Source organism: Labrenzia sp. VG12 (assembly GCF_002237595.1).
Lineage (GTDB): Bacteria > Pseudomonadota > Alphaproteobacteria > Rhizobiales > Stappiaceae > Roseibium.
This window is the reverse complement of record NZ_CP022529.1, coordinates 4,658,073-4,714,527: the sequence shown is the minus strand read 5'-3', so window position 1 is coordinate 4,714,527 and position 56,455 is coordinate 4,658,073. Positions and strand designations below refer to the sequence as shown.

Sequence of the window (56,455 nt, the reverse complement as noted above, 5' to 3'; positions counted from 1 at the left end):
CCGTTGATTTCCTGGGTACCACCCCAGGACCCGGCGATGTCCCGGGCGACCTCCCTGGCCCGGTCGGCCCGTTCCTCGACCAGGATCCACACAAACAGGCTCGGCACCATGAGCATGACGGTCAGAATGCCGATCAGAACAAATTTGACACCGGGTGAGTTCAGAAATGCGCGCGGCCGGAAAGGTGGAGGCCTGTTTCCCGCGCTGCCAGTTGTTGCATCCGTGTCGCTAACATCTGTCATTCAATCAATCCTTTGCAACGAGCGCTTCTGAAACAGGCTTCAGGTGGGCACCCGGCCGCCGCGTTTGAAGTGGGACGCTCTTTCAACGCAGTAACCTTGACCGGACAGCAGGGAGAGAACCGGGCAATGATGCCGGTCTTTTCAGCATTGTTTTTGCAGAAACCGTGCAGACGCCCTCCGGCCATCGATTGTCCGGGAAATTAGTTGCCCTATTTTCTCAACCGGGGCTTGTTCTGTGCAGTCTTTGAGTGTCAGAATGGCATGACCATCGGAAATTATACCAATGAATACACTGCCAGAAACGACTTTTCGGGCTCAGCCCGCCTATGCTCGCCGCGCGGATTATCTGCCGGCGCTCGTCCGGCGGCTGGATCTTGCCCGGAGCGAGCAGCATCGTTTCCTGATGGTCGCCCATCTCTTCGACGACACCATGCGCATGATCGATGCGCTGGCCGGGGTCATGGATTTCGACGCGATCATCGGGGTCCCGTATTCCTCCGGCAGCGATGCAACCCGGCTGAAATGGCAATCGTGTTACGGCGACAGGGTTCAGTGCCCGAAAACGGAAACGGAGTTCCGCCAGGTCCTTGCCGGCGCCCTTCAGAAAAGCCTTCTCGCCTGCCGGAATTCCGGGCAGAAACTGGTGATCCAGGAGGTTGGCGGGTATGTGGTCGAGCTGCTGCACGAACGGTTCCAAGATCAGCTCGACCTGGTCGAGGGCGTGGTTGAAATCACCAAGCAGGGCGTCTGGCGCGCGGACCAGCTGCCGCTCAGAATACCCGTCCTGCATTGTGCCGACAGCGAGCTGAAGCGGCTGGAGGCCGCCCGTTGCGGCGAGACCATCGCCCGCTGCCTGGACGGTCTGATGCGCGATCTCGGCAACACCCTCGCCGGGCGCCACGCGACCGTCTTCGGCGCCGGCTGGATCGGCTTCGGCGTCGCCAGGGCGCTCCGGCGGCTCGATGTCCAGCCCGTTCTTGTCGATATCAACCCGCTGAAGGTTGCCGAGGCGCGCCTGTCCGGGTTCGACGCTACGCTATCACCCGGGGATCTCGGCCGGGCCGACCTCGTGGTCGGTGCCGCGGGGCGCCTGTCGGTCACATCGGATGTGCTGCGCCAGTTGCGCAGCGGCTGCCTCGTGGCAAGCGCAAGTTCGCGCCGGATCGAAATCGACGTCGAATTTCTGGAAGCGGCGCCCGGCTATGACATTCACCCGTCCATTCGCGCCTATCACTTTGCCGACGGGCCGGCGGGGCAGGACCGGCAGGTCTGCCTGGTCAATGACGGGTATCCGGCCAATTTCATCCCCGGTTCGGGCAGTGTCGCGGATGAAATCGTCGAACTGATCCTGGGGGAACTGATCGTGCTGATGGCCGATCTGACCACCTACACATACGAGCCCGGCATTCACCGTCTGGATTCTGAAGGAGAGGCAGCGTGCACCCAACTCTGGATCGAGCAAAGAGACGGGATGTAACGGACGCGCCCGAAGAGGTTGCCGTTCATTCCGAGTATCTGGTCAAGAAGCTCAGCAATGCGCAGCGGAACCTTTACGGCACGGTGAAATTCGACGTCGTGTCCCGGCAGATCCGGGACTGGGCCGCAGAGCTCGACCGGCCGCCACGCATTCTCGATATCGGCTGCTCCACCTCGATTTCCAGGGATTATCTGGCCGAGACGGGACTGGAATTCGACTATTGCGGCGCCGATTACGAAGCCGCGTTCGAGCCGGACATCGTTCTGGATGCCACCCGGCTGTCGGAGCACCGGAACGAACTGCCCTGGCGCCCCGATGTGATTACCTTGCTTGATGTGCTGGAGCACCTGCCCGGCCAGGGCCCCGCGATCGAATCGGTGATGCGCCAATGCGGAGAGGTGGTCGCACCCGGAGGCCTGATCCTGGCCGTGGTGCCGCAGCTCTACCGTCTTGACCGGCTCAAGCTGAAACACCTGCATTATCCCGAGCACCATGTGCGCATGACGCTTGGCGAATGGTCGCAGATCATTGCCCGCGCCGTCACGATCGAGGCCGTTCACGGCGTCGGCTATCTCTCCTGCCTGCCCTATCTGCCGATGTTCAGCCCCTGGTACGAGGAACACAATCGCCACGGCAAGCTGTTCCATCACCTGCGCGGCAAGACCTTCGAATGGGGGCCACTCAAGCCACTGGAAAAGGGTCTCACCCGCTCTCTCGGCCGCCTGCCGGGCTTCCGGGGCTGGTGCAACAGTTCGCTGCTGGTGTGCCGGGCGAAGGGATGAGGAGGCAAATCGGTTCTTCATCGCTCGTCATCCGGCCCATGGATCGTCATCCCGGTTTGACGCTTCAGCGGCAAGACCGGGAGGACAAACGGAGCGAGGCTTTCAATCGTAAACGAACACAGGTCAGAACCGGATGATCGACCGGTCGACCAGCTCCTGGCTCATGTGCCCGTCATCCGGATACCCGATCGATACGTTGCGTATCTCCGTCCGGCCACGCATTGCGGCAAACGCCTTGTGCGTGTGCCCGAAGAACCAGAACTCCGGTTGATGCTGCAAAATCAGGTCGCCCAGATCCGACGCATAACAACAGCTTAGCCCGTCGTCCTGTCCGGCGGCTTCCGGAAGTGGTGCATGATGGGTGATGACGGCCGTCGGTCCCGGCCAATGAGTGCTGAGCTCCGCTGCCAGCCAGGCCTTGTGATCAACGTGAACACGCCTCGTGTCCTCTGGACCAATCTTCCGGTAGGCGGCGGACGCCAGACGGATATAGCGATAGTCGTTCATTTGAAGCCGAGCTGCCTGGGTGTTCGCCCAATAGTCACCGCCACATTCAAAATCCGTCCACAACGTGCACAACAGAAGCCGCAGGTCACCGATGGCAATGTGTCTCTTCTGGGCGAAATGAACACCGGCCGACTGCGCCAGTTCGCTCAGGCGCGCGTCGCCGTCGAGCCGGAAATTGTAATAGTCATGATTTCCCGGGACGATGACGATCCTGTCGCGGTCGATGAACCGGGCAAGGACCTCAAGGGCCCACGGCCAGCGAACCTTTGGCTTGTTGGTGAGGTCGCCGGCAACGATCAGCGCGTCCAGTTCACCCAGGTCAATGTTGCCGAAGGGCGACAGACCCGATGCATGCCAGAAATCGAGATGCAGATCCCCCAGAACCAGAATACGGCCGGTGTGACGCGTCAGGTGCAGCATCGTTTCACCCAGGTGGATCCAAAGCCGGAACCACGGCCTGGCGCGGGCACAGTTCGTCGGACCAGTGACGCCAGAAGGTATCGATCTCTTCCCGATGTGCGTCGCCCGGCGGCTCGGCTTTCGCCCAGGGTTCGAACCGCTCGTACAGGGTCAGGATGAAGGCTGACAACACGGGATCGAGCTGGTCTGAACCCATTTCGGAACTTTCCGCCTTTTGTACCAAGAGCCGGTCGATTGCATCGGAAACCGGCTCGGGAAAGCCGGCATCCCGGCGCATGTCCAGAAAATTCATCGGTGCGACCGCCTTGTCCGGATGCTCCGACAACCACATCAACGCGGTCAGAGGCCTCAGGACATAGAGCGTCTTCTTCAATGATACCTCCCCCTTGAAATGGTCCTGTCTCTGGATCTGCGCCTTGGCGAGGTGAAAATAGTGCTTGCCGATGAGCGCCCGGTCGCAGACCGCTTCCGCCAGTTCCAGCGCAGCGTCCCGAAACGGCTCATGCAGCTGATAGGCAAACACCGATGTCAGCCATTCGACGATCACGGCGTTGCCGGAATGCATGAGGCGCAGCGCCTTCGCCAGATCCCAGCCGTTGATGTCGAACACCGGCGTGAGCGGCTCCTCGATGACGTCGCGCACCGGGAACAGCGTGACTGTTTTTTCCCGCGCGCGCACATAGACAAAACGGCAATCATAGTCGCTGTCCGGCGACGGAAATCCCCAGGCGCGGCTACCGCTTTCAATGGCCAGCGGAATGGTGATGGTTTCCCGCATCTCCAGCGCCTTCAGCCGGCGGCGGATTTCTGCAACGATGTTCGGATCCATGATCAATGACTTTTTCAAATACAAGGGGCCACCCGATGGGCGGCCCCTGCAGATAACAAGTCCCAAGAGAAAATCAAACCCGGCGTTCGACCATCATCTTCTTGATCTCGGCAATCGCCTTGGCCGGATTGAGGCCTATCGGGCAGGCCTGGGAGCAGCCACTTCTTGCCAAGACGAGCCATCATGGTCTGTCAGGATCTCGTCGACCATGATCTTCAAGTCGTTGAAGTGGTCAGTCAGGGGGCAGTTGCGTACAGGGGCGAAATCCTGCGCGAAGGCACTATAGAGTGTGTTTTAAATAACTCATGAACTTGTTGCCCGGCCCTACGCGCAGTTTCTGCAAGATGAATTGAGCATCATCACGATCAATCTTGCCATAAACGTCATTCAGGCAACGCGCCAAACACTCCGCGAGAAGCTCATGGTCTTCCTGGTTTTCCAGGAGTTCATGATACTGGTGCCGTTTTGCAGCGTATGGAACCGGGCCCGAGTTGATCAGCAAACGGGTTTTTGCCTGTTTGCCGGGAGCAGCGCTCATCAAATCAGTCCAGGCTTTTGCAGAAATTGCCTGGTTTTCGAAGAAATCGACCCAGAGCACATATTCTATTGCTTCACGGTACAGCCGGTCGTGATGCTCGAGCGCTTGTAACATCTGTTGCCATAGATAGACTTCTGCCGCGGCACTTAAGTCGCTCATGTACAAACGTGGTAGAAAGGAAGCTGTCGGGTAGCAGGGCAATAGCTGAATAATTTCGAACACTTGTCCAAGTTTGTCCTGGTCTGTCAGAGCTCCCCATCGCTCTTTGAGGATGCCCTCGCATAAGTCGTCGATCAGCTCCCAATATTGATCTTCAAGAACATCCCCTTTGTTGGCCCTAATCGATACCGAAATGTCTTCAACATACACTCCGTGATCGCCAAGATCGTCCAACATCTGTTGTATCGTAGGTTCCGATTTCATGAGGCCTCGGTTTTCAATCTCTGTACGATCGCAAGAACGGTGTTTTTGGAAATACCGAGGTCACACGCGATCCATCGGTAGGGGCGGCCTTCTTCGATCAAAGCCATGACCTTGGCTGCGAGGAGGGCTGATCCTGGACGTGGTGCCGCAGCTTTACCGGCTCGACCAGCTGAAGTTCAAGCACCTTCATTATCCAGAACACCATGTGCGCATGACCTTGGCGGAATGGTCGGAGATCATCGGCCGGGCGGTCACCATCGAGACCGATCACGGCATCGGTTATCTCTCCTGCCTGCCCTAGCAGCCGATGCTGAGCCCCTGGTATAAGGCGCACAACCGCCACGGCAGGCTGTTCCATCATCTGCGCGGTAAGACGTTTGAATGGGAACCGCTCAAGCCCAGGGAAAAGGGGATGACACGCACCTTTCGCCGCCTGCCGGGCTTCCGCGACTGGTGTGCAGGACGAAGGGGTGAGGAAGAAAATCCGCTACCCATTGGTCATCATCGGGCCTATGGATTGTCATCCCGGTTTGGCGTTTCAGCGCCAAGACCGGGACCCAGTACTCTGTGTGTCCGGTGCGGAAACACAAGTCGGAGACCTGTGAGTACTGGATCCCGGATCTCCGCTGCGCTCCGTCCGGGATGACAAGGTGAGAGTGTTAGCCTCTTCAAAAAAAGCCGCCCCGAGGGACGGCTTTTCCAATCTCCAGAACACCAGAAAATCAAACCCGGCGTTCGACCATCATCTTCTTGATCTCGGCGATTGCCTTGGCCGGGTTGAGGCCCTTCGGGCAGGCCTGGGAGCAGTTCATGATGGTGTGACAACGGTAGAGCCGGAACGGGTCTTCCAGATTGTCCAGGCGCTCGCCAGTGGCTTCGTCGCGGCTGTCGATCAGCCAGCGATAGGCCTGAAGCAGGATGGCCGGGCCGAGATAGCGGTCGCCGTTCCACCAGTAGCTCGGGCAGGACGTCGAGCAGCAGGCGCAGAGAATGCACTCATATAGCCCGTCCAGCTTGACGCGGTCCTCATGGGACTGGCGCCATTCCTTTTCCGGCGCCGGGGACACCGTCTTGAGCCAGGGCTCAATGGAGCGGTGCTGGGCATAGAAGCGGGTCAGGTCCGGCACCAGGTCCTTGACGACGGCCATATGCGGCAGCGGGTAGATCTTGACGACGTCACCGGCGATTTCGTCCGTGCCCTTGGTGCAGGCGAGCGTGTTGGTGCCGTCGATGTTCATCGCGCAGGAGCCGCAAATGCCTTCGCGGCAGGACCGGCGGAAGGTCAGGGTCGGGTCGATCTTGTTCTTGATGTAGATGAGACCGTCCAGCACCATCGGGCCGCAATTGTCTGCATCCACGAAATAGGTGTCCACCCGCGGGTTGCGGCCATCATCCGGGTTCCAGCGGTAGATCCGGTATTCGCGCAGGTTGGTGGCGCCTTCCGGCTTGTCCCATACCTTGCCTTCCGTCACCGTGGAGTTCCGGGGAAGCGTCAGCTGAACCATTTGTTACTGCTCCGCGTTGGGCCCTGATGTCGCGTCCGGGCCTTAATGTGTTCGAACTCAGGCAGCGAGCTCGAAAATCATGTTGTCATTCGTCCGGCCGGTCACCTTGTAGGCGCGGTTTGCCAGTTCAGGCAGGCAATCCTCGCTCCAATAGGGCCGGCAATTGGTTTCCAGAAGGATCACGCGGGGCCAGAGGCTCTTTTCCGCGTGCCTCAAGAAGGGCAGCACCACACGGTCCTCGAACCCTTCCACATCCACTTTCAGAACGTCGATCCTGGTCAGGCCCTGGTCATCGGCAATCGCGGTCAAAGGCCGCATCTTGACGAAGGAAGAGGTCCAGTCACCCGCCCATTCACCGGTCGTCAGGTCTTCCACGAAGGTGGCGAAGCCGCAATTGCTCGGCTCCTGGAAGAAGGGCATCGTGTCCTCGCGCGGACCAACCGCGGAATTGACGATCCGGATCCTGTCCAGCTCGTTCGCCTTGACGTTGAAGCTCAGCTTCGTTGCCGTTTGAGGATTGGCCTCGATCGCCAGAACGTCGGCACCGCATTTGGCGGCGAAGATCGAATAGGAGCCGATATTGGCGCCGACATCGACAAACACCGTGCCCTCGCCCAGATGCGGCTCCAGAAGCTTGTGCTCGGCCCGTTCCGGAAGGCGGCCCTTGGCCAGGATCTTGCGGTCGTCATAGTTCTCGCCCGGATAGATCCGGAACTTCAGACCTTCGGCCTCAAGATCGTAAGGCCCCTTGAAGAACCGGGCCACGAGCGCACGAATGCGCCGGCGCAGGCCCTTGGAGAGGTCGTGCCGGTCGGCAAGACGCCAGGCAGCCCGGACCATCCGCTCGGCAGGGTAAGTGCCGAACGGGCTTCTGATATCCGGAAGGGATGCCACCTGGCTCACCGCATGCGCTCCTTAGTAGACGCGCGCCTTGGGCGCGATCTTCTTCGGGTCGATGCCGCCTTCGTCGAAGGTGGTCAGCGGATCGAGCACCACCGGACGGTAGTCCAGCTTGACGTTGCCCGCATCGTCGACCCAGGCCAGCGTGTGCTTGCGCCAGTTCTCGTCGTCGCGGCCGGCAAACGGACCGTCCTTGTAGTCCTCGCGCGCATGGGCGCCGCGGCTTTCCTTGCGGGCTTCCGCGCCATAGACCGTGGTGATCGCGTTGGCCATCAGGTTCTCAAGCTCCAGCGTTTCCACCAGATCCGAGTTCCAGATCATCGAGCGGTCAGAGACCTTCAGGTCACCCATTTCGCCCCAGATGGCAGACAGGCGCTTGCAGCCCGCTTCCAGGCTCTCCTGGGTGCGGAAGACGGCTGCGTCTTCCTGCATGGCGGCCTGCATCTTGTCGCGCAGATCCGCGGTCGGGACGGCCCCGTCTGCGTGACGCAGCTTGTCGAAACGGTCCATGATCTTGTCGCAGGAGGCTTCGCTCGGTGTCGGCACGGCTTCCTTCGGATCGACCACCTGGCCGGCCTTGATGGCGGCGGCGCGGCCGAAGACCACTAGGTCGATCAGCGAGTTGGAACCGAGACGGTTGGCTCCGTGCACGGAGGCACAGCCGGCTTCCCCGACGGCCATCAGGCCTTCCTGGATCCGGTTCGGGTTGTTGCCGTCCGCGTTGAGCACCTCACCCCAATAGTTGGTCGGAATGCCGCCCATGTTGTAGTGAACCGTCGGCAGGACCGGGATCGGATCCTTGGTGACGTCGACGCCGGCGAAGATGCGGGCCGATTCGGAAATTCCCGGCAGGCGCTCCGCCAACAGCGCCGGATCGAGGTGATCCAGGTGCAGGAAGATGTGGTCGCCGTTCTTGCCGACGCCGCGGCCTTCCCGGATTTCCATGGTCATGCAACGCGAGACAACGTCGCGGGATGCCAGGTCCTTGGCCGAGGGGGCGTAGCGTTCCATGAAACGCTCGCCCTCGGAATTGACCAGATAGCCGCCCTCGCCGCGGGCGCCTTCCGTGATCAGGCAGCCGGAGCCGTAGATGCCGGTCGGGTGGAACTGGACAAATTCCATGTCCTGCAGCGGCAGGCCCGCGCGGGCCACCATGCCGCCGCCGTCACCAGTGCAGGTGTGGGCGGAAGTAGCCGAGAAATAGGCCCGGCCATAGCCGCCGGTCGCCAGCACGACCATCTTGGCTGCGAAGCGGTGGATGGTGCCGTCATCGAGGTTCCAGGCGATCACGCCCTGGCAGACGCCATCGTCGGACATGATCAGGTCGAGCGCGAAATACTCGATGTAAAATTCGGCATTGTTGCGCAGGGACTGGCCGTAAAGCGTGTGCAGAATGGCGTGACCGGTCCGGTCGGCCGCCGCACAGGTGCGCTGTACGGGAGGGCCTTCACCGTAATTCTGCATGTGACCGCCGAACGGGCGCTGATAGATCTTGCCTTCCTCGGTGCGGGAGAACGGCACGCCGTAATGCTCCAGCTCATAGACCGCTTTCGGCGCTTCACGGGCCAGATACTCCATGGCATCGGTGTCGCCGAGCCAGTCGGAGCCCTTGACCGTGTCGTACATGTGCCATTCCCAGCAGTCCGGCGTCATGTTCTTCAGGGAGGCGGCAATTCCGCCCTGGGCCGCAACGGTGTGCGAGCGCGTCGGGAACACCTTGGTGATACAGGCGGTGCGAAGCCCCTGTTCGGCCATGCCGAGGGTTGCCCGCAGGCCGGCCCCGCCGGCGCCAACCACGACCACGTCATAGGTGTGATCGACGAATTCGTAACTTTTGGCCATTCGGGTCAGCCTCCAAAGCCAATCTTGAGCACTGCGAAAACGCAGCCGAAACCGATAAAGGCACAGAAGAAGGTGTTTGCCATCAAGGTCAGGAACTTGATGCCTTCACCGTGCACATAGTCCTCGATGATCACCTGCATGCCGAGCTTCATGTGATAGACGCCGGAGAGGATCACCAGGAGCAGGATGATGGAAACGAGAGGGTTCTTCAGGGTCTCGATCACATCGCCATGGGTCGAGCCCTGCATGGAGATGACAAGAATCACGAAGAAGGAGATCAGGAAGACGTTGGCCACAGCGGTCAGACGCTGCTTCCAGAAGTGATCGGTACCTTCCTTGGCCGACCCGAGCCCGCGAACCTTGTTCAGGGGTGTGCGCATATCGCTCATGACACTCTCCTCAGCGAACCATGTAGCCGATGATCCAGAGGATCAGCGTCAGGGAAACGGAACCGATGATCGTCGCCTTGGCGAGCCACTCGCGGGCCTCCTTGCCGAAGCCGGCGCCCATGTCCCAGATGAAGTGGCGCAGGCCGCCGAGCATGTGATGCACCAGGGCCCAGGTGAAGCCGAACAGGATCAGGCGGCCGATGATCGAGCCGTAGATGTCGTTGACGAAATCGAAATAGGCCGGCCCTGCCGCGGCGGCGATCAGCCACCAGGCCAGAAGGATGGTCCCGAAATAAAGGGCTGCTCCCGTAATACGGTGCAGAATGGACATGACCATCGTCAGAATGGGTTTATAAATCTGAAGATGGGGCGACAGCGGGCGATTGCCCCGCAGATCGGCGTTCGGCATGGATTTCCTCTCCCGTGCGACGCTAGAGCGGTATGAGCTCAAAACGAGCAGATTTTGACCTGTAACCGCAATGCTCGGCAAGAGCCCGGTTCAAGGCCGTGGTCAAACTCATTCTCAGCTCATCTCGCCCAAGTTACGTTTACGCAAGCGTAAGCATATCAAGGCGTTATCTAGATGCGTTCTAGCGCTAACACCTCAAAAGGTCAAAATATCCTATAGGCCTAATTGTCGCGAAACCACTTTTGAATCGGTTGAAAGTGACACGCGATCCTCTCGGCTGCAGAAAAGTGATCGGCGCAACCCGAAAGCTTCCCTAAACGTCAATCCCGCGACCCGGATGCGGAACGCCAAAAACCGACCATCCGGTTCGATGCGCGAAGAGTTCCATTGCCTCCGTGCCCAGCTTCGAATTGCCATAGCGGTTGAGCCCCGGCGACCAGACCGCAATCGCTGCCCGGCCCGGCGAAATCACCAGGATGCCGCCACCAACGCCGCTTTTTCCCGGCATGCCGACGCGAAAGGCGAAATCTCCCGAGCCGTCATAATGGCCGCAGGTCATCATCAGGGCGTTGATGCGGCGGCGCCGTTCGATCGAGACCAGGCCTGGCATCGCCGGGGCATCGACCAGAAACCGACCGGCAAGTGCCAGCTGGCGGCAGGTCATTTCCACGGCGCATTGGTGACAATAGGTGCCGAGCACCTTGTCGACGGAGGCCCTCATGTTGCCATGAGAGGCCAGATAGTGAGCCAGCGAGAAATTGCGGTGTCCGGTCGCGATCTCCGACTTGGCCACTTTCTCGTTCATGTGAATGCTGTCGTCATCGGCCGCTGCCCGGACAAAGCGCAGCAACTCGCCGAGTGCTTCGCGCGGGCTGGACCCGGACAGATAGGTGTCGGTGGTGACAAGGGCGCCGGCATTGATGAACGGATTGCGCGGGATCCCGTTCTCCCGTTCCAGAAGCAGGATCGAATCAAAGGAGAGACCGGAGGGTTCACGGCCGACCCTTTGCCAGATTTCATCGCCCACCCGGCCCAGCGCCAGAGCCAGTGCGAAGACCTTGGAAACGGACTGGATCGAAAAGGGCACATCCGCATCGCCTGCGGAAAAGACACGGCCATCGGCCATCGCAATTGCGATGCCGAACTGGTCCGGATCGATGCCGGCGAGTTCGGGAATGTAACTCGCAACCTTGCCCTTGTCCGGATTGGCCGACGCGGCTTCGGCGATCTCGCTCAACAGATCCTGCATGCACTCCTCCATGACGGAGGGGCACTTGGTCAGATCGCGGCCACAGATGCAAGGCCTGTCGCGTGCCGATCAGGGCATTCTTTGTTCGGGCATGCCAACCGTGCGCTGCCGCTCTGCCGCCAGCATCTTGAACAGGTGCAACATGAAGATCGTCGCAAAGATCGGTGTGACCAGGTTGAGGATCGGCACGGCCAGCAGGCAGGCGATGATCAGGCCAGCCATGAACACGGTGCCGCCGCGCGCCTTGCGGAAGGCTTTGGCCTCGGCCGGCGGCATGAACCGCATGGCGGCAAACTCAAAGAATTCACGGCCGAGCAGATAGCCGTTGACCATGAAAAACGCGACCAGGTTGATCCCCGGAATCAGGAGAAGGAACAGGGCGAACAGGTTGCCGAGAATGACCACGCCGGTGAACTTGATGGTCTGGCCGATGGACTGTGCAAAGGGCAGCGCGGTGCCCGGGCGGTCGCCCGGATAATCCTTCTGATCGACAATATCGGCAATCTCGTCCTGGAACAGGCCTGCAAACAGCGCTGAAATCGGCGCGATCAGAAAACCGAGCGCAAAGACGGCGCCAATCCCGGTCAGGATCGAGATCGACCATTCAATCCAACCGACCCAGCTGGCACCGTCGCCATATTCGGTCGCCGCAACACCGAGAAAATGTGTCACCAGCCACTGCAGCCCAATCCAGATCACCACCAGGATGGCGAGCGTGAAACCGAGCATCTTCCAGAAAATAGCCCGAAAGGGCTGTTCGAAAACTTCGGACATGGCTCGGGATGCGGCTTGAAACATGACACCTTCAATATCTGGAGTACGACCGCCTCGACATAAGGGGGCTGACAGGAGAGCGCAAGGGCACCACGCAAACCAGGCGCGTTCCACGCCAGGATCTAAACTTGGTGTTGTGGCGAACAGAAACTGAAACTAGCCTTTACCCAGACGATACCGATCTTGTTGGATCGACCCCCTTGCGGAGGCCCAATGCTGCATCTTCATTTCAATCCGGAAACGGATATCTCCAAGGTTCTGGCGCCCGAAGCGCTCAAGATGTTCCAGTATGAATGGGGCATCTATCACAAGCTGGTCCGCTCCAATGAGATGCAGCACCGGGAAATCGGCACCCTCATCCGGACCGAGATCGATCTCCGGTTCGACCGCCCCTTCAGCTTCCTTGACCTTGCCTGCGGGGACTCCAGTCTCGCCCACAAGATTCTCGCCGGAACGAAGATCAACCGCTATGAGGGGCTCGACCTGTCGCGCCCTGCCCTGGAATGCGCCGCCGAGGTCATGAAGGACGCCCCCTATGAGGTCACGCTTGGCGAGGAAGACATGGTCTCGGGCGTCAAGGAGCGGCCGGAAGGTGCCGATGTCATCTGGTGCGGGTTTTCGATCCATCACCTTCAAAAGGAACAGAAACAGGAGATGCTTGGCGCGGTGCGCTCAGCGCTCAAGCCAGGTGGAATTTTCGTGACTGCCGAGCCTGTCTGCCGGTCCGGGGAAAGCCGCGACCACTACGTCAAGCGCTGGCATGACGAATTGCGCCAGCGCTTCCAGTCCCTGTCACAGGATGAATTCGACCATATCTGGCAGCATATCAGCACCCATGATTTTGCCGAGCCGCCCGAAGACTGGGTCGAGATGGGCGTGAAGGCCGGTTTCTCGTCCAGCAGACTGATTTATGCCTTCCCCGGAGATTTCTTCTGCGGCGCGTTTTTGTTTGAAATCTAAACTGTGGGGAGGCTCGGCTTTCCAGGGACCAGCCGACAAGGGAGAGCCCAGCGCTCACCGGGACACTAAGGGTTTACAACCTTCGAACTCCCAATCGAATACCAGGCGCAGATTGGGAAGGCTGGCCTCGTACGTTCCCTTGTCGCACTTTCGAACCCGGTCGCGTATCCAGGCATCGACTCGCCCCATATCCAGGTGGTCGAAGCGTTTGACCGCTGTATTTGCTGGCGCGGCAGGAACGCTTTTCTTGCGTTTCATATTGCAAAGACAGCACAAGCTGAAATCATCAGCTCCAGGACGGTCGATCTCGCCGATGCCGATTGTGACTTGAAATTCGAGTTCAGCGAGGCCCCCTGTCGGGATCAGGCGGAGATCCTGATAGACCTCGTCCCCCAGCTCGACCAGCACATATTTGATCTCGAGCGATGGCCCGGCCAAAGACCCTAAACCCTCGTCCGTGCCTTCAGCGCCTGGGCCAGCGTGCCCTCGTCGAGATAGTCCAGTTCGCCGCCGACCGGAACACCGTGGGCGAGCTTGGTGACGCTGACGTCCAGATGCGACAGCTGATCCATGATGTAATGGGCCGTTGTCTGGCCCTCGACCGTTGCGCTGATCGCCAGGATGACCTCCGAAAGGTCCTCAGAGCCACAGCGATCGATCAAGCTGGCCAGATTGAGATCTTCCGGGCCGATGCCGTCGAGCGGAGACAGGGTACCGCCGAGGACGTGATAGCGCGCATTGACGGCGCCCGCGCGCTCAAGCGCCCAGAGATCGGCAACGTCTTCCACGACGACCAGAACGGAAGGATCGCGTTTCGGATCGGAGCAGATGGTGCAGGGATCGGAGGTGTCGACCGTGCCGCAGGTCGAACAGATTCCGATGTCGCGGACGGCAACGCCCATGGCCTCTGCAAGCGGCACCAGCAGCTGGTCCTTTTTCTTGATCAGGTGCAGCGCGGCCCGACGGGCAGAGCGCGGCCCAAGCCCCGGCAACTTGGCCAGAAGCTGTATCAGCCGCTCGATTTCCGGTCCTGCAACGGATTTCTGCCCCATCTAACCGCGCCCCGATCAACTGCCTAGAACGGCAGCTTCATGTCGGCCGGCAGGCCGAGGCCGCCCATCATTTCCTGGGTCTTTTCCGCAATGGCCTGTTCCGCCTTGGCGCGGGCTTCGGTGTGTGCGGCAATGATCAGGTCTTCCAGGATTTCCTTTTCCTCTTCCTTCAGCAGCGACGGGTCGATGGAGAGGTTTTTCAGGTCACCCTTGCCATTCAGCGTCACGCGCACGAGACCCGCACCGGCCGTGCCTTCCACTTCGATCTCGACCATCTGTTCCTGCAGCGAGCCCATCTGCTCCTGCATCTGCTTGGCCTGCTTCATCATCTTCAGGAAATCCATGGGATCTCTCCTTCGTTTTCTCCCGGCGGCCCCGCCAGCCGAGTGTCACACAATCTTCTGTCCTGCATGTAGAAGAACACCCGGTGAATTACCAGCCCATAAGCCGGATCCAGCGCATCATTTGGTGCTCAGATAGAAGACCCTGATCGCGAAATAGAGGCCGACGAAGAACAGCCCGCAAACGATGGAAATGACGGTCAGAAGTTTCGTGTACTCGTCAATCGCCATCAGCGAGACCGCATACATGGCCAGACAGGCAACAATGGTGGTTGCGAAAAACAGGATGATATTCGTCTTGATCTTCTTGTCTTTCATCGCCCTCGACACATCCCGGCTCACTCGTCATCGTCGTCGCCAAGCGCTTCGCTCAGCAGCGGGTCGCTGACCATCGGGTCCGCCATGGCCGCCTCGGCTTCTTCTGTTACCTGAACGGTGACATCGACCACTTTCGCGCCTGGAAAGGCGGCCAGCAGGGCCGCCACGGTCGGATGCGACCTGGCATCGGACAGGAGCTGTTGCTGATTGGCTTCCTGTTCTTCGTGAATGGTCGGCCGGCCCTGGTTGCGCGAGACCACGACGAACCAGCGTTGGCCGGTCCATTCGGTCAGTTTGCGACCGAACTCTCCGGCGATATCGGCAGGCGCATCATCCGTCGGCTGGATCTCGATCTTGCCTGGCTCGAACTTTACAAGCCGCATCTGTCGCTGGATAGCCACCTTCATCGGGATGTCGCGCTTTTCGGAGGCCAATGCAGCGCAGTCGTGCAAGTTGTTCAGGTTATAGGCCGGAGCTGCCGGTGTTTCCGGCTGCGCTGCGGGTTGCGAAACTGTTTGGGCAACGGACTGGGTCGACGGCAGACCGCCCTGGATCGCAGACAGTTGCGGGCGTGTCGAGGCCTGCATTGTGGGACCGTTGCCGGGATGCCCCATGCCGACGGCCATGGCCTGGCCGCCCCCACCTGACGGTGCTGCCCCCCACCGCTGGAGGGCGACGCCCCGCCCAACGGGTTCTGTCCGCTTCTGATCTGCGCCATCAGCTCACCTGGGTCCGGAAGGTCCGCGGCATAGGCGAGCCTTACGAGAACCATGTCCGCAGCAGCCAGCGGTTTCGAAGCGGCCTGCACTTCCTGGACGCCTTTCAGAAGGATTTGCCAGGCGCGGGACAGCAACCGGACGGACAATTGCTCGGCAAATTCACGGCCGCGCGCCCGTTCTGCCTCCGTTACCGAACTCTCGTCGGCCGATTTCGGAGCGACTTTCATGCGCGTGACGAGGTGGGTGAAGTCTGCCAGGTCCGTCAACACGATGGCCGGGTCTGCCCCGACCTCGTATTGCGCCTGCAACTCGCCCAGTGCGTCTTCGATACGGCCGGCCATGAGGTGACCGAAGAGGTCAATCACGCGCGCCCGATCCGCAAGACCGAGCATCTGGCGCAGATCTTCCGCTTCGATCGCACCTGTGCCGTGGGCCATCGCCTGGTCGAGCAGGGACAGCGAATCGCGTGCCGAGCCTTCACCGGCGCGGGCAATCAGCATCAGGGCTTCATCCGAAATCCGGATGCCCTCGGCATCAGAAATCCGGCGCAGCAGGCCGATCAGCTTGGATTGTTCGATCCGGCGCAGGTCAAAGCGCTGGCAGCGCGACAGGACCGTGATCGGCACTTTCCGGATCTCGGTCGTTGCGAAGATGAATTTCACATGCTCCGGCGGTTCCTCGAGCGTTTTCAGCAACCCGTTGAAGGCCGCATTGGAGAGCATGTGCACTTCGTCGATGATGTAGACCTTGTAGCGCGCTGTTGCCGGACGGTAGCGGGCCGCATCGATGATCTCGCGAATGTCGTTGATGCCGGTGTGCGAGGCGGCGTCCATCTCGATGACATCGACATGGCGGCCTTCCATGATCGCCTTGCAGTGGGTGCCTTCGCGGGTCAGCTTCACCGTCGGCTTGTCCGCTTCGCCCGGAACTTCGTAATTCAGGCCGCGGGCGAGAATACGGGCGGTGGTGGTCTTGCCGACCCCGCGCACCCCGGTCAGCATCCATGCCTGGGCAATGCGGCCGGTATCGAAGGCGTTTTCCAGGGTCTGGACCATCGGCTCTTGGCCAACCAGGTCCTCAAAGGTCTTGGGCCGGTACTTGCGCGCGAGAACGCGATAGGCACCATCACTTGCCGCAGAAGGGTCCGCGCCGCCGCTCGTCAGTCCGGGCGCGCCAGATGCGCCCTCTTCGGGAAAACCAGTCTCATCCATGAGCCGCACCATAGCGATTTTTTCAGCAAGTGGGACGGGCTAGCGGAAGTTTTTCTGTGTGGAAGATGTGGACGGCTTCGGACCGGGCCCAAAAACAAAAAGCACCGCGGAAATCCAGCGGTGCTTCCATCAAAGCAGATTGCTTTTGGGTGGGAGGCTGGCACGGCGACCCGTGCCGAGGCTCGTTAGGGCTGCTTCCTTCCGGACCTGACCCGGTTGGCGAGTGGCTCGTCCACCACCAACCTCCCGAGCGCCTTATATCAGATCCCCCCCGGGGCTTGGCAAGGGGGCTCGGAGCTTTTTTGTTTGCCGGTAAATTTCACCCCTCAGGGCCGCAAGGTTGCCAGTTTGAGCCCGAAACCCATGAAGACGAGGCCGGTCACACCCTTCAGCCAGCGCTGAAACGACGGGCTCCGTGCCGCCCGGCTGACCCGCGCCAGCAAAACAATCATGGCGCCGAACCAGACCGCGTTGATCACGGAGTGCAGGGCCACCAGGGCAAAGGCGGCCGAGACCGCTCCCTCGCCTGCCGGAATGAATTGCGGAAAGGCGGCGAGATAGAACATGGAGACCTTAGGGTTGAGGGCATTGGTCAGGAACCCTTCGCCAAAGGCCTTTGCAAGCGTCCGTTTGCGCCTCGCCGGGGCTACTTCAGGCGTCAGTGCACCGCCTTTCATTGCTTCACGAAGCGCTTTCAGGCCGATCCAGAAGAGATAGGCGGCACCAAGCATCTTGACCACGAAGAAGGCCTCCGCCGAATGCACCAGGATCACGGATATGCCGAGGACCGACAATGCGCCATGCAGAAAGAAGGCGGTCACGAAGCCACCGATATTGGACACGGCCGCCAGTCGGCCGGATGTTGGCACGGTCTTGGCGATCAGGACGCCATTCGGTCCCGGCGACATGACAAGCAGGCTGGCGACGAGCAGAAAGCTCAGAACCGTTTCAAGAGACATGGCAGGGTTTCCGCGGCAGGAGAAAAGGATGGCAGGCAGATGTGAATACGGGTTCACAGTGGCCCAACTCTAGACATATGCTTGGCAAAAGCAAACCGCCTTTGACACAGGCGCGTCCCTCCAGCAGCGGGATATGCCCCATGACGTTTTTCAATCTCAATCCCCGCCTGGAAGGCGACAGCTATCCTGTCGCCGACCTGAAACTTTGCGCCGTCCGGCTGATGAAGGACGCCAATTACCCCTGGCTTCTCCTGATCCCGCGCAAGCCCGATCTGGTGGAGATCATCGACCTGGAGGAAGAAGACCAGCTGCAGCTGATGCGCGAAATAGCCCAGGCCAGCCAGGCGATCAGGCAAGTCACGGATTGTGAGAAACTGAATGTCGCCGCCCTCGGCAACCAGGTCTCGCAGCTGCATGTGCATGTCATTGCACGGTTTCGCGAAGACCAGGCCTGGCCCGGCCCCGTGTGGGGTGTGGTGCCCGGTGAGGCCTATGACCCGGAGAAAGCCGAAACGCTCATCGAGCAATTGCGCGACGTCCTGCTGGAGGGGGCGGCCTGACTTGAGAACCGGTTGACTTATTTTGCATCGAGAGTTGATCGGCCCCCTGCCTGAAGACGCTTTCGCGGTCGCCCCCCTTCCACTAGTCTCCAACCCCACTGCTTGCACACCAGATTGAAAATCAAGGATGTTTCCCATGCGCGCCACCACCGCCGGCCTCCAGGCGATGGAGATGAGTTTTCTCGGCAACACGCTCGACCGGCAATCGACCAGGCGCGGCGACACGGCTTATCTTGAGGAGTTGCTGGCAAAGCCGGACACGGAGATCGTCCTGTCGACGGCCCGAACGCTGGTGTTCCAAGATCGCGAGCCCTTGCAACCCGGTCATGATCTCACCTCTGCCAAGGCACTCGGCGCCGACCCGAAGGAACTCGTGTTTCTCGGATTGCGGGCGGAAAGCGGCCGGGCGGTGTTCGCGACAACACTCCCGCAAGACGACGAGGACCTGGCCGACCAAGGTGGTCTCAAACTGATCGATCTGCGCACTTTGGCGCTGCAAAAGGCGTTCAATCCGGAAGATCTCGGCGCCCTGGCGCAGGCGCGTGCCCTGATCCACTGGCACCGGACCCATCGGCACTGTTCCCGGTGCGGGGAAAAGACCGTCATGGCGGAGGCCGGCTACCGGCGTGACTGCCCCGCCTGCGAAAGCCCGCATTTTCCGCGCACCGACCCCTGCGTCATCATGCTGATCACCGATAAGTCCGGAGACCGGGCCCTGCTCGGCCGGCCGGCCCGGCTGCCGGAGGGCATTTACACCACCCTTGCCGGTTTCATGGAGCCTGGTGAAACCATCGAACAGGCCGTCCGGCGGGAGACGCTGGAGGAATCCGGGATCAGGGTCGGCAACGTCCGGCTGATCTCCAATCAACCCTGGCCGTTTCCCGCCAACCTGATGCTCGGCTGCATCGGAGAGGCGACGTCGTTCGAGATTGAAATCGAAGATGACGAACTGGAAGCCTGCAAATGGTGCGACCGGGAGGAAGTTCGTCAGATGGTCGCGGGAACCCACCCGGAAGGCCACCTCATCCCTCCGTCGATTTCCATTGCGTTTGAACTCATCACTGGCTGGCTGGAGCAGAAACTCTGATGACCTGGTGCATCTACCTGACCCATCCCGAAGTTGTCGTTGATCCGGACGTCCCGGTGCCGGACTGGGGACTGTCGGATCTTGGCCGTGAACGCGCCGTAAAGGCGACGGAACTTCCCTTCGCCGACGAGATCAGGCAGGTCATTTCCAGCGCCGAGAAAAAGGCCACTGAAACGGCCCAGGTGTTTTCCGGCCGCAAGAACGTCTTTCAGCGGGTGCTGCCCTTCCTTCATGAAAACGATCGCAGTGCGACCGGGTTCCTGCCACCGGAAGAGTTTGAAAAAACCGCGGATGCCTTTTTTGCAGATCCCCATCGGTCCGTTCGGGGCTGGGAACGGGCCATCGACGCCCAGAACCGGGTTGTCACCGGGATCAGCAGCGCGCTGCGTCATATCCCGGACGAGCAGCCGGTTCTTTTCACCGGCCACGGTGCGGTCGGCACGCTGTTGATGTGTCACCTGATGGCGGTGCCGATCTCAAGAGAGCACGACCAGACCCGCGGTGGCTGCTGGTACCGTTTCGACAAGGCGTGGCTAACGACACAAGCGGGCCGGAATTTGAGTTGGATAGAACTCTGAAGCCGGTCGGCCCGCGCAACACTTCATGATAGGTTATCGCCAACGCGGCTCTCGTGAGTTGGTGCCTGGCGGTCTTCCGGAAACGGAATGGGCCACGCCACAGTTCGGCCTCCCCCTGAGGAGAAGCTTCGGGCCGTCTCGAAGGATCTGCGGCAGATACCGAAGCAACCGGCCCAACCTTCGAGACAACGCGTCGCGCCTTCACAGGATGAAGGCGTGTTTGAACCAGTGCTTGACCCGGGAGCGAGCCGTGATCCGAATTTTGCTGAACCTTGTGCTTGCAACAATCGCTGTCGCCGCGTTTGCGCCCTCGGCACAGGCCGGAAAATACGATACCCAGTTCCGGCAGTTTCTGGCCTCGCAGATCGCACCGGCCGCCCGCAAGGCCGGCGTTTCGCAGGCCGTGATCGACCGGGAACTGAGCGGTCTCACACCAGATACGTCGCTGCCCGGACTGGTCGGCCCCGGCGGCAAGGGAGCGCCGCCCAAAATCAATTTCCAGGCGGAGTTCCGCTCACCGGCGCGATATTTCCGCGCCGGCCAGTTCAATGCTCTGGTTCCCCGCGGCCGCAGCCTGATGCAGAAGCATGCGGCCACCCTGCAACGGATCGAGGCGCGTTATGGCGTTCCCAAGCGGATCATTCTGGCGATCTGGGCTCGGGAATCAGGATATGGCGGTGCCAAGATCCCGCACGATGCCCTGCGGGTCGTCGCCACCCAGGCCTTCATGGGCCAGCGCGCCGACTTTTTCAAAGGCGAAGTCGTTGCAGCCCTGCAAATCCTGCAAAATGGCGACATCAGCCGCAAGGCAATGAAAAGCTCCTGGGGCGGCGCGATGGGACAACCGCAATTCCTGCCCTCCTCCTATCTGAAATACGCGGTCGATTTCGACGGCGACGGCCGGCGCAATATCTGGACCTCGGAGGTCGACACCATGGCCTCGATTGCGCATTACCTCGCCGAGCACGGCTGGCAGAAGGGGCGCGACTGGGGTTATGAGGTGGTACTGCCGGAGACCGTCTCATGCACACGGGAAGGGCCGGACAACCGGCAGAAGATTTCCGAATTCGTGCGCGAAGGCGTGAAACGCGTGAGCGGCCGGCCGTTCCCCGACCACGAGATCAACCGGCCCGGCAATATCCTGTTGCCAGCGGGCCGGTATGGTCCGGCCTTCATTGCCACGGAAAATTTCTACGTCATCAAGGAATACAACGAAAGCGATGCCTATGCGCTCTTTGTCGGTCATCTGGCGGACCGCTATGGCAACAACAAGGCATTTGCCGGCGCCTGGAAACCCATGAAGGAAACCACCCGCGGCGCCGTCAGAAATCTGCAGTTGCGCCTGGAAGGCCTCGGACACGATGTTGGCGGTGCGGATGGCCTGATCGGCTTCAAGACCCGACGCTCCATCGGCAAGGACCAGGAGAAAAACGGCTTTTTCGCTACCTGTTGGGTCGGCTGAAACCGTTTCCTCCCCCTGAAACCTGAACGGAATTCATGAGCTAGAACAGACGAAACCGCGGGCGCTGAAGCGCCTCCGGAGGGAGATTCGTGCCTGCCACATTATTTTCACTTTCATTTTTTATTGTTTTACGATAATTAATCGCTGCTTTCTTAGATGGAGATTCAAATGTTTGGACCTGCCCTCCGCCGGACCCGGCCGTTTCTGCGCGTAAATTCCCTCTGGCTTGTCCTTGTTCTGACCCTGCCCGCGGCCCCTGCGGTGTTCGCGTCCGACCTCGACAGTTTCAACCCTGCCACCACGGACCCGTCAAAATTCCGCATTGCGGTTCGTCACTCCGAACGGCTGGCAGTGCCCCAAGGCGGGGCACGTGTGAAGATCCTGATGACCGACAGGCAGACCGGCCAGGTGCTCCGCGAAAAGGAGGTGCTCCTGAAAAAAGCAGTGCAGCCCAACCGGCTGGAAAGCGTGCTGTCAGAGCGCCGCACAGACGAACAGGTTTCTGTCTATCGCATTCCGGAGCAGGAAGTTGCCGAGCTGCGGGCTTTGCAGGCCAAGTATCTCTCCTTGCCGCAAACCCGGAAGGACAACATGGCCGGGTCGCTCACCATCGACGTTGCCGGATGCAAGCTCGACCCGGAGGACAATGGCCGGATGCTGATCTCGACCTATCTGAAAACCTCCGAGTTTCAGGATTATGTGCCCCTGGAAATGGACTTTGACCTGCGCAATGTTCCAGACACCGGCAAGACCGGCCGCCGGGACCCGGTCCAGCCCTGCCAGGCGATGAACTGACCCGGTCAGGATCGATGAGAACAGTCTTTGCCTGGCGCAGCGGCAGCAGCGCTGCAAGATTGCTGGCCGCTGCGGTTCTTGCCTGGTGTGTTGCGGCCTGCAGTCATGTGCCGTTGACCACCATGGTGAAACTCAGCCGGTTTGATCTCCTGAAAACCGCTCCGGATGGTCTTCGGATTGCCGTCAAGTATCCCGACAGCATCCGGATCCCTGACGGCGGCGCGCAAATGCGGCTGACCGTTACGGAGAAGTCCAACGGCGAGGTGCAACTGAAGGAAGAGTTCGCCTTCACCCGCGTGGACACGGCCGCCGAGAAAGCCGAACTGGCCGGCGCGTTGCAATCGGGCTGGCGCGTCGAGGTCTATCGGCTGCCTGCAGGCAGGATCGGCGCATTCAAGGCGTTTCAATCGCACCTGACGGACATGAGCAAGGGAGACCGCGAGAAAGTCGACGGCAGCATGGAACTCAGTGTCGACGCCTGTCTTCTCTCGGCGACCAGGCCGGACAGGATCCTTGTCAGCACCTTTCTCAAGGCGTCGGAACTTGGAGGCTTTGTGCCGCTGCTCAAGGATGCCGACTTGCGGGAACTGATGGCCGCTGAAGACCTGGACGGTGACGCCGCACCGTTGGGTCCTTGCCCTGAAGCCGAAAAAGGCGGTTTTTGAACCCGTCCAGGGTCAAGACCCTAGACGTTCACGACACCTTCCGGCGCCGCCTCCAGCCGGAAGGCGGCGGCCATCAGCGCTTTGGTGTAATCGGTCTGCGGAGCGTCAAAAATCTGCTCCGCAGGCCCCTGCTCCACCACCTTGCCCTGACGCATGACAACGACCTCGTTGGCAAGGGCCCGAACGACCTTCAGGTCGTGCGAGATGAACAGATAGGCCAGTCCGTGCGCCTTCTGCAGGTCGCGCAGGAGATCGACCACCTGGGCCTGGACGCTCATGTCCAGTGCCGAGGTCGGTTCGTCCAGCATGACGAATTTCGGCTCCAGTACCATGGCCCTGGCAATGGATATCCGCTGTCGCTGACCGCCGGAAAACTCGTGCGGGTAACGATGACGGGTCGAGGCATCGAGCCCGACTTCCTCCAGAGCCTTGGCGACCTTGCGGTCGCGCTCTTCGGAGGAGATACCGGGGAAATGCACCTGCAGGCCTTCGCCGACGATATCAGACACGGACATGCGCGGGCTGAGTGCGCCGAAGGGGTCCTGGAAGACAATCTGCATGTCCCGCCGGAGCGGCCGCATCTCCTTCCAGGAATTCCCCTGGATCTCCTTGCCGTCAAAGGCGATCCGTCCCGTTGAGGAGATCATGCGCAGGATCGCCAGGCCGAGCGTCGTCTTGCCCGATCCGCTTTCGCCAACGATGCCGAGAGTTTGCCCCTCCCGCACTTCAACGTCGATGCCGTCGACCGCCTTGATGTGGTCGACGGTGCGACGCAGGAGGCCGCGCTTGACCGGGAACCAGACCTTCAGATCGTCCGCCTGCACAACGATCGGCTTTTCCTTGTCGGTTGCCGGCGGCGTGCCCTTCGGCTCTGCGGCCAGAAGATGTTTGGTATAGGCATGCTGCGGCCGCTCGAAAATCTCCGCCACGGGGCCCTGCTCGACGATCTTGCCGTCGGTCATGACACAGACCCGGTCGGCGAATTTGCGCACAATGCCGAGATCGTGGGTGATGAACAGCATGGCCATGCCCTGCTGTTTCTGCAGCACCTTCAACAGTTCCAGGATCTGGGCCTGCACGGTCACGTCCAGGGCGGTGGTCGGCTCGTCGGCAATCAACAGGTCAGGCTGGTTGGCCAGCGCCATGGCAATCATCACCCGCTGCCGCTGCCCTCCGGAGAGCTGGTGCGGATAGGACTTCAGCCGTTTTTCCGGATCGCGAATGCCAACCTGGTTGAGCAGTTCCAGAACGCGCTCCCGCGCCTGGCTCTCACCCATGCCGCGGTGGATCGTCAGGATTTCGGAGATCTGCTTTTCCACCACATGGAGCGGGTTCAGCGAGGTCATCGGTTCCTGGAAAATCATCGACACGTCGTTGCCGCGCACCTTGCGCATCTCGTTGTCGCTGACGGTGAGCAGGTCCTTGCCGTTCATCAGGATCCGGCCGGACGGATGCGAGGCAGCCGGATAGGGCAGCAATTTGAGAACCGACAGCGCGGATACCGACTTGCCGGAACCACTTTCACCGACAAGGGCAACGGTTTCGCCCTTGTTGATCTCGAAGGAGATCCGGTCGACGGCCAGGTTCTTCTTGTCACCCTGGGCAAAGGCCACGGACAGGTCCTGGACGGAAAGGAGAGGGTCTTTTGTCATGTTGTTGTCCTCACCCAAGGCTCTTGCGTGGATCAAAGGCATCCCGCACGGCTTCGCCGATGAAGATCAGCAGGCTGAGCATCAGCGAGATCACGACAAAGCCGGTAATGCCAAGCCAGGGGGCCTGAAGATTGTTCTTGCCCTGGGCGAGCAGCTCTCCGAGAGACGCAGAGCCCGGCGGCAATCCGAAGCCCAGGAAGTCCAGCGCCGTCAGGGTCGAGATCGAACCATTCAGGATGAAGGGCATGAAGGTCAGCGTTGCCACCATGGCATTGGGCAAAAGATGGCGCCACATGATCACCTTGTTGGAAACACCCAGCGCCCTTGCGGCGGAGATATACTCAAAGTTCCTGCCGCGCAGGAATTCCGCGCGCACGACCCCGACCAGGGACACCCAGGAAAAGGCCAGCAGGATCGAGAACAGCGTCCAGAACCCGGGCACCAGGAACGAGGACACGATCAGGATCAGGTAGAGCGTTGGAACGGCTGTCCAGATTTCGATGAAACGCTGGAACAGGAGATCGGTCCAGCCACCATAGTAACCCTGCACCGCGCCGGCGGCGATGCCGATCACGGAGGACGCCAGTGTCAGGGCAAGACCAAACAGGACGGAAATGCGGAAGCCGTAGAGCAGCCGGGCAAAGACATCGCGGGCCTGGTCGTCTGTGCCGAGCCAGTTCCAGTTGCCCATGATGCAGCCCGGATCGTTGGCCCCTTCCGGATAGCGCACGCAGCGTTCCTCCTTGGAAAGCATCCAGGACGGTTGCGAGGGCACCGGCGTCGGCGGGTTCAGGTTGCGGGACGTGTAGGAATATCGGACCGGCGGCCAGAGCATCCAGCCATGTTCGTTGATTTCCTCCCGAATGAAGGAATCCTTGTAGTTGGTCACGGCCAGGAAACCGCCAAACTTTTCCTCCGGGTAGTCGACCAGGACCGGCAACAGAAGCTCGCCCTTGTAGGACACCAGGATCGGCCGGTCATTGGCGATGAATTCAGCGAACATGGCCAGCACGAACAGGACCAGGAAGATCCAGAGCGACCAGTAGCCACGCCTGTTGGCCTTGAAGTTGGCGAGACGGCGCTGGTTGATGGGCGACAGGCGCATTTTCTTCGGCGGTGGCGCCGTTTCCTCCGGAAGCGGGTTGAGCAGGTCGTATCCGGCCGCTTCCATGTCTTTGCTCAGTCGGGAATCCATTGTCTCAGACCTCCCGGCTTTCGAAATCGATCCTGGGATCGATCCAGGTGTAGGTCAGATCGGATATCAGGCTGACCAGCAGGCCCATAAGCCCGAAGATGTAGACGGTCGCGAAGACCACCGCATAGTCCCGGTTGATCACCGATTCAAAGCCGAGCAGACCAAGGCCGTCGAGCGAGAAAATCGTCTCGATCAGCAATGCACCGGCGAAGAAGGAGGAGATGAAGGCGCCCGGAAAGCCGGCCACAACGATCAGCATGGCATTGCGGAAGACGTGACCATAAAGCACCTGTCGCTCGTTCAGGCCCTTGGCCCTGGCCGTAATGACATATTGCTTCCGGATCTCGTCCAGGAACGAGTTTTTCGTCAGCAGTGTCGTGGTGGCGAAGGCGGAAAGCACCATGGCCGTCAGGGGCAGGGTCATGTGCCAGAAATAGTCGGCAATCCGGGCCGGCCAGGAAAGTTCCTCCCAGTTGTCGGAGACGAGGCCGCGCAAGGGGAAGATGTCCCAGAAGGAGCCACCGGCAAAAAGAACGATCAGCAGCACCGCGAACAGGAACCCGGGGATGGCATAGGCGACCACGATCACGCCGGAGGTCCAGACATCAAACCGGGAGCCGTCGGACACCGCCTTGCGGATCCCGAGCGGGATCGACACCACGTAGGAAATCAGTGTCATCCAGAGGCCGAGTGAAATCGAGACCGGCAGCTTCTCCTTGATCAGATCGATGATCTTGATGTCCCTGAAGTAACTCTCGCCGAAGTCGAAACGGGCATAGTCGCCCAGCATCTTCAGGAACCGTTCCAGCGGTGGCTTGTCAAAGCCGAACTGGGCTTCCAGCTCCTTGATGAATTCCGGGTCGAGGCCCTGGGCGCCGCGATACTTGGAGGTGACGCTGTCCGCCGACGCCGCGCCGCTGCCGCCAGAGGCATCGTTGCCGGCCCCCAGCATGTCGCCGCCGCCACCGCTGATCCGTGACGTTGCAGAAACATCCGTTCCCTGCAGCTGCGCGATCACGCGCTCCACCGGTCCGCCAGGGGCAAATTGGATGATGACGAAATTGATGGCCATGATCCCGACCAGGGTCGGTATCATCAGCAGCAAGCGGCGAAGAATATAGGCGCCCATGGAGTTCGTGCATTCCCTTTATTGTCTGGCCTTCTGTTGCGGGCCGAAGGTGTCGCTTTTGGGACCGTCGCGGTTCAAGTTAGCCGGCTTTACCGAGTTTTTCCGCCTTTTCGGCTTCTATCCACCAGAGTTCCTCGACGGGGAAGAAATAGCGCGGCGTTTCCTGCGGGTAGCCATAGACATCCCACAGGGCAACCGTATGGATGCTCTTGTACCATTGCGGGATCCAGTAATAGCCGGCCCGCAGCACCCGATCGAGCGCCCGCGCGGCGGTGTTCATTTCCTCGCGCGTTTCCGCCGCAATCGCCTTGTCGATCAGGGCATCGACCACGGGACTGGAAATGCCCGCCGTGTTGTAGGTGCCGGGTGTCGCCGCCGCCTTCGAGCCCCACATTTCCCGGATCGTGTCCGACAGGGTCGGCGACAGGGAATAGCGGCGACTGGCAATGTCGAAGTCATAGTCATTGAGGCGCGACTGGTACTGGGCCGGGTCGACAATGCGCAGGCTGGCCTGAATGCCGAGCCGTTCCAGGTTCTTGATCAGGGGATTGACGATCCGCTCGAACGCGACCGTGTTGTTCAAAAACTCGATGACCAGCGGCTTGCCGTCCGGACCGACCAGTCCGGCCCCCTCGCGCTTGTAACCGGCAGCCGTCAGCAGCTCATTGGCCTTGCGCAACAAGTTCCGGTCATTGCCGGATCCGTCGCTGACAGGCGGTATGATCGCCTCGCCAAAGACGGCTTCCGGCAGGTCTTCGCGGAACGGTTCCAGAAGCGCCAGCTCCGCCACGGAGGGCGTGCCTTCCGCCTTCATGTCCGAGTTTTCAAAGAAGGAGGCGGTGCGCTCGTAAAGACCGTAGAACAGCGTCTTGTTGGACCATTCGAAATCGAAGGCGTACCCAAGAGCTTCGCGGACCCGCGGATCCTTGAACTTGTCCCGGCGCGTGTTGATGAACCAGCCCTGGGCGCCCGAGGGGCGTCCGTCCGGAAACTCCCGGCGTACGACACGGCCATCTTCCACCGCCGGGAAGTTGTACTCCGTCGCCCAGTTCTTGGAAGTGAATTCCTCCCGGTAAAAGACATCGCCCTTCTTGAAGGCTTCAAAGGCGATCTGGCGCTCACGGAAGAACTCCACCCGCACAGATGCGAAGTTGAACCGTCCCCTGGCGACGGCGAGGTCCTTTGCCCAGTAGTTCTCCACACGGTGATATTCGACATAGCGACCGATGGCGTGTTTTCCAACCTTGTAGGGGCCGGAGGACAGCGGCGGGGTCAGCGTGGATTGCTTGAAGTCGTAGGCGGTGTAATAGCGCTTGGAGAAGATCGGATAACCGGCTGCAACGGCAAGCGGGAAATTGCGGGCCTGGGTCCCATCAAAATGCAGCGCAACACGGTATTCTCCGAGCACCACCACGTCTTTCAGGACAGCCAGTGGCTGGCTCAGCAGCGGGTGACCGTCCGCCTTGAGCAGCAGGATGGAGAAAGCGACATCTTCCGCCGTCAGCTTGGAGCCGTCGTGAAACCGGGCCTCCGGCCGCAGATTGAAGGTGAAGACATTGCCATCTTCCGAAACCTCGACGGTCTCGGCAACAAGACCGTAAACCGCATCGGCCTCGTCCCAGGCGCGCACCATCAGCGTGTCGAAACACAATTCCATGCGCGGCGGCGCGTCGCCCTTCAATATGAAGGAATTGAAGGTGTTGTAGGTCTGGACGTTCTGATTGAAGTACCAGTAAGGCGCCTGGAAGGAGAATGTGCCGCCCTTGGGCGCCTCCGGATTGACGTAGTCGAAATGCGAAAAATCCGGAGCGTATTTCAGATCGCCGAAGACCGACAGACCGTGGCGTGCATCCGGAGCCTCCTGGGCAAAAGCGGGACGCGGCAGCCCGGGAACGGATGCGGCAAGTGCTGCCGCTCCACTCAGCTTCAGGACCTGCCTGCGGGAGGGCGACACGCGCTTGCTCATTTGATCGCCTCCGTTGCAGCGGCCTTGTCGGCGTCATACCACCAGATTGTCGGGAACCCGGTGCTGTATTCCGGCATCTTTTCCGGATGGCCGAAGCGGTTCCAGCGCGCCGTGCGCGTCTCGTCGACATAGAATTGCGGCACCACATAATGGTTCCACAGAAGCACCCGGTCGAGCGCATGGGTGGCCGCGACAAGCGTCTCGCGATCTTCGGCAAAGATCACCTTGTCGATCAGCTTGTCGATGGCCGGGTTCTTGATGCCGGCATAATTGGCGGAGCTGGCATTGTCGGCCGATTCAGAGCCCCAGTATTCGCGTTGTTCATTGCCCGGAGACAGGCTTTGTCCAATGGCAAGCACCGTCGTATCGAAATCCCTGCTGCGGATCCGGTTGATGAATTGCGAGGTATCGACCAGGCGCAGAACGGGCTTGATGCCGATGGCTTCCAGGTTCTTGGAATAGGGCAGCAAGGTCCGTTCGCTGGCCTTGTCCCGGTAGAGAAATTCAATCGTGAACTGTTCGCCGGTCTTCGGATCGATCATCTTGCGATCCTTCAGCTCGAAGCCCGCCTGACGCAGCAGTTTCACCGCCTCGCGCAGGTTGGCCCGCACATTTTCCGGCGAACCGCCGATCGGATTGGTGTATTCCTCGGTGAAGACTTCCGGCGGCACGAGGTCACGCACTTCCTCCAGGATTTCCAATTCCTTGCCCTCTGGCAAACCGGACGAAGCCAGTTCGGTGCCCGAGAAGTAGGAGTTCACGCGTTTCAGGAGATTGGCCGAAACGATCTCGTTGGTGGTTTCGAAATCATAGGCATAGTTCAAGGCGCGGCGGACCAGGGGGTCCTGGAACTTGTCGCGCCGCAGATTCAAGAAGAAGCCCTGCATCACTCCGCGTGACCGGTCCGGGAAGATTTCCTTGACCACCCGGCCATCTTTAACAGCCGGGAAATTGTACCGTTTGGCCCACTGGCTCGAGCTTCGCTCCACATGAAAGTCGTATTGATCCCCCTTGAAGGCCTCGAACTGGACGGCGTCATCCAGGAAGGACACATAGCGGATTTCATCGATGTTGTTGGTGCCGACCCGGATCGGCAGATCCTTGCCCCAGTAGTCCTCGACCCGCTCGTAAACGACCTGGCGGTTGGGGGAAAAACTCTTGAGACGGTACGGCCCGGACCCAAGTGGAGGTTCGAGCGTCGTGCTGGAGATGTCGCGCGGCTTGCCGGCCTCGTCCGTGCCTTCCCACCAGTGTTTCGGCAGGATCAGCAATTGCCCCATGATCTTGGGCAGCTCCCGGTTGCCACTGACGTCAAAGGTGAAACGGACGGTCCGGTCACCGACAATCTCGCTTTTGACGACATTCTGGAAATAGAACTTGCGTTGCGGATCGAGTTCGATCGATTTTTCAAACGACCAGATCACGTCTTCAGCGGTGACGGGCTTGCCGTCATGCCATTTGGCATCCGGGTTCAACCGGTACTCCACCCAAGAATAGTCTTCCGGATAACGTAAGCCATCGGCGAGCACACCATAGGCCGCACTGATGGTTTCTTCATCCAGCGACGCTTCCATGAGGCTCTCATAGATCAGGTCGATGCCCGGTGCCCTGCTGCCTTTCGGCGGCAGGAAGTTGAAGGTGTCGAACCCACCGCTGCTTGCGAGGCGGACGGAACCGCCCTTCGGGGCTGCCGGGTTCACATAGTCGAAATGTTCGACGTCAGGGCCGTATTTGGGTGTTCCGTTCAGCGCGGAGGCGTGTTGCCATTCAGGCTCCTCGGCCTGAACCGGAGCGAGGGCCGCTCCCGTCGTCGACACAAGACCTGCCAGCAGGAGGCCGGCTGTCGCCTGCCTGCAAAAACGCCATGTGAACACCATCGGCTTCTCCGTCCCTTCCGGTTCCAGTGCCCCAAATCAGCGGGCTATGAGGAAACAGTGTAGGGACGAGGTGGCCTCGCGTCACCTGCTGGTTGTCGAGATGACAGAAATTTAACCCGTCTGGGGAAGACCTTTGGAAGGAAGTTCCTGTGAATTCTGCTTAGATTTTGCCTTCTGGGCATACATTCTGCCGTCAGCAACCCTGAGCAAATCCTCCACGGAGGCGGCATCGCCCGGATAACTGGCCGAGCCGATACTGGCCTTCACGTCAATGCGGGCTCCGGAATATTCAAACACCTGGGCCACTTTCTCACCCAGCCGATGCAGAAACGTTTCCTTTTCCTGCCGACGCATGTTGCCGGGCGTCAGCACGATGAATTCGTCTCCGCCGACGCGGGCAACCGTATCGGTCTGCCGGACCTGGTTCTGCAGCCGCTGCCCGACTTCGATCAGCAGCTGGTCGCCAACCGCATGTCCGTAATTGTCGTTGACCGGCTTGAAGGCATCCAGGTCGACGTAGAAAATCTCGAATCCCGCTCCGGAACGTTCACACATGGCAGCCAGCTGGTGCATGCGATCTTCCAGCAGACGCCGGTTTGCCAGGCCCGTCAGCGGATCGTGCAGGGCCATCGACCGGACCTTGTAGACCTCGCTGATCAGCAGAAAGGCCATCGCACCGAAGACGAGAGAGATCAGGCTGCCGACCAGCTGCGTGATCCAGACCTGGTTGCCGGCGCTGGACCAGCCGGTTTCCGGATAGCCGATCAGGTCCCAGTCCAGGCCGCCCGGCAGGTGCAAGGGCAGCGACACGTGATCCTTGTTGAACAGCGAGGCGCTGCCCATGATCAGCTTGTCGTTGTCGACCGTATTCTTGTTGACCACGCCGATCCGGATGCCGTTGATGACATCCGTGATGCCTGCGGAGCTGAGCATGCCCTGCTGATCAAGGACCAGCGTTGCCACTCCCCAGTAGCTGCGCTCCTCGATCGGCTGTCCCGGGATGGTGGCCGTGAAGATCGGAATACGGATCAGAAGCGCACGGCCGCCCTGAACGAGTTCCAGCGGCCCCGCGATCACGACTTCCCGGCTCATCATCGCCTCACGGATTGCCGGCCACTGGGCCGTGTTCATCCGGTAGTTCAGGCCGATGGCGGACTGGTTGGGTTCAAACGGAAAGACAGCGCGCAAGATGTTGTTGGGCGCCAGCCCGATCGAGCGGATGGAAGGGTTTTCCTCGATCAGCTCCGTCGCGATCCCCTGATAGTCATCCATGTTGAACGGGGCATCGACAAACTGGGTGACGTAGGACCGGATGCCCAGTCCGTGCGCCACGGTGCGGCTGATTTCGCCTTCCAGGCGCGCCCGGGCCTCGGACAGGCTGGCGATGGCCTCGCGTTTGTGCTGGGAAATCAGTTCGTTGCGAACCAGCTGTCCGACATGGGCGGTCACGGCAATGCCGGCCAGGAAGCAGACGGCGGCGACAACGGACGCGACCCACGTTCCATTCGACTTCGAAAATGCACTCCGCGACAGATTGATGCCCATACGGTCCTAGCCCGACCTTGCCCGCATTCGTCGGCACTACGTAACGTAAGATTTGTTAATTTTTCTTATAAATCAAATAAAAAAGCCGGGTTTCTCACCCGGCTTCTCTACAATTCAAATGTCTGGCGCTGCCAGCAGCGATTTATTCTGCCGGTAGCGGTTTCGGCGCGGCAGACTGCTCCCGGAGATAAGCAATCAGGTCAGCACGTTCTTGCGGCTTGCGGATACCGGCAAAACCCATCGTGGTTCCGGAGATGTATTTCTTCGGAGCCGCAAGGAAGTTGTCCAGGCTCTCGTAGGTCCACTCGGGATTTTCTTCACCGTACGCGGTCATGGCGCTGGAATAGCCGAAGCCTTCATGGCCACCCGGTTTGCGGCCGACGATGTCATAGAGGGCCGGGCCAACCTTGTTGGCGCCACCTGCATCAAAGGTGTGACATGCCGCGCATTTCTTGGCCGCCTTTTCACCGTCAGAGGCGGCCGCTGCGAGCAGGCGCTCGGAAATGGGAACCACATCCGGTTCGGCCTGCACTGTAGACGTGCTGTCTTCAGCGGAGGCAACGACGATTTCGTAGCCCGGTTTGCCGGGGATCGTCGGGTGAAAGATGATGTCGGACATCCAAGCGACACCCATCACCAAAATAAGAACCCCAAGGACCGCACCTGCGATCTTGTTCAACGTGAACGAATCCATTCTCTCCGGCTCCAAGCTCATACGCGTCCGGGCCCGCAGAACTGCTGCAGGCCCTATCAGCTTTTCGAAATTTGCCGGAACCTACAAATTTTTTGACCTTGCTGTCCATAGCTTTAAAAGGGCATCTGATACGACAAACGGACGCGGCAGGTGTTTTTTTCGTTCCGGCAGCTCCGTTCAGCCTCAGGGAAGCTTCGTTGGCGGCAAATCCAACGGTGTGACCGGACACAAACACATCGTCCTCGATGAGGGCGATTCGCCCGATTTGCGGGCAACATCTGTGCCTGGACAAACCGCGCCGTGTAACGGAACGTCCCGACAACAATGGATTGCCGCAGGGCGGAAGACACTATGAGCGATAGAAAAAGAATTGTATTTCAGGGCGAAACCGGGGCCAATTCGCATATGGCCTGCCGGAGCGTCTATCCCGACTATGAAGCCATTCCCTGCGCAACCTTCGAAGACTGCTTCTCGGCCATGGCGGACGGGACGGCTGATCTTGCCATGATCCCGATCGAGAACTCGGTCGCAGGCCGCGTCGCCGACATCCATCACCTTCTGCCAAAGTCCGGCCTGCACATTATCGGCGAATACTTCATGCCGATCCGGTTTCAGCTGATGGCACCAAGAGGCGCGACCGTGGAAGGACTGAAAAAGGTCCAGAGCCACGTCCACGCGCTCGGCCAGTGCCGCAACGTTATCCGAGAGCTGGGCCTGACGGCTGTCGTTGGCGGCGACACGGCCGGGTCCGCACGGCAGGTTGCGGAGCTGGGGGACGCCAGCGTCGCCGCCCTTGCACCGGAAATGGCCGCTGAAATCTACGATCTCGATATCCTGCGCCGGGATGTGGAGGACGAAGCGCACAACACGACACGCTTTGTTATCCTCTCGCGCGATAAGATGGAGGCCGCGCACAATGGTCAGCCGGTCATCACCACCTTCATCTTCCGGGTCCGCAACGTTCCGGCCGCGCTCTACAAGGCCCTTGGAGGATTTGCGACCAACGGGGTGAACATGACAAAACTGGAATCCTACCAGCTGGAAGGACAGTTTTTCGCCTCCATGTTCTATGCCGATGTCGAGGGCCACCCCGAAGACCCGGCCGTTGGTCTCGCGCTGGAAGAACTGGCCTTTTTCTGTGCCGAACTGAACATGCTTGGCGTCTACCGGGCGAGCCCCTTCCGCGACAAGATCAAGGAACCGGAAGCCAACCGCGCCCTGCGCCCGAACCCGCATTCCTGACACCGCCAGCCATAAGGCGAAACCAGAGGATCTCATGACAGAAACCAGATTTGACGCCCTTTGCATCGGCAATGCCATCTGCGATGTGTTTGCCCATGTGGAAGAGGATTTCCTGCTTCAGGAAAACCTGATCAAAGGGTCCATGCGCCTGATCGAAACCGATGAAGCCGTGCGCCTGTTCAACAAGATGGGCCAGACGGTTCGCGTCTCGGGTGGCAGCGCAGGCAACACGGCAGCCGGCATTGCGTCCCTGGGCGGCCGGCCGGCCTATTTCGGCAAGGTGGCCGAGGACGAACTCGGTGACAGCTACTATCACGACATGAACGGCACCGGTGTCTACTTCAACACCCCCCGGCTGCGGGAGTGGAAGCCGACGGCGCGGTCGATGATCCTGATCACGCCGGACGGTGAGCGCACCATGAACACCTATCTTGGCGCCTGCACCGAGTTCAGCCCTTCGGACGTGGATGAAGACGTGGTGGCGGCTGCCGCCGTCACCTACATGGAAGGCTATCTTTGGGATCCGGAAGAAGCCAAGAAGGCCTTCCTGAAAGCCGCCGAAATCGCGCACCTGAACAATCGCAAGGTGGCAATCACCTTGTCCGATTCCTTCTGCGTCGACCGCTACCGCAGCGAATTCCAGTCCATGCTCACGGATGGCGTCGTCGATCTCATGTTCGCCAATGAACACGAACTCAGGGCGCTCTACGAAACGGCCGATCTGGACACGGCTGTCGCCGCCGCCCGCGAAACCGGCGCTCTGACCGCACTGACGCTCGGCAAGGAGGGCGCGATGGTGATCCACGGGGAAGAGACCTATTCGGTTCCCGCACAGGTCGTGGACAACGTCGTCGACCTGACCGGGGCAGGCGACCTGTTTGCCTCCGGTTTCCTGTTTGGCCTGGCGCGCGAGTATTCCCTTTCGGAATCCGCTGCTCTCGGCTGCCTGTGCGCCTCCAACGTCATCAGCCATGTCGGCGCCCGCCCGGAACGGCCGCTGAAGAACCTGGCCGAGCAAAACGGCTACAAGGTCTGATCAGCCGCATCTGTTCAATCGCAAAAGGGCGGCCGAATGGCCGCCCTTTTCTGTTTCTCAGGCCAACCGGATCAGGCTGCCGCGACATCCGACAGGAACCGGTCAACTTCGCTGCGCAGTTCCTTGGTGCGTTGACCCAGTTCACCGGAGGCCTGTACGACGTGTTCGGCAGAGGACGCTGTCTGCTCCACGGCACCGGAGAGATCGGTAATGTTGGCGCTCACGATTTCAGTGCCCTGGGCCGCCTGTTCCACATTCCGGGAGATTTCGTTTGTCGCAGCCCCTTGCTGCGAAACCGCCGTGGCAATCGCGCCGGTATAGGCATTCACTTCGTCCATTGTCCGCGTGATGCCCGAAATCGCGTCGGCAGAGTCCCTGGTCGCCGACTGGATGGCGGCAATCTGGCTGGAAATCTCTTCCGTTGCCTTTGAGGTCTGGGTCGCAAGCTCCTTCACCTCAGCCGCCACCACGGCAAAACCGCGACCGGCCTCGCCTGCCCGGGCCGCCTCGATTGTTGCGTTCAGGGCCAGGAGGTTGGTCTGTTCCGCAATGGCCTGAATGAGCGTTACCACTTCTCCGATCTTGCCCGCGGATTCAGCGAGGCCGGCGACCTTCTCGTTGGTCACGCGGGTGCCCTCGGTTGCCTGCGCGACCACTTCGGTCGTCCGTTCGACCTGACTGCTGATTTCCCGGATGGAAGAGGCCAGCTCTTCCGCGGCAGAGGCCACCGTGCCGACGTTGCGGCTTGCAACCCCGGACGCGCCCTGCGTCTCGTCTGCCTTCTGCGCGCTGTGACGGGCCGTATCCGTCAGGGTCTTTGCCGTATCGTCCAGGCCCAGGGCGGTTTCACCGACGGCGCCGAGCTGTTCCTGCACCGTTTCACGAAACGACCTGATCAGGGCCTCGATCGTCTGCTGCCTTTCGTTGCGGGCCGCCTCCTCGACGCGGCGCTCCTCGCGCAACCGTTCGCGTTCAACAGCATTGTCCCGGAACACGCGTACCGTGCGTGACATCTCCCCGATTTCGTCACCGCGGTCGAGACCGGCAATCGCAACATCATTGCTGCCGTCTGCAAGTGTGCCCATGACGGACGTCAGAGCCCGGATGGGGCGGGTTATGGCCACATTGAGAAGCGCAGCCAGGACAATGCCCAGGGAGATGGCAACAGTGACAGCGGCCAATATGACAAACAGGGCCGTCTTGCCGGCGCGCTGCATGTCTGCACTCTGTTCAGAAGAAATCTCCGCGACCTGGCGGCCCGCACTTGCAGCTGCAAGCTCAAGATTTCGCTCAAGGCCGGACATCTCCCGCCGTGTTCTGGCGATCGCGGAGAAGGCCTTCTCGAACTGCGCCACGGTCTCTGCAATGCTCCCTGTCTTTGCAAGCATGTCACCAAGTTCAGGCCGTGCATCCAAGGCGCGCGCGGCATCGCCCAACCTTTCCACGCGTGTTTCGATTTCGCCAGAATCCTGTGCGAGGTCGGCCACATACGCCAGCGTTCCGGACTGTGCAGCGGAGGCCGAATTGGCAAGGTCGATGGCAAGCTGGCCAAGCTCAATCAGGTCGATCAGGTCCTTTTGAGACTGTGTTGCCAAGGCGAGTTCCCGATCGAGGGCTGCACCTGCAGCGGACTGGAGGGTGATCGCCCCCTCTTCGACACGTGCAAGGAGATCCGCAACGGTCTTCTTTTTTCCCATGCGGTTGAAGAGATTGGTCTCTGCCAGGAGATCGGGCAGCGCGACGACAAGCGCCTCGGCATCACCTGCCACATTCGTAACACCCTCCCGGGCGACACCTGCAACCGAGGTTGCGTTGATGACAGCGGCAGCCTTGGTCATTTCGGCCAGGGTCTGATCGATTTCGCCCCGAATTTGGTCCGTCATGTCCTTCTGCTTGAACTTCGCCCCCAGTCCGAATTTCGGCATCAGCACGGCAGACAATTTATGCAGCTGCTCGGCCTGCAATGTCATTTCGCGGGCCGCGGCCTGCCTCTTGGCAGCTTCCTTTGCCTCCTCAATGGTCCTGGAGCGCACGTCCCGGACGATATTGCTGATCTCGACCGTCAGGCCGGCCAGATCATTTCCGGTCTGTGTCAGTGTCTCCAGCCGATCCGCCTGCTGCCAGGTCTTTTCCGTCAACTCAGCAAAAACCTCGTCAAAGGCGTTCAGCTGGCCAATCGACGCATCGATACCGGTCTGCAAGCCGTCGCCCTTTTGTGCGAATGCGCCTATTATCTGGAGTTGCTCTACGAGGCCTTGCGAATTCAGCGCAACCTGCTCGGCTGCGGCCGGAGACGGACCTGACAGAAACGTCTCCTTCGACTGATCGAGTGTCTTGAGAAGCGCCATTGCTTCCACGGCCGCGCCGCTGATCCGGGACCGTTCCGAAAGGCCTGAAATCGTCACGGTCGCTGTGGCCCCAACCGCCGCCGTGAGGGCCAGAATGGCAGCAAAGCCACCCCAGACCTTGACCCCGAATTTGATGTTCTGAAAATGCCGGAAGAACACGGCTTCACTCCTGGTTGCCCGTTTGGCGACCGCATGCAACCGGCCGCCTTCGCGCAAAAATTGAAGCGAACCACTAAACCATAAGTAAATGTAAGCCAGCACAACAGCGTGTTACAGTTGCATGACATGGCAAATTCATTGTTAATACTACCTATAATACTTCTGATTGTAAGAAGGTTTCATGTGCGCTTGTAACAATTGCGCAAAATTGCCGATGCAGCAGGGTTTTGGACACATCCGTGAAACGTCACGTTTTTTTAATTCGCCTGCTAAACTTTGAAAAAAGCACGATTTTTTGCAAAAAAAGAGGGGCAAATTGCCCCTCAAACTGTCTCATTCGCTCTTTGGCAGACGGAATCAGTCCGCCAGGTCCTGAACACTCAGGACACCACCATTCTCGTCGAGCCTGTAGATGATCGGCGTGCCGGTGCCCAGCTCTCGCTTCAGGATCTCTTCCGGGCTCAGACCTTCCAGCTCCATGATCAGCGAACGAAGGGAATTGCCATGTGCCGCCACGATGGTGCGCTTGCCGGCCAGAACCTTGGGCAGGATCTCAGCCTTGTAATAAGGCAGAACACGCTCGGCAGTCATTTTCAGGCTTTCGCCCCCCGGAGGTGGCACGTCAAAGGACCGGCGCCAGATGTGAACCTGTTCCTCGCCGAACTGCTGGCGTGCCTCGTCCTTGTTCATGCCCGTCAGATCGCCATAGTCCCGCTCGTTCAGAGCCTGGTCCTTGACGGTTTCCAGGCCGCTCTGACCCAGCTCTTCCAGGATGATGTCGAGCGTCTTTTGTGCGCGTGACAGGACGGACGTGAACGCCAGATCGAAGGTCAGCTTCAGGTCCTTGAGTTGCTGGCCCGCCTGATGCGCCTCCGCAACGCCCTGATCCGTCAGGCCCGGATCCTTCCAGCCCGTGAACAGGTTCTTCAAATTCCATTCGCTTTGCCCGTGACGGACAAGCACAAGAAGGCGATCCATGCCATTCTCCTCAAGCTAAATGCACAACCTCATGAAGTCAGCACCCTACAGGCCGAGAACATCGGCCATCGAGTAAAATCCCGGCTTCTGATCAAAGCCCCACAGTGCAGCCTTGACCGCGCCGCGGGCGAAAAGCTGACGGTCTTCGGCCCTGTGGGTCAATTCGATCCGTTCGCCCTCTCCGGCAAAAATGACGGAATGTTCGCCAATGACCGAACCGCCGCGAAGCGTTGCAAATCCGATGTCGCCGCTCCGGCGCGGATCCGAAATACCGTCTCGAGCGCGAACCGAATGAGCCGCAAGATCGATGCCCCGGCCTTCTGCGGCGGCTTCCCCAAGCAGGAGCGCGGTGCCCGACGGCGCATCAACCTTGTGCTTGTGGTGCATTTCCAGCACTTCGATGTCGAAATCCGCGTCCAGTGCAGCTGCTGCCTTGCGCACGAGACTGGCCAGCAGGTTGACACCGAGGCTCATGTTGCCGGACTTGATGACGCGGGCATGCCGTGCCGCCGCCTTGAGCGGAGCGTCTTCACCTTCGCTCCAGCCAGTCGTTCCGATGACATGGACGATGCGGGCCTGGGCGGCCAGTTCGGCAAACCAAAGGCTGGCCGCAGGCGCCGTGAAATCCAGCACGCCGTCCGCCTTGGCAAAGGCACTCAGCGGGTCGTCTGTCAGAGGAATGTCAAGAGCCCCGACGCCGGCCAGCTCGCCTGCATCCTGGCCAAGCAGATCGGACCCTTCACGTTCGATTGCGAAGGCGACCGTCGCTCCGGAGGTTTCGGTGACAGCCCGCGTCAGGGCACGCCCCATACGCCCCCCCGCTCCCACGACAACCAAGCGCATCTGCCCCATCGACGGTCCCTCATTTCACCATTCGGCAGCGGGTATAACAGTTTCACCCGTCAAGGCAAATGCCTGAGTTTCATCTTGGAACAAGCTGAACTGAAAACTTTGATCATGTAAAATATCACCATGATCGATCCACTGAATTCATGATAACTGACAAGTTAATTTCAAATTGATTCATGTCTTTTTCATCAATGCAATTCACTAAAGATAAACCCGATCACGGTACAGTTTTAGCTACAATTGTTTATTCTTACAATTGCGCACTCGAACCAAGGTTTCATGATAGGATGTTCGACGTCAGCCCGGCCCGATACACTTTGGATGGTTTCGCAGGAGTTGAAGTTCAGCGACTATGCACGTTTCAATCATCGGCCCTGAAACCCTGCCTCGCAGACGGCGATTGGAGATTGAAGAAAGCTCAAGCCGTCTTCACCCCCAAACCGTTGCCGCATTGATGGACCGCCCGGGAGCGCTTCGTTGAAAGCCCGTTTCGCCATACCTTTCAGCCGGCTTGTAATGGCCTTGTTTGCCTTCGGCCTGATCGGCACGGCGATCGCCCTGTTCTGGATAACCTATCTCGGCTCCCTTTCCATCGCAGAATACGAAATTGCGCGCAGCGCCAAATCCAAGGCCACACTCACCCGGCTGGCGTTCACGCAGCACCTCGATCGCCTTGAAACCCAGATACGCATGATTGCCGCGGATCCGAATATTCGCGAGGCGCTCAGGAACAACGACAAGGCCGCAGCGAAAGAGATCATGGACCGGGCTTCGGAAGGCCTGACGAGCGCGGTGCTCGACATCTTGCTGATTGACCATCCGGACGAACCCGGTTGGGTCAATGGCAGCCTGGGCCTCATCGATATCCGCAACCAGCTGCCCCACAATGTCCGCGCAGCCATGCCGCCGGATATCTGGGTGAACTATGCCGATCACGATTCAGATCCGGTTGAAGTGACCGCCGCCCTGTCGACACCGGTCCTTGATCCGGAGACCGGCCAGGCTCTCGGGAAGATCTACGGCGGAACGTCCGTCACGGATTCCTACACGCTGCCTGGTGTGCTGGCCAAAATCCTGAAGGTGGACGATCTGGCCATCTATCACGACGATCATGTTATTGCAGGCCTGGGCGACCTGACGACGGAAATTCTCCCGGGGCATCTCACGAAAACGCCGGACACGGTCAGCTACATGCTCCAGGACAATCACCTTTATGTGCTGGCGCCGCTGATGCATGGGCTCGACGGGCACATGATGGCCGCGATCGTCAAACAACCTGTCGATACCATGCAAAAGGTCGAAGAGACCTACACCCGGCTGTTCACCCCGTTTCTGCTCTATACCGGGGTCCTTGCGATTGTCGCCGCCCTTCTGGTGAACCGGATCACGACAGCGGGTCTCGGCCGTCTGCTCACCTACGCCATGAGCCTCAGGCAGGATCGGCTGGTGTCGCCGCCAACACCGGGGCTGATTTCCGAGTTCAACAAACTGTCCTCCATGTTCCAGGCAGCCTTTGAATCCGTGCGCGATCGTGACGCCCAGTTCAAGGACATGATCGACGGGTCGATGCATGGTGTGCTGGTGCATGCCAATCACCGGATCCTGTATGTCAATGATGCCCTGCTGCAGATGCTGGGTTATGAAAGCGGTGATCCGAAGCAGCTTGTCGATTCGCCAACCCTGGTGATCTTTGCGCCAGAGGAACACAGCCGCCTGCGCAGCTACTACAATCTGCGCAAAAGTGGCGGTGCGCCCAGGGCCTATGAAGTCAAAGGCATCCGCAAGGACGGACAGATCGTCTGGTTCGAACAGCATGTTCGGTTGACGGAATGGCGCGGCGAACGTGCCTATTACGCCACCATCACGGATATCAGCGAACGCAAGCATCAGGAAGAACTGGCGACCAAGAATGCCAATTTCGACATCCTGACCGGATTGCCAAACCGGCGCCTCCTGATGGACAGGCTTCATCAGGCGGTTCAGCGCTGCAAACATCATGGCGAAAAAATCGCCCTGCTGATCCTCGACCTCGACCGGTTCAAGACCGTTAACGAGACCTACGGTCCCAGGGCCGGCGACCTCGTCATTGAAACCATCGCCAAGCGGCTGACGTGTCTGCTAGGACCGGACCAGACCGTTGCCCGGATGGGAGGGGACGAATTTGCCATCATCCTGACAGATCAGAAGGACCGCTGGCAAATCGAGCAGGTCGCTCGCGATATCTTGAGTGCGGTTGGTGAACCGATCGATCTCGAAACCGGCTTTCAGGCCGTCATGGCCGGCAGTCTGGGCATCACCGTTGCTCCTCACGACGGAGATGACGACGAAGCACTGCTGCTGCAGGCCGATACCAGCATGTACCAGGCCAAGGCCGACAGCGGGTCCAGTTATCGCTTCTTTGCCACACGCATGAACGAGCAGACAGCGCGCGCCGGGCAGATCGAGGTATCTCTGCGCCGCGCCATTGAAAATGGCGAACTGCACCTGAATTATCAGCCGATTGTCGACTATTCCAAAAAACGGGTCGTCAGCTGTGAAAGCCTGGCGCGCTGGACCGATCCCCACCTGGGCACCGTACCGCCCACCGAATTCATCAAGGTCGCGGAAGATTGCGGCCTGATCGTTCCGCTTGGCGAATGGGTCCTGAGGGAAGCCTGCGCCTTCTTCCACTCCTGCAACCGCAACGGCCTGCAGCTGGACGGCATCAGCGTGAATATCTCGCCCCGCCAATGCCGGGATGACAGTTTTGTCGATCGTGTCACCGCGATCCTGGAAGAAATGGAAATGGATCCGACCCGGTTGCAGCTCGAAGTCACTGAAAGCGTGATGTTCGAGGACCAGCGGGTCGATCCGATCGAGATCCTGGACGCCATCAGCTCTCTGGGCGTGAAGATCTCGCTGGACGACTTCGGCACCGGCTACTCGTCGCTCAGCTACCTGAAACGTCTGCCGATTGACACGCTGAAGATCGACAGGTCCTTCATCATGGGTCTGGAACGCGACCAGGACGGCCAGGCCCTGGTCAAGGCAATCATCTCGATGGCTGCGTCGCTCGGTATTGATGTTGTCTGCGAGGGCGCAGAAACCCTGGCGCAGTGCGACCTGATCCACGCTTTCGGCTGCGCCCTGATACAGGGCTACAGCCTCGGCAAACCGATGTCCGGTGTCGACTTCCACCGGTTTCTCGCCAACATGAACGGCGTTGACGCCGTGGCAGCCCAGGCCGGCTGACAGCCCCCACAGGCCCAGAAACAAAAACGGGGCCACGCAGGGCCCCGTTTCCGGTTCTTGTGAAACGCGCGCTTATTCAGCGTCTTCGCGTTCCTTCTTCTCGATTTCCTGGCCGGTCTCCTGGTCAACGACCTTCATGGACAGGCGTACCTTGCCACGCTCGTCGAAGCCCATCAGCTTGACCCAGACCTTGTCGCCTTCCTTGACCACGTCGGTGACCTTGGCAACCTTGCGCGGAGCGAGCTGGGAAATGTGTACCAGGCCGTCCTTGGCACCGAAGAAGTTCACGAACGCGCCGAAATCAACGCATTTCACGACAGTGCCTTCGTAGATCACACCCACTTCCGGCTCAGCGGCAATGGAGTTGATCCAGTTGACGGCGGCCTTGATGGCCTTGCCGTCGGACGAGGCGATCTTGACGGTGCCGTCGTCTTCGATGTTGACCTTGGCGCCGGTCTTTTCGACGATTTCGCGAATGACCTTGCCGCCGGAACCGATGACTTCACGGATCTTGTCGACCGGGATCTTCATCATTTCGATGCGCGGCGCGTGTTCGCCAAGCTCGGACCGTGCCTCGGTGATGGCATTCGCCATTTCACCCAGGATGTGGATCCGACCGTCCTTGGCCTGGCCGAGAGCAACCTTCATGATCTCTTCGGTGATACCGTCGATCTTGATGTCCATCTGCAGCGCAGTGATGCCGTTTTCGGAACCGGCCACCTTGAAGTCCATGTCGCCGAGGTGATCTTCGTCACCCAGAATGTCGGACAGGACAGCGAAGCGGTCGCCTTCCTTGATCAGACCCATGGCGATACCGGCCACCGGCGACTTCAGCGGTACACCGGCATCCATCAGCGCCAGCGAGGTGCCGCAGACGGTCGCCATGGAAGACGAGCCGTTGGATTCGGTGATCTCGGAGACAACGCGGACGGTGTACGGGAATTCATGATGCGCCGGCATCATCGGGTTGATCGCACGCCAGGCCAGCTTGCCGTGGCCGATCTCGCGGCGTCCCGGGGAACCCATACGGCCGGTTTCACCGACGGAGTAGGGCGGGAAATTGTAGTGCAGCATGAAGTGCGCCTTGACGGTGCCTTCAAGCAGGTCGACGAACTGCTCGTCTTCGCCGGTGCCCAGCGTGGACACGACCAGACCCTGGGTCTCACCGCGGGTGAACAGCGACGAGCCGTGGGCGCGCGGCAGAATGCCGACTTCGGACGTGATCGCGCGAACGGTGGACAGGTCGCGGCCATCGATGCGGGAGCCGGTGTCCAGGATGCTGCCACGGACGATTTCCGCTTCCAGCTTCTTGAACTGCTCGCCCAGAACGTTGGCTTCGACTGCTTCGCCTTCAGCGGCGTTGGTGATCAGGGCTTCGACAACCTTGGCCTTGGCCGCATCAACCGCGTTCTTGCGCTCGGTCTTGGACGTGATCTTGTAGGCCTCGGCAACTTCACCGGCGACCATGTCCTTGATCTTGGCAAAGAGAGCGGAGTGATCCGGCAGGACCAGTTCACGCGGTTCCTTGGCAGCGGTCTCGGCCAGCTTGATGATGGCGTCGATCACCGGCTGGAAGCCCTTGTGGCCGAACATCACCGCGCCGAGCATGGTGTCTTCGTCCAGTTCCTTGGCTTCGGATTCGACCATCAGAACAGCGTCGGTGGTGCCGGCAACAACCAGATCCAGGGAGGATTCCGGCATATCGTCAACCAGCGGGTTCAGGACATATTCGCCGTTGATGTAACCGACGCGGGCGCCACCGATCGGGCCCATGAACGGAACGCCGGACAGGGTCAGGGCTGCGGAAGAGGCAACCATGGCCAGGATGTCCGGTGCGTTCTCCAGATCGTGGGAGAGAACGGTGATGACCACCTGGGTGTCGTTCTTGTAGCCATCGGCAAAGAGCGGACGGATCGGACGGTCGATCAGGCGGGAGGTCAGCGTCTCGTGCTCGGACGGACGGCCTTCACGCTTGAAAAAGCCTCCCGGAATCTTACCGGCGGCATAGGCCTTTTCCTGGTAGTTCACGGTCAGCGGAAAGAAATCCTGGCCCGGCCTCGGTTCCTTTGCGGAGACAACCGTTGCCAGCACTTTGGTTTCGCCATAGGTCGCCATGACGGCGCCATCGGCTTGGCGGGCAACCTTGCCCGTTTCGAGGATAAGCGGACGTCCGCCCCACTCGACTTCTACACGATGAATGTCAAACATCATCTGTCCTTACAGCTTTGCCCGGACTGGCCGCTTTCGGTACGGCTTGGTGATCGGGCACATTCCCGGTCGGCCCCGGATGGGCCGGTTACCGGCGGACAGGTCACGGGCAAGACAACAAGCTGCTTTCCAAAAGCGATTGAAAGAAGCTGGCAATCCTGCCCCATGACATGTCACGAGGCTTCTATAGAGCGTTTGCTTCCAAATGGAAACGCTCCAGTTCGGAATTACGCTGCGAAACGTGTGATCGGCTTCGCGACGCGTCTTCCCAAAGAAAAACGCGGCGGGACAGGCCCACCGCGTTTTGAAGGTCTGCGATCTTAGCGGCGAATGCCAAGACGTTCGATGAGCGTCTTGTAACGCTCTTCGCTCTTGCCGCGCGTGTAGTCCAGAAGGGACCGGCGCTGCGCAACCATCTTCAGAAGACCGCGGCGGGAGTGGTTGTCCTTGCCGTGACCCTTGAAGTGTTCGGTCAGGTTGTTGATGCGCTCGGTCAGGATCGCGATCTGGACTTCCGGAGAGCCGGTGTCGCCTTCTTTGGTCGCGTATTCCTTGATGAGCTCAGCTTTGCGCTCTGCAGTAATCGACATCGCTCTTTCCTTTCAAAGAGTGGAGGTCCGTTGACCGGACGCGTTGAACTGCCCGTAGGCCTGATCCGGATGTCTCCAGAGCCGAGATGTCGGTCAGCAAAGGATCTTCCCGGACGAATTGGGCCTTAGTACCCAATGGCGGCGGTATATGGCAGAAAACGCAGGGAAAAGCTAGGGAATTTTGAGTTGGCACTGAAGTTGTCACCCCAAAGCCGATACGCATTGTCAAAAGCAACAGAGCTGTTAGGTTCCGGGTTCAATCTATAAAGCGGATATTCCTTATGGGGCACCATATTCACGCGATCATTTGTCCGTTGCCGATTGACAACGAGCAAGCCAAAAGACTGGACTTACCAGTCCTGATAAACGCCGGTTTTGCCATCATACCGCTCCACTACTCCCATTCCGACTATTGGGAAAACAAGCATGGTAAAGCGTACGAATCCTACTCCGATATGATGCATGACAGCGCTACGACGCAGGAATTCGCCAGGCGACTGGGCATCACAAAGTTTGCGCTCGTCGAGACAGATTATTTTGGCGGTGTGGGGGAACAGTTTGCCACTGTTTACGAAAACGGCGTCCGACGTTTCGACGTGACCGAAGGGGGCATCAACAAGGCCCTCGGCCTGATTGGCGTTGAAAAGGCACGTGGCAAAGATGAATTCGAAACCGTTGGTTTGGGCAAGTATCGCGAGTTCAGCAGCTTCTTCGAGAAGTACATGGATTAGAGAAATCGGCTCCGCCAGTTTCCTGGCGGATCAGACCTGTCGAAACAGAACGCCATTTTCGCCCGCTCCAACAGTGTCTACAGAAAGCTCGCAACTCCAGTTTTTATCTTCTTTTGTCCGCCTCTCCCCAGGCTTTCATCGCCTCGATCACCGGCAACACGGACAGCCCACGCTCCGTCAGGGCATAGTCCACACGTGGGGGAACTTCAGGAAAAACGGTGCGCGAGATCAGTCCATCGGCTTCCAGTTCCCGGAGTTGCTTGGTCAGCATCTGCTTGGTGATGTTTGGCACCGCACGCTGCAGGGCGCCAAAGCGGTTAATCCCATTGCAAATACAGAACAAGATCACCGGTTTCCACTTGCCTCCGATCTTCGAAAGACAGTGGGTGACGGGACAGCCGGCTTCCGGATCGGGCGCCAATGGTATGATTTTCATGACTATCTCCACTGAATGTGACTAGTTGCCCTTTCCGTTTTCATGGACATACTTGGGCGTCATCGTCAATCAGCGGAGATGACAATGCAGGCTCTTTCCTCCCCGCCCACGCTCTGGCAGCTTGTTCGCGCGGGATTGCTGAGTTTTCCCGTCTTGCTGGCCATAGCGTCCGGGGCCCTGATCACCCTTGCATTGTCCCGGGCAGGCTGGGATGCAACCGCCAACGAGGTCGCCCGGCTGCAGGACCCGACTTTTTCGCTGTTTTGGTCGGCACCTGCCATGCTGGCCGGTCTGGCGGTTCCGTTTCTTGTGCCTGCCGCCTGTGCCGTGAGCACTGAAATGCGACTGGCCAAGGCCACTCTCGCAGCCTTCCTGGCTTCGCTGATTGCCGTCTCACTCCTGAAAGGGTTTACGTCTCGGCTGCACCCGGAAGCCCTGATCCCGCATTCCGTCCTTGCCAGGTCACTGCAGTTCGAGTTCGGCTTTCTCAGAAACGGTGTTCTCAGCCTGATCGAAGGTTGGCCATCGGGTCACATGGCGACAAACACCGCTGTGGCAATCGTCCTCGCCAAACTCACACCCAACATCTGGATTGCCCGATTGTGCTGGGTCTGGATTGGCTGGATAGCCCTTGCCACCGTTTTCGGCATCAGCGGTGACGTTCACTGGCTTTCAGACATGCTGGCGGGTGCTCTGCTGGGTAGTGCCATCGCCTTCCAGGTCCTGCGCGGTTTCCGTTCGCTGCCACCGGCGTCACATCAGAGGTGAAACACCCGGCTCGGCTGGAACCTGCCCTTCTCTACCGAGCCGATGGCGACGGGCACATCGGCGTGACTGGCGAAGGCCACATCGGTGTTGAGCGGCGCATCGCGCCCGCGCAGCAGGACAGCCATGCCCTTGCGGATCTTGGCGGCATCGTCGAGCGAGACCGGCACTTCGACCAAGGCATCCATGGCATCGCGCACGGGAAGAATGAACTCGGAGACCAGCGCCTCGACGCCTGCTCCCTCTTCCTGCTCCTCAGCTGCGTCCACCAGGTCCTCGAATTCGACCAGGTCTTCCTCGCCAAACGGGCCGACCAGCAGACGGCGCAGTTCCGTGACATGACCACAGGTGCCGAGACGGCGACCAAGGTCACGGGCAAGGGCCCGCACATAGGTTCCCTTGCCGCATTCGGCTTCAAAAACAGCGCGGTTTTCATCCGGACACTCCACCAGGTCCAGCCGGTGCACGTCGATGGGCCGGGCTTCCAGCTCGACCTCTTCGCCGTCACGGGCAAGATCATAGGCCCGTTCCCCGGCAATCTTGATGGCGGAGAATTTCGGCGGCACCTGCATGATCGTGCCGACAAACTCGCCAAGCACATCGGAAATGGACGGGGCATCCGGACGCACATCCGAGGTCGCGATAACCTCACCTTCCGTGTCGTCGGTGTTGGTTTCCGTGCCCCAGGTCACCTCGAAGCGGTAGACCTTGCGGCCATCCATGACAAAAGGAACGGTCTTGGTCGCCTCGCCAAAAGCCACCGGCAGCAGCCCCGAGGCGCGCGGATCAAGCGTACCGGCATGCCCGACCTTTTGCGGCGAAAAGATCCGCTTGATCTTGCCGAGGGCCTCGTTGGAGGTGATGCCGTAGGGCTTGTCCAGCACCAGCCAGCCATTGATGGCGTTTTTCTTGCGTTTGACCTGTTTCTGCCGTGCCATGGGTTCGCTTTATTGTTGACTGGCATTCAGACCCTTCAGCTTGTCATCCCGGTTCGAGCACAGCGAGAGACCGGGACCCAGTAGCCCCAGCACTTGCGGTTCATCCGGTGACACAAGCCAGCGTCTGTGTTTACTGGATCCCCGCCTTCGCGGGGATGACAATCAATAGGGCGAGGCCCGAGTTGCCTCGCGGCCCCTAGTCTTCTTCGTCCGCGTCCAGGTCGCGGGCGACTTCCGGAGAATGCAGCAGGGTGCCGATGCGGTCGTCGTCGTCGAAACGGGTGTCGAGCACGAAACGCAGGTCGGGCATGTATTTCATGGTCAGGCGCCGGGACACCTGGCCACGCAGATACTTGGCGCTGCGGTTGAGTGCCTTTTCCACCTTCTCCGCGTCCTTGCCGCCGAGCGGCATCACCAGACAGGTGGCAAGACGCAGATCCGGCGTCATGCGCACTTCGGGGATGGTGATGATGACCCCATCCAGATCCGGATCGGAAAACCGGCCGCGTGTCAGAATGTCGGACAGCTCCTTGCGCACCGTTTCGCCAACCTTGAGCTGGCGCTGCGACGGACCACGGCTGTCCTGTCCGTGATGTTTTGCCATTGTTGTTGTCCTTTGACCGCCGTCATTCCGGACAAGTGCAGCGCAGGCTGCAGACAGATCCGGACCCCAGCGTATCATGCCGCGCGAACAGCGCGTCCAATTAGAAAAAGAGCGCGCTTTCGCGCGCCCTCATATCTGGTTTCCGAACCTGCATGCGGCGGTGCCGCATGCAGGTTCGAAATGACGTAAGCAGGCCGAGTTGTCAGAGCGTTCTTGCAATCTGCTCGACGCGGAAACACTCGATGATGTCGCCCGGACGCATGTCCTGGTACTTGACGAAGTTCATGCCGCATTCCTGACCGGATTCGACGGACTTGACCTCGTCCTTGAAGCGCTTGAGCGTGCCCAGTTCGCCCTCGTGGATGACCACGTCGTCGCGAATGAGGCGCACATTGGCACCGCGTTCGACAACACCTTCGGTGACCAGACAGCCTGCAACCTTGCCGACCTTGGAGATGTGGAAGATTTCCTTGATCTCCGCATTGCCGAGGAAGGTCTCGCGCCGCTCCGGCGACAGCAGGCCGGACATGGCCGACTTGATGTCGTCCACGAGGTCGTAGATCACGTTGTAGTAACGGATCTCGATACCATCGCGGCTGGCTGCTTCACGCGCCTGCTTGTTGGCACGCACGTTGAAGCCGAGGATCGGCGCATTGGAGGCCGATGCCAGGGTGATGTCGCTCTCGGTGATGCCACCGACACCCGACAGCAGGATGCGTGCGCCAACTTCCTCGTTGCCGAGTTCGTTGAGCGCGTGGGCGATGGCTTCCGCCGAGCCCTGCACGTCCGCTTTCAGAACCAGCGGGAATTCCTTCCGGCCCGTGTTCTGCGCGCTCATCATCATCTGCTCGAGCGATCCGCGTGCTGCAGAGGCAACCACGGAGGCCTTTTCGCGGATCTGACGCTGGCGGTAGTCGGTGATTTCACGGGCGCGGGCTTCGTTTTCCACGACCGCAACCAGGTCGCCTGCCGCCGGAGTGCCCTGGAAGCCCAGAACCTCGACCGGCTTGGACGGACCGGCTTCCTTCACCTGTTCGCCGTTCTCGTCGAGCATGGCGCGGACACGGCCCCATTCGGAACCGGCCACCAGGATGTCACCCGGCTTCAGCGTGCCCTTCTGCACCAGCACGGTCGCAACCGGACCCCGGCCACGGTCGAGCTGGGCCTCGATGACAACACCTTCCGCAGTGCGGTCCGGATTGGCCTGAAGCTCAAGAACCTCGGACTGCAGCAGGATCATCTCCAGCAGCTTGTCCAGGTTGGTGCCGTTCAGGGCCGAAACCTCGACATCGATGATGTCGCCGCCCATGGATTCGACGACGAGTTCCTCACTCAGGAGTTCGGTGCGGACCCGGTTCGGATCTGCGCCCGGCTTGTCGATCTTGTTGATCGCCACGATGATCGGCGCATCGGCCGCCTTGGCGTGGGCGATCGCTTCCTTGGTCTGCGGCATGACGCCATCGTCGGCAGCAACCACGAGTATCACGATATCCGTCGACTTGGCACCGCGGGCACGCATCTGCGAGAAGGCTGCGTGACCCGGCGTATCGATGAAGGTGATCTTCTGACCATCCTGATCGACCTGATAGGCGCCGATATGCTGCGTGATGCCGCCGGCTTCGCCGGTGACAACCTTGGACTTGCGGATCGAGTCGAGCAGCGAGGTCTTGCCGTGGTCGACGTGGCCCATGATGGTCACGACCGGCGGCCGCGGCTTCAGGGTGCCCTCGTCATCCTCGGTGGTGAACAGGCCTTCTTCAACGTCGGCTTCGGAAACACGCTTGACCGTGTGGCCCATCTCTTCGGCGATCAGCTCGGCCGTGTCGGCGTCGATGACGTCGTTGATCTTGAGCATCTGGCCCTGCTTCATCAGCAGTTTGATCACATCAACAGCGCGCTCGGCCATGCGGTTGGCGAGTTCCTGAATGGTGATCGCTTCCGGCAGCGTGACTTCACGGGAAATTTTCTCGCGAACCACCTGCTGCTGACCGCGCTTGGCCTTTTCCTGGCGGCGGCGCATGGAGGCAAGCGAGCGTGCCCGCTGGCCGTCATCACCACCGGTGGCAGCAGAAATCGTCAGCTTGGACCGGCGCCGGTCGTCGCCGCCACGCGGACGCGTGGTCGGGGCCGGAGCCTGTTTCGGCCGCTTGACGGCACGCAGGCCGCCCTTGTTGCGATCGTCCGCGGACGTGGCACCCTCGCGGGTTTCCGGCTTCGGACGGGCCGGAGCAGGAGCTTCCTTGCGCTTGCCCATGTTGTCGAGGCTCGGCGGGCGTCCGCCATCGGCATGCGCAGGCTTGCGAATGGCCGGTTTTCTCGTCTCCTGGCGTTGAGGCGCAGCCGCCTTGGCAGCGGGAGCGGCTTCGGCCGGAGCCTTGGCTTCCTCTGCAGCCGGGGCCGCTTTCGCGGCTTCGGCGGCTGCCTTGGCTTCTTCAGCCTCGCGCTTGGCACGCTCTTCGGCTTCCACCTTGGCGCGGGCTTCTTCTTCGGCCTGACGCTGCGCAGCTTCAGCGGCACGGCGCTTTTCTTCTTCCGCCCGGCGAACGCGGTCTTCCTCGTCGCGGACCTTGGCCATCTGGAGAGCTGCTGCGCGGGCAGCCGCTTCTTCCTTGGTCAGGGTGCGAAGCACGTTGCCATTGCCCTTCTGGCGCTGGCCGGACGCGGAGCGGCGTGCCTGCTTTGCGGCCTGCGGATCAGGCTGGTGCGGTTTGCGCGGAGCTTCAGCCGGCCGTTCCAGACGCTGGGTCGTCGGTGCGGGAGCTTCCGGTTTCGGCTCCTGTCCCGGGATCACGACACGGCGCTTTTTCTTTTCCACGACGACGGCCTTTGACCGGCCATGCGAAAACGACTGCCGAACAGTTCCCTGATCGCCACCGCCCCGCTTGAGGCCAAGCGTCTTGCCACGCTCAACGCTGATTGTCTTGTCGCCTGGATTCTTCGTATCGCTCATATTGCCTTCAGTCCTGCGCAGCCACCTTTTCAGACGCTGCCTTTGTCGCCGTGTGCCACGGAATAACCGCGAAAACGCTCCAGGTCACGCACCCGTGACAAAAAGTTTTCGCTGGCCTGCCCCGCAAGCAGTGCAGCATGTATCACATTTGACCGGCCCAATGCCAAATCCAATTGGTCCGAATCGAACAAACGGACGATTTGGCATCCGTTTGCCAGTTCCTCAGTGCCGGCAACAACAGCTGCCAGCTTCCTTACCCCGTCCTCTGCAGCGTCCGAGGCATGGATCAGCCCGGTGACGGTGTCCCGCCGCAGAGCCGCTTCAACCTTCGCGTGACCGGTGACCAGTTCGCCGGCCTTTCGCGTCATGGAGAGCGCCTGAAGCGCAGACCGTTCCATGAGCGCATCGACCCGCTCTGCCAGTCCAGGTTCGACACGGGCTTCTGTCTTGAACCCCCTACCGAATACCTTCTTCCGGTCTTTTTCGGCCACGGCCACGACATCTTTCGCAGCCGTCACCCAAACACCGCGCCCCGGAAGCACCCGCTTCAGATCCGGAACCACCTGACCTTCCGGGTCAAGCACAAACCGGATCAGCGAACTGACGGGTTGAACCTCCCTCGTCACGGCGCATTGCCGTTCGGTCGGCTCGTTCTTCCTCGGCACGCTGCCACTCCTTCGGACCAACCGGCCGGCCTGCTTTGTGCAGGACGGCTGCGGTACTGGCCTAACGCACTTGCCGGAGCTCCTTCTTCCGCAAGAGCGGAAGATGGTGCCCGCAGGCCTGCACGTCTTGACTTATCCGTTCAAGATCGCACCAGCCGGCGCTTCTTCCTCGGCAACTTCCACGACCTCGACGTCGTCCTCGTCACCTTCCAGCTCGGCCGCCTGAGCGGCAAGTTCTTCTTCCGTGATCCAGCCAGCCGCCAGACGGGCCGCCATCACGACATTTTCCGCCTCTGCGCGGGACATGTCGAAATCCGACAGCGCCCCTTCAAAGCGTTTGGTCTCGCCGTCCTTGCGCTCCGTCCAGCCGACAAGATCGTCCGCTGCACAGCCCGCCAGGTCTTCCATCGACTTTATGTCGTCCTTGCCGAGAGCCACAAGCATAGCCGTGGTCAGCCCGTCAATCGAGCGAAGATCGTCGGAGACGCCAAGTTCGATGCGCTCCTCGTCGAGTTTCGCTTCCAGTTCGCTCAGGTAGTCGCGGGCACGGGCCTGGATCTCGACAGCGGTGTCGTCGTCGAAGCCCTCGATCATCGAGATTTCCTCGATCTCGACATAGGCGACTTCCTCAACCGAGGTGAAGCCTTCGGTCGCCAGCAGCTGACCAACCATCTCGTCGACGTTGAGCGCTTCCATGAACAACTGCGAACGGTCCAGGAATTCCTTCTGACGACGTTCGGATTCTTCCTGCTCGGTCATGATGTCGATGGCCCAGCCGGTCAGCTGAGACGCCAGACGCACGTTCTGGCCACGGCGGCCGATTGCAAGCGACAGCTGGTCGTCCGGAACGACGACTTCAATACGCTCGGCATCCTCGTCGAGAACGACCTTGGCAACCTCGGCCGGCTGCAACGCGTTGACGATGAAGGTCGCGGCTTCGTCGTTCCACGGAATGATGTCGATCTTCTCGCCCTGCAGCTCGCCGACAACAGCCTGGACGCGGCTGCCGCGCATACCGACACAGGCACCAACCGGATCGATGGAGCTGTCCTTGGAAATCACGGCAATCTTTGCACGGGAGCCCGGGTCGCGGGCTACAGATTTGATCTCGATGACACCGTCATAGATTTCCGGAACTTCCTGGGCAAAGAGCTTGGCCATGAACTGCGGATGGGTGCGCGACAGAAAGATCTGCGGACCGCGCTGTTCGCGGCGCACGTCATAGATGAAGGCACGGATGCGGTCACCGGTGCGGAAGATTTCGCGCGGGATCAGCTCGTCCCGGCGCACGATGCCTTCGCCGCGGCCGAGATCGACAATGACATTGCCGTATTCGGCGCGCTTGACGACACCGTTGATGACTTCGCCGACGCGATCCTTGAATTCTTCGTACTGGCGGTCACGCTCGGCTTCGCGCACCTTCTGCACGATGACCTGCTTGGCAGACTGGGCTGCAATACGGCCAAAATCGAGCGGCGGCAGCGGTTCTGCGATGAAGTCGCCGAGACCGGCTTCCGGGTTGCGCGCCTGCGCGTCGGTCAGGGAAATCTCCGTGGAGATGTTTTCCACGTGTTCGACAACCTGTAACAGGCGCTGCAGCCGGATCTCGCCGGTTTTCGGATTGATCTCGGCCCGGACTTCCGTTTCCGTACCATAGCGGGAGCGGGCCGCTTTCTGGATCGCGTCTTCCATCGCGTTGATGACGATCATCCGGTCGATCGATTTCTCGCGTGCGACCGCGTCAGCGATTTGCAGCAGTTCCAGCCGGTTCGCGCTGATTGCCATATTCCACTCCTCTTGCGCCAAGGGTCACGTCAGTCGTTCGTGGCGCGTTTCTTCCTTTGCCGCCGAGCACAGAGCTCAGTTGGGCTTGTTGTCCTGCAGCAGCTCATCCTCGCTTTCGCGCACGGCTAGAGCCGCCTTTTCCGCCTGAAGAGCTGCGGTAATCAAATCGTCCGTCAAGACCAGCCTGGCTTCGCCAATATCGTTAAGAGGCAGGTCGACGGTGTCGTCTTCACCTTCCTTGACGTCCGGCAGGCGCAGTTTCGCCGTGCCGTCTTCCGCGCCAAGCAAGGTACCCCGGAACCGCTTGCGGCCATCCTGCATGACGGTCATCTCGACCTTCAGCTCGTGGCCTGCCCAACGGTTGAAGTCGCCGGCGCGCACCAGCGGTCGGTCAATCCCGGGAGAGGAAACTTCCAGATGATACGCCCGGTTGATCGGATCCTCAACGTCAAGCGCCGGAGAGACCGCCCGCGAAATCGTTTCACAGTCCTCGACGGTCATGGTGCCATCGGGACGTTCTGCCATGATCTGCAGCGTGCAGCCGTTTGCCGCGCTGATCTTCGTACGCACAAGCCGGTAGCCGAGGTCCTCGATGACCGGCTCCACAATCGCGGCAACACGGGCGTCAAGGCCCTGTTCCGTCACAATTCTCGGTTCGTGTGCGCTCACACTTGGCTCCTGGTTCAGCCGTTGCCGGCTTTGAGCATCAGATGTGCCTGATCAACGATTTACATAGGGCAATCCTGCTCGAGGTTGTTTGTTTCCGGCCATGCCCTAAACAAAAAAGAGCGGGTCCCCGGCGGGCCCACTCTCAACTGCTTGGCAAGCCGTATGAGGTGAAACACCGGCTGTATAACGCCAAAGCGGTCAAAAACGCAAGAGCCCGTGCCGAAATCCCGAAAAAGAAATGAGTCCGCGCCGGGAAAGGATCGGCAACTGCCACCAGGTCGAAGGGCTCAGACCCGCCTGAAGGTCAGGTAGCGGCCGATGCGCCCCTCCCGGATTGCCTTGGCTTCATATCGTGTTCCGGGCCACCCCTCCCAGGGCGTCTTCCAGTCCGAAGCGGTTTCCGCCATCCACTCGAACGCGGCATGCGCACGGCAATGGCGCAGTGTCCAGTCGATATAGGTGTCGATGTCACTGGCAAACCGGAATTCACACCCCGGTCTGATCGCCCGGGCGTAGCGGTCCAGGTTCTGCTCGTTGATGAACCGCCGCTTCCAGTGACGTTTCTTGGGCCAGGGGTCCGGATAGAGCTGATAGGCGAGATCGAGGCCTGCCTCGGGCAGCCAGTCGAGCACGTTGACCGCATCATCGTCGTAGAGGCGCACATTCGTGAGCTCTTCCTCGACGACGGCGGTCACCGCCTTGGCCATGCTGCCGACAAAAGGCTCGATGCCGATGAACCCGACCTTGGGAGAGGACCTTGCCCGGTGCAGCAGATGCTCGCCGCCACCAAAGCCGACTTCCAGGCAAACGGTCTCGACCTCGGCCTCGAACAGGTCTTTGAGATCCGCCGGCGCGGGAACAGTCAGGTCCAGGCCGAGACGCGGCAATTCTGTTTCCATCAGCGCTTCGCGGCGCGGGCTGAGCGGCTTGCCCTTGCGGCGGCCGAAAAAGGAACCTTCGTAACGGTCAGTCATCTAGAGCATTTCCACTCAATCTAGGTTCATTTGACCGGTGCGGTTGCGTTTGCTGACGAGGCGGGTTGCGCGCGGTGGTGTGGTTCCACCACAAGCGCAAGCCAACGTGGTCAGCGGACGCAAAAGCCCGGCCCTCCGGGTGACGCAAAGCAGACCATCGGCAGCGTTACGCCGCTTGACCGATGTACCGCATCGCACTTCGCGACGCGCCTCGCCGAGTGAACTGCTTTTCGACATCAAATGATC

The 56,455-nt window shown here is 60.2% G+C and carries 52 protein-coding genes, 1 other RNA gene and 2 pseudogenes (1 of these 55 running past the window's edge); 15 read left to right on the top strand and 40 right to left on the bottom strand.

Annotation, left to right across the window (positions count from 1 at the left end; translation table 11 throughout):
• Window positions 1-242 carry the 5' portion of a cell envelope integrity protein CreD gene (gene creD, locus CHH27_RS21850; protein WP_094073464.1) on the bottom strand. Its footprint begins 1,201 nt before the window's first position, so the window shows 242 of its 1,443 coding nt (coding positions 1-242); its start codon is at window positions 240-242; its stop codon lies beyond the left edge, outside the window.
• Between the two features lie 283 nt (window positions 243-525).
• Here creD and CHH27_RS21845 point away from each other — a divergent pair, with 283 nt between their 5' ends.
• Complete coding sequence (locus CHH27_RS21845) at window positions 526-1,719, top strand: S-adenosylhomocysteine hydrolase (RefSeq protein WP_094073463.1); 1,194 nt, start codon at window positions 526-528, stop codon at window positions 1,717-1,719.
• Window positions 1,680-2,501 (top strand): bifunctional 2-polyprenyl-6-hydroxyphenol methylase/3-demethylubiquinol 3-O-methyltransferase UbiG, encoded by an 822-nt coding sequence (locus CHH27_RS21840; protein WP_208988327.1) that lies wholly within the window; start codon window positions 1,680-1,682, stop codon window positions 2,499-2,501. The genes CHH27_RS21845 and CHH27_RS21840 overlap by 40 nt, the downstream gene beginning before the upstream one ends.
• Before the next feature lie 123 nt (window positions 2,502-2,624).
• Here the strand turns inward: CHH27_RS21840 and CHH27_RS21835 are convergent, their stop codons facing one another.
• The 5 genes and pseudogenes from CHH27_RS21835 to CHH27_RS28670 all read right to left on the bottom strand — a co-directional run bounded on the left by CHH27_RS21835 (window position 2,625) and on the right by CHH27_RS28670 (window position 5,325).
• Window positions 2,625-3,428 (bottom strand): metallophosphoesterase, encoded by an 804-nt coding sequence (locus CHH27_RS21835; protein WP_094073462.1) that lies wholly within the window; start codon window positions 3,426-3,428, stop codon window positions 2,625-2,627.
• A 4-nt stretch (window positions 3,429-3,432) separates the two neighbouring features.
• Window positions 3,433-4,257, bottom strand: a complete 825-nt coding sequence (locus CHH27_RS21830) for a nucleotidyltransferase domain-containing protein (protein WP_094073461.1) — start codon at window positions 4,255-4,257, stop codon at window positions 3,433-3,435.
• Between the two features lie 73 nt (window positions 4,258-4,330).
• A pseudogene (locus CHH27_RS27780) lies at window positions 4,331-4,414 on the bottom strand (succinate dehydrogenase iron-sulfur subunit); the annotation flags it as partial.
• 123 nt (window positions 4,415-4,537) lie between these two features.
• Window positions 4,538-5,191: a hypothetical protein gene (locus CHH27_RS21820; RefSeq protein WP_157739037.1), complete on the bottom strand. Its 654-nt coding sequence runs from the start codon at window positions 5,189-5,191 to the stop codon at window positions 4,538-4,540.
• Window positions 5,192-5,214: 23 nt separating this feature from the next.
• Window positions 5,215-5,325: a hypothetical protein gene (locus CHH27_RS28670; protein WP_371681766.1), complete on the bottom strand. Its 111-nt coding sequence runs from the start codon at window positions 5,323-5,325 to the stop codon at window positions 5,215-5,217.
• A gap of 32 nt (window positions 5,326-5,357) precedes the next feature.
• On the opposite strand from CHH27_RS28670, the gene CHH27_RS28155 reads away from it, so the two are divergent.
• Entirely contained in the window at window positions 5,358-5,519 is a 162-nt protein-coding gene (locus tag CHH27_RS28155) for a hypothetical protein (RefSeq protein WP_208988326.1), read from the top strand.
• A gap of 421 nt (window positions 5,520-5,940) precedes the next feature.
• Here the strand turns inward: CHH27_RS28155 and CHH27_RS21805 are convergent, their stop codons facing one another.
• From CHH27_RS21805 to CHH27_RS21775, 7 genes are all read right to left on the bottom strand, one after another.
• On the bottom strand, window positions 5,941-6,723 hold the full coding sequence (locus tag CHH27_RS21805; protein ID WP_094073458.1) for a succinate dehydrogenase iron-sulfur subunit: 783 nt from the start codon (window positions 6,721-6,723) through the stop codon (window positions 5,941-5,943).
• A 57-nt stretch (window positions 6,724-6,780) separates the two neighbouring features.
• The gene (locus CHH27_RS21800) at window positions 6,781-7,626 is read right to left on the bottom strand and encodes an FkbM family methyltransferase (protein WP_208988325.1); all 846 of its coding nucleotides are present in this window, start codon (window positions 7,624-7,626) and stop codon (window positions 6,781-6,783) included.
• Between the two features lie 12 nt (window positions 7,627-7,638).
• Window positions 7,639-9,465 (bottom strand): succinate dehydrogenase flavoprotein subunit, encoded by a 1,827-nt coding sequence (gene sdhA, locus CHH27_RS21795; RefSeq protein WP_094073456.1) that lies wholly within the window; start codon window positions 9,463-9,465, stop codon window positions 7,639-7,641.
• 5 nt (window positions 9,466-9,470) lie between these two features.
• A complete protein-coding gene (gene sdhD / locus CHH27_RS21790) occupies window positions 9,471-9,854 on the bottom strand; it encodes a succinate dehydrogenase, hydrophobic membrane anchor protein (protein WP_094073455.1) in 384 nt (127 codons plus the stop codon).
• A 10-nt stretch (window positions 9,855-9,864) separates the two neighbouring features.
• Window positions 9,865-10,263, bottom strand: a complete 399-nt coding sequence (gene sdhC / locus CHH27_RS21785) for a succinate dehydrogenase, cytochrome b556 subunit (protein WP_094073454.1) — start codon at window positions 10,261-10,263, stop codon at window positions 9,865-9,867.
• 313 nt (window positions 10,264-10,576) lie between these two features.
• Window positions 10,577-11,512, bottom strand: coding sequence for a glutaminase (locus tag CHH27_RS21780; protein ID WP_094074931.1), 936 nt, complete (start codon window positions 11,510-11,512; stop codon window positions 10,577-10,579).
• A 69-nt stretch (window positions 11,513-11,581) separates the two neighbouring features.
• Window positions 11,582-12,310, bottom strand: coding sequence for a sulfate transporter family protein (locus CHH27_RS21775; RefSeq protein WP_094073453.1), 729 nt, complete (start codon window positions 12,308-12,310; stop codon window positions 11,582-11,584).
• A 189-nt stretch (window positions 12,311-12,499) separates the two neighbouring features.
• On the opposite strand from CHH27_RS21775, the gene CHH27_RS21770 reads away from it, so the two are divergent.
• The gene (locus CHH27_RS21770) at window positions 12,500-13,246 is read left to right on the top strand and encodes a class I SAM-dependent methyltransferase (RefSeq protein ID WP_094073452.1); all 747 of its coding nucleotides are present in this window, start codon (window positions 12,500-12,502) and stop codon (window positions 13,244-13,246) included.
• A 54-nt stretch (window positions 13,247-13,300) separates the two neighbouring features.
• Here CHH27_RS21770 and CHH27_RS21765 read toward each other — a convergent pair whose 3' ends face one another.
• From CHH27_RS21765 to CHH27_RS21735, 7 genes and pseudogenes are all read right to left on the bottom strand, one after another.
• Window positions 13,301-13,684 (bottom strand): Imm8 family immunity protein, encoded by a 384-nt coding sequence (locus CHH27_RS21765; protein ID WP_094073451.1) that lies wholly within the window; start codon window positions 13,682-13,684, stop codon window positions 13,301-13,303.
• Window positions 13,685-13,689: 5 nt separating this feature from the next.
• Entirely contained in the window at window positions 13,690-14,298 is a 609-nt protein-coding gene (gene recR, locus CHH27_RS21760) for a recombination mediator RecR (RefSeq protein WP_094073450.1), read from the bottom strand.
• Window positions 14,299-14,321: 23 nt separating this feature from the next.
• The gene (locus CHH27_RS21755) at window positions 14,322-14,642 is read right to left on the bottom strand and encodes a YbaB/EbfC family nucleoid-associated protein (protein WP_094073449.1); all 321 of its coding nucleotides are present in this window, start codon (window positions 14,640-14,642) and stop codon (window positions 14,322-14,324) included.
• Window positions 14,643-14,759: 117 nt separating this feature from the next.
• On the bottom strand, window positions 14,760-14,957 hold the full coding sequence (locus CHH27_RS21750) for a hypothetical protein (RefSeq protein WP_157739036.1): 198 nt from the start codon (window positions 14,955-14,957) through the stop codon (window positions 14,760-14,762).
• Between the two features lie 20 nt (window positions 14,958-14,977).
• A pseudogene (locus tag CHH27_RS21745) lies at window positions 14,978-16,887 on the bottom strand (DNA polymerase III subunit gamma/tau).
• A gap of 149 nt (window positions 16,888-17,036) precedes the next feature.
• Window positions 17,037-17,134, bottom strand: an RNA gene (ffs, locus tag CHH27_RS21740) — signal recognition particle sRNA small type.
• A 79-nt stretch (window positions 17,135-17,213) separates the two neighbouring features.
• On the bottom strand, window positions 17,214-17,846 hold the full coding sequence (locus tag CHH27_RS21735) for a LysE family translocator (RefSeq protein ID WP_094073447.1): 633 nt from the start codon (window positions 17,844-17,846) through the stop codon (window positions 17,214-17,216).
• Window positions 17,847-17,986: 140 nt separating this feature from the next.
• Here CHH27_RS21735 and CHH27_RS21730 point away from each other — a divergent pair, with 140 nt between their 5' ends.
• From CHH27_RS21730 to CHH27_RS21705, 6 genes are all read left to right on the top strand, one after another.
• The gene (locus CHH27_RS21730) at window positions 17,987-18,406 is read left to right on the top strand and encodes an HIT family protein (RefSeq protein ID WP_094073446.1); all 420 of its coding nucleotides are present in this window, start codon (window positions 17,987-17,989) and stop codon (window positions 18,404-18,406) included.
• A 136-nt stretch (window positions 18,407-18,542) separates the two neighbouring features.
• Entirely contained in the window at window positions 18,543-19,493 is a 951-nt protein-coding gene (nudC, locus tag CHH27_RS21725) for an NAD(+) diphosphatase (RefSeq protein WP_208988322.1), read from the top strand.
• The gene (locus CHH27_RS21720; RefSeq protein ID WP_094073445.1) at window positions 19,493-20,071 is read left to right on the top strand and encodes a histidine phosphatase family protein; all 579 of its coding nucleotides are present in this window, start codon (window positions 19,493-19,495) and stop codon (window positions 20,069-20,071) included. Before nudC ends, CHH27_RS21720 begins: the two co-directional genes overlap by 1 nt.
• A gap of 208 nt (window positions 20,072-20,279) precedes the next feature.
• Window positions 20,280-21,533, top strand: a complete 1,254-nt coding sequence (locus tag CHH27_RS21715) for a lytic murein transglycosylase (RefSeq protein WP_094073444.1) — start codon at window positions 20,280-20,282, stop codon at window positions 21,531-21,533.
• Window positions 21,534-21,701: 168 nt separating this feature from the next.
• Entirely contained in the window at window positions 21,702-22,328 is a 627-nt protein-coding gene (locus tag CHH27_RS21710; protein WP_157739035.1) for a hypothetical protein, read from the top strand.
• A 14-nt stretch (window positions 22,329-22,342) separates the two neighbouring features.
• Window positions 22,343-22,993 carry a hypothetical protein gene (locus CHH27_RS21705; RefSeq protein ID WP_094073442.1) on the top strand — a complete coding sequence of 217 codons (651 nt, stop codon included), beginning with the start codon at window positions 22,343-22,345 and terminating at the stop codon, window positions 22,991-22,993.
• A 20-nt stretch (window positions 22,994-23,013) separates the two neighbouring features.
• Here the strand turns inward: CHH27_RS21705 and CHH27_RS21700 are convergent, their stop codons facing one another.
• The 7 genes from CHH27_RS21700 to CHH27_RS21670 form a co-directional block, all read right to left on the bottom strand.
• The gene (locus tag CHH27_RS21700) at window positions 23,014-24,645 is read right to left on the bottom strand and encodes an ABC transporter ATP-binding protein (protein WP_094074929.1); all 1,632 of its coding nucleotides are present in this window, start codon (window positions 24,643-24,645) and stop codon (window positions 23,014-23,016) included.
• 10 nt (window positions 24,646-24,655) lie between these two features.
• Window positions 24,656-25,840, bottom strand: coding sequence for an ABC transporter permease (locus tag CHH27_RS21695; protein ID WP_094073441.1), 1,185 nt, complete (start codon window positions 25,838-25,840; stop codon window positions 24,656-24,658).
• 4 nt (window positions 25,841-25,844) lie between these two features.
• On the bottom strand, window positions 25,845-26,969 hold the full coding sequence (locus tag CHH27_RS21690) for a microcin C ABC transporter permease YejB (RefSeq protein WP_094073440.1): 1,125 nt from the start codon (window positions 26,967-26,969) through the stop codon (window positions 25,845-25,847).
• A gap of 79 nt (window positions 26,970-27,048) precedes the next feature.
• Window positions 27,049-28,935 (bottom strand): extracellular solute-binding protein, encoded by a 1,887-nt coding sequence (locus tag CHH27_RS21685; protein ID WP_094073439.1) that lies wholly within the window; start codon window positions 28,933-28,935, stop codon window positions 27,049-27,051.
• On the bottom strand, window positions 28,932-30,812 hold the full coding sequence (locus tag CHH27_RS21680; RefSeq protein WP_094073438.1) for an extracellular solute-binding protein: 1,881 nt from the start codon (window positions 30,810-30,812) through the stop codon (window positions 28,932-28,934). Before CHH27_RS21680 ends, CHH27_RS21685 begins: the two co-directional genes overlap by 4 nt.
• A 111-nt stretch (window positions 30,813-30,923) precedes the next feature.
• Window positions 30,924-32,357, bottom strand: a complete 1,434-nt coding sequence (locus CHH27_RS21675) for a diguanylate cyclase (protein ID WP_094073437.1) — start codon at window positions 32,355-32,357, stop codon at window positions 30,924-30,926.
• Between the two features lie 142 nt (window positions 32,358-32,499).
• A complete protein-coding gene (locus CHH27_RS21670) occupies window positions 32,500-33,051 on the bottom strand; it encodes a cytochrome c family protein (RefSeq protein ID WP_094073436.1) in 552 nt (183 codons plus the stop codon).
• Between the two features lie 351 nt (window positions 33,052-33,402).
• Here CHH27_RS21670 and CHH27_RS21665 point away from each other — a divergent pair, with 351 nt between their 5' ends.
• Together CHH27_RS21665 and CHH27_RS21660 are read left to right on the top strand one after the other, a co-directional pair.
• The gene (locus CHH27_RS21665) at window positions 33,403-34,293 is read left to right on the top strand and encodes a prephenate dehydratase (protein ID WP_094073435.1); all 891 of its coding nucleotides are present in this window, start codon (window positions 33,403-33,405) and stop codon (window positions 34,291-34,293) included.
• A gap of 34 nt (window positions 34,294-34,327) precedes the next feature.
• Window positions 34,328-35,329, top strand: coding sequence for an adenosine kinase (locus CHH27_RS21660; protein ID WP_094073434.1), 1,002 nt, complete (start codon window positions 34,328-34,330; stop codon window positions 35,327-35,329).
• 71 nt (window positions 35,330-35,400) lie between these two features.
• Here the strand turns inward: CHH27_RS21660 and CHH27_RS21655 are convergent, their stop codons facing one another.
• The 3 genes from CHH27_RS21655 to dapB form a co-directional block, all read right to left on the bottom strand.
• Entirely contained in the window at window positions 35,401-37,836 is a 2,436-nt protein-coding gene (locus CHH27_RS21655; RefSeq protein ID WP_208988321.1) for a methyl-accepting chemotaxis protein, read from the bottom strand.
• A gap of 357 nt (window positions 37,837-38,193) precedes the next feature.
• Window positions 38,194-38,814 carry a 2,3-bisphosphoglycerate-dependent phosphoglycerate mutase gene (locus CHH27_RS21650; RefSeq protein WP_094073433.1) on the bottom strand — a complete coding sequence of 207 codons (621 nt, stop codon included), beginning with the start codon at window positions 38,812-38,814 and terminating at the stop codon, window positions 38,194-38,196.
• Between the two features lie 45 nt (window positions 38,815-38,859).
• Window positions 38,860-39,666 (bottom strand): 4-hydroxy-tetrahydrodipicolinate reductase, encoded by an 807-nt coding sequence (dapB, locus tag CHH27_RS21645; RefSeq protein WP_198338268.1) that lies wholly within the window; start codon window positions 39,664-39,666, stop codon window positions 38,860-38,862.
• A gap of 474 nt (window positions 39,667-40,140) precedes the next feature.
• On the opposite strand from dapB, the gene CHH27_RS21640 reads away from it, so the two are divergent.
• Window positions 40,141-42,894, top strand: coding sequence for an EAL domain-containing protein (locus CHH27_RS21640; RefSeq protein WP_157739034.1), 2,754 nt, complete (start codon window positions 40,141-40,143; stop codon window positions 42,892-42,894).
• 72 nt (window positions 42,895-42,966) lie between these two features.
• Here CHH27_RS21640 and pnp read toward each other — a convergent pair whose 3' ends face one another.
• Together pnp and rpsO are read right to left on the bottom strand one after the other, a co-directional pair.
• On the bottom strand, window positions 42,967-45,102 hold the full coding sequence (gene pnp / locus CHH27_RS21635) for a polyribonucleotide nucleotidyltransferase (protein ID WP_094074926.1): 2,136 nt from the start codon (window positions 45,100-45,102) through the stop codon (window positions 42,967-42,969).
• A gap of 320 nt (window positions 45,103-45,422) precedes the next feature.
• Window positions 45,423-45,692 (bottom strand): 30S ribosomal protein S15, encoded by a 270-nt coding sequence (rpsO, locus tag CHH27_RS21630; RefSeq protein ID WP_094073431.1) that lies wholly within the window; start codon window positions 45,690-45,692, stop codon window positions 45,423-45,425.
• A 281-nt stretch (window positions 45,693-45,973) separates the two neighbouring features.
• Here rpsO and CHH27_RS21625 point away from each other — a divergent pair, with 281 nt between their 5' ends.
• Complete coding sequence (locus tag CHH27_RS21625) at window positions 45,974-46,423, top strand: hypothetical protein (protein WP_157739033.1); 450 nt, start codon at window positions 45,974-45,976, stop codon at window positions 46,421-46,423.
• 103 nt (window positions 46,424-46,526) lie between these two features.
• Here CHH27_RS21625 and CHH27_RS21620 read toward each other — a convergent pair whose 3' ends face one another.
• Window positions 46,527-46,859, bottom strand: a complete 333-nt coding sequence (locus tag CHH27_RS21620) for a helix-turn-helix domain-containing protein (RefSeq protein ID WP_094073429.1) — start codon at window positions 46,857-46,859, stop codon at window positions 46,527-46,529.
• Window positions 46,860-46,943: 84 nt separating this feature from the next.
• Between CHH27_RS21620 and CHH27_RS21615 the strand changes: the two genes are divergently transcribed.
• A complete protein-coding gene (locus CHH27_RS21615; RefSeq protein ID WP_157739032.1) occupies window positions 46,944-47,627 on the top strand; it encodes a phosphatase PAP2 family protein in 684 nt (227 codons plus the stop codon).
• On the opposite strand, the gene truB is transcribed toward CHH27_RS21615, so the two are convergent.
• The 7 genes from truB to CHH27_RS21580 form a co-directional block, all read right to left on the bottom strand.
• The gene (gene truB / locus CHH27_RS21610) at window positions 47,618-48,562 is read right to left on the bottom strand and encodes a tRNA pseudouridine(55) synthase TruB (RefSeq protein ID WP_094073427.1); all 945 of its coding nucleotides are present in this window, start codon (window positions 48,560-48,562) and stop codon (window positions 47,618-47,620) included. The genes CHH27_RS21615 and truB overlap by 10 nt on opposite strands.
• Before the next feature lie 196 nt (window positions 48,563-48,758).
• Window positions 48,759-49,166 (bottom strand): 30S ribosome-binding factor RbfA, encoded by a 408-nt coding sequence (gene rbfA, locus CHH27_RS21605; RefSeq protein WP_094074925.1) that lies wholly within the window; start codon window positions 49,164-49,166, stop codon window positions 48,759-48,761.
• A gap of 202 nt (window positions 49,167-49,368) precedes the next feature.
• Window positions 49,369-52,116, bottom strand: coding sequence for a translation initiation factor IF-2 (gene infB, locus CHH27_RS21600; RefSeq protein ID WP_247646143.1), 2,748 nt, complete (start codon window positions 52,114-52,116; stop codon window positions 49,369-49,371).
• 29 nt (window positions 52,117-52,145) lie between these two features.
• Window positions 52,146-52,781, bottom strand: coding sequence for an RNA-binding protein (locus tag CHH27_RS21595; RefSeq protein ID WP_094073425.1), 636 nt, complete (start codon window positions 52,779-52,781; stop codon window positions 52,146-52,148).
• Window positions 52,782-52,913: 132 nt separating this feature from the next.
• The gene (gene nusA / locus CHH27_RS21590; protein WP_094073424.1) at window positions 52,914-54,566 is read right to left on the bottom strand and encodes a transcription termination factor NusA; all 1,653 of its coding nucleotides are present in this window, start codon (window positions 54,564-54,566) and stop codon (window positions 52,914-52,916) included.
• A gap of 75 nt (window positions 54,567-54,641) precedes the next feature.
• On the bottom strand, window positions 54,642-55,235 hold the full coding sequence (gene rimP, locus CHH27_RS21585; RefSeq protein ID WP_094073423.1) for a ribosome maturation factor RimP: 594 nt from the start codon (window positions 55,233-55,235) through the stop codon (window positions 54,642-54,644).
• Between the two features lie 287 nt (window positions 55,236-55,522).
• Entirely contained in the window at window positions 55,523-56,209 is a 687-nt protein-coding gene (locus tag CHH27_RS21580; RefSeq protein WP_094073422.1) for a tRNA (guanosine(46)-N(7))-methyltransferase TrmB, read from the bottom strand.
• Window positions 56,210-56,455: the final 246 nt, after the last annotated feature.

What these genes read in the sequence shown, in the direction of transcription:
- CHH27_RS21680 (WP_094073438.1), bottom strand. Translation starts at nt 30,812, where the DNA reads ATGGTGTTCACATGGCGTTTTTGCAGGCAGGCGACAGCCGGCCTCCTG.
- CHH27_RS21710 (WP_157739035.1), top strand. Translation starts at nt 21,702, where the DNA reads ATGTTTGGACCTGCCCTCCGCCGGACCCGGCCGTTTCTGCGCGTAAAT.
- CHH27_RS21835 (WP_094073462.1), bottom strand. Translation starts at nt 3,428, where the DNA reads ATGCTGCACCTGACGCGTCACACCGGCCGTATTCTGGTTCTGGGGGAT.
- CHH27_RS21830 (WP_094073461.1), bottom strand. Translation starts at nt 4,257, where the DNA reads ATGGATCCGAACATCGTTGCAGAAATCCGCCGCCGGCTGAAGGCGCTG.
- recR (WP_094073450.1), bottom strand. Translation starts at nt 14,298, where the DNA reads ATGGGGCAGAAATCCGTTGCAGGACCGGAAATCGAGCGGCTGATACAG.
- CHH27_RS21730 (WP_094073446.1), top strand. Translation starts at nt 17,987, where the DNA reads ATGACGTTTTTCAATCTCAATCCCCGCCTGGAAGGCGACAGCTATCCT.
- CHH27_RS21750 (WP_157739036.1), bottom strand. Translation starts at nt 14,957, where the DNA reads ATGAAAGACAAGAAGATCAAGACGAATATCATCCTGTTTTTCGCAACC.
- CHH27_RS21615 (WP_157739032.1), top strand. Translation starts at nt 46,944, where the DNA reads ATGCAGGCTCTTTCCTCCCCGCCCACGCTCTGGCAGCTTGTTCGCGCG.
- sdhD (WP_094073455.1), bottom strand. Translation starts at nt 9,854, where the DNA reads ATGAGCGATATGCGCACACCCCTGAACAAGGTTCGCGGGCTCGGGTCG.
- sdhC (WP_094073454.1), bottom strand. Translation starts at nt 10,263, where the DNA reads ATGCCGAACGCCGATCTGCGGGGCAATCGCCCGCTGTCGCCCCATCTT.
- CHH27_RS21770 (WP_094073452.1), top strand. Translation starts at nt 12,500, where the DNA reads ATGCTGCATCTTCATTTCAATCCGGAAACGGATATCTCCAAGGTTCTG.
- CHH27_RS21665 (WP_094073435.1), top strand. Translation starts at nt 33,403, where the DNA reads ATGAGCGATAGAAAAAGAATTGTATTTCAGGGCGAAACCGGGGCCAAT.
- CHH27_RS21735 (WP_094073447.1), bottom strand. Translation starts at nt 17,846, where the DNA reads ATGTCTCTTGAAACGGTTCTGAGCTTTCTGCTCGTCGCCAGCCTGCTT.
- CHH27_RS21690 (WP_094073440.1), bottom strand. Translation starts at nt 26,969, where the DNA reads ATGGGCGCCTATATTCTTCGCCGCTTGCTGCTGATGATACCGACCCTG.
- CHH27_RS21700 (WP_094074929.1), bottom strand. Translation starts at nt 24,645, where the DNA reads ATGACAAAAGACCCTCTCCTTTCCGTCCAGGACCTGTCCGTGGCCTTT.
- truB (WP_094073427.1), bottom strand. Translation starts at nt 48,562, where the DNA reads ATGGCACGGCAGAAACAGGTCAAACGCAAGAAAAACGCCATCAATGGC.
- CHH27_RS21705 (WP_094073442.1), top strand. Translation starts at nt 22,343, where the DNA reads ATGAGAACAGTCTTTGCCTGGCGCAGCGGCAGCAGCGCTGCAAGATTG.
- CHH27_RS21755 (WP_094073449.1), bottom strand. Translation starts at nt 14,642, where the DNA reads ATGGATTTCCTGAAGATGATGAAGCAGGCCAAGCAGATGCAGGAGCAG.
- rbfA (WP_094074925.1), bottom strand. Translation starts at nt 49,166, where the DNA reads ATGGCAAAACATCACGGACAGGACAGCCGTGGTCCGTCGCAGCGCCAG.
- sdhA (WP_094073456.1), bottom strand. Translation starts at nt 9,465, where the DNA reads ATGGCCAAAAGTTACGAATTCGTCGATCACACCTATGACGTGGTCGTG.
- CHH27_RS21695 (WP_094073441.1), bottom strand. Translation starts at nt 25,840, where the DNA reads ATGGATTCCCGACTGAGCAAAGACATGGAAGCGGCCGGATACGACCTG.
- CHH27_RS21780 (WP_094074931.1), bottom strand. Translation starts at nt 11,512, where the DNA reads ATGCAGGATCTGTTGAGCGAGATCGCCGAAGCCGCGTCGGCCAATCCG.
- CHH27_RS21685 (WP_094073439.1), bottom strand. Translation starts at nt 28,935, where the DNA reads ATGAGCAAGCGCGTGTCGCCCTCCCGCAGGCAGGTCCTGAAGCTGAGT.
- CHH27_RS21715 (WP_094073444.1), top strand. Translation starts at nt 20,280, where the DNA reads ATGAAGGCGTGTTTGAACCAGTGCTTGACCCGGGAGCGAGCCGTGATC.
- CHH27_RS21675 (WP_094073437.1), bottom strand. Translation starts at nt 32,357, where the DNA reads ATGGGCATCAATCTGTCGCGGAGTGCATTTTCGAAGTCGAATGGAACG.
- CHH27_RS21670 (WP_094073436.1), bottom strand. Translation starts at nt 33,051, where the DNA reads ATGGATTCGTTCACGTTGAACAAGATCGCAGGTGCGGTCCTTGGGGTT.
- rpsO (WP_094073431.1), bottom strand. Translation starts at nt 45,692, where the DNA reads ATGTCGATTACTGCAGAGCGCAAAGCTGAGCTCATCAAGGAATACGCG.
- CHH27_RS21720 (WP_094073445.1), top strand. Translation starts at nt 19,493, where the DNA reads ATGACCTGGTGCATCTACCTGACCCATCCCGAAGTTGTCGTTGATCCG.
- nusA (WP_094073424.1), bottom strand. Translation starts at nt 54,566, where the DNA reads ATGGCAATCAGCGCGAACCGGCTGGAACTGCTGCAAATCGCTGACGCG.
- CHH27_RS21845 (WP_094073463.1), top strand. Translation starts at nt 526, where the DNA reads ATGAATACACTGCCAGAAACGACTTTTCGGGCTCAGCCCGCCTATGCT.
- CHH27_RS21820 (WP_157739037.1), bottom strand. Translation starts at nt 5,191, where the DNA reads ATGTTGGACGATCTTGGCGATCACGGAGTGTATGTTGAAGACATTTCG.
- CHH27_RS21805 (WP_094073458.1), bottom strand. Translation starts at nt 6,723, where the DNA reads ATGGTTCAGCTGACGCTTCCCCGGAACTCCACGGTGACGGAAGGCAAG.
- CHH27_RS28670 (WP_371681766.1), bottom strand. Translation starts at nt 5,325, where the DNA reads ATGGCTTTGATCGAAGAAGGCCGCCCCTACCGATGGATCGCGTGTGAC.
- CHH27_RS21625 (WP_157739033.1), top strand. Translation starts at nt 45,974, where the DNA reads ATGGGGCACCATATTCACGCGATCATTTGTCCGTTGCCGATTGACAAC.
- CHH27_RS21775 (WP_094073453.1), bottom strand. Translation starts at nt 12,310, where the DNA reads ATGTTTCAAGCCGCATCCCGAGCCATGTCCGAAGTTTTCGAACAGCCC.
- CHH27_RS21650 (WP_094073433.1), bottom strand. Translation starts at nt 38,814, where the DNA reads ATGGATCGCCTTCTTGTGCTTGTCCGTCACGGGCAAAGCGAATGGAAT.
- CHH27_RS21620 (WP_094073429.1), bottom strand. Translation starts at nt 46,859, where the DNA reads ATGAAAATCATACCATTGGCGCCCGATCCGGAAGCCGGCTGTCCCGTC.
- nudC (WP_208988322.1), top strand. Translation starts at nt 18,543, where the DNA reads ATGCGCGCCACCACCGCCGGCCTCCAGGCGATGGAGATGAGTTTTCTC.
- infB (WP_247646143.1), bottom strand. Translation starts at nt 52,116, where the DNA reads ATGAGCGATACGAAGAATCCAGGCGACAAGACAATCAGCGTTGAGCGT.
- CHH27_RS21660 (WP_094073434.1), top strand. Translation starts at nt 34,328, where the DNA reads ATGACAGAAACCAGATTTGACGCCCTTTGCATCGGCAATGCCATCTGC.
- dapB (WP_198338268.1), bottom strand. Translation starts at nt 39,666, where the DNA reads ATGGGGCAGATGCGCTTGGTTGTCGTGGGAGCGGGGGGGCGTATGGGG.
- CHH27_RS21580 (WP_094073422.1), bottom strand. Translation starts at nt 56,209, where the DNA reads ATGACTGACCGTTACGAAGGTTCCTTTTTCGGCCGCCGCAAGGGCAAG.
- pnp (WP_094074926.1), bottom strand. Translation starts at nt 45,102, where the DNA reads ATGTTTGACATTCATCGTGTAGAAGTCGAGTGGGGCGGACGTCCGCTT.